Origin of the sequence: Nitratireductor sp. GZWM139 (genome assembly GCF_030068685.1) — a bacterium.
Taxonomy (GTDB): Bacteria; Pseudomonadota; Alphaproteobacteria; order Rhizobiales; family Rhizobiaceae; genus Nitratireductor; species Nitratireductor aquimarinus.
In genome coordinates this window covers 54,437-111,346 of record NZ_JAMQML010000013.1, presented here as the reverse complement: position 1 = coordinate 111,346, position 56,910 = coordinate 54,437, and the positions used below count along the sequence as shown (strand labels likewise).

54 protein-coding genes (2 of these 54 only partly in view) are annotated in these 56,910 nt (G+C 61.7%); 24 read left to right on the top strand and 30 right to left on the bottom strand.

Features of this window, described 5'->3' with window-relative positions:
- Positions 1-562: the 5' portion of a cyclic nucleotide-binding domain-containing protein gene (locus NDI72_RS16205; protein WP_206552564.1), read on the bottom strand. It extends 137 nt beyond the left edge of the window; only the first 562 of its 699 coding nucleotides appear in the window; its start codon is at positions 560-562; its stop codon lies off the left edge, out of view.
- A 244-nt stretch (positions 563-806) separates the two neighbouring features.
- Here NDI72_RS16205 and NDI72_RS16200 point away from each other — a divergent pair, with 244 nt between their 5' ends.
- From NDI72_RS16200 to ubiV, 13 genes are read left to right on the top strand one after another with little or no spacing between them, the layout of a single operon-like run.
- Positions 807-3,545: a nitrate/nitrite transporter gene (locus tag NDI72_RS16200; protein WP_283800972.1), complete on the top strand. Its 2,739-nt coding sequence runs from the start codon at positions 807-809 to the stop codon at positions 3,543-3,545.
- Positions 3,546-3,558: 13 nt separating this feature from the next.
- Positions 3,559-7,314: a nitrate reductase subunit alpha gene (locus NDI72_RS16195; RefSeq protein WP_283800971.1), complete on the top strand. Its 3,756-nt coding sequence runs from the start codon at positions 3,559-3,561 to the stop codon at positions 7,312-7,314.
- Positions 7,311-8,849, top strand: a complete 1,539-nt coding sequence (gene narH, locus NDI72_RS16190) for a nitrate reductase subunit beta (protein ID WP_113155198.1) — start codon at positions 7,311-7,313, stop codon at positions 8,847-8,849. Before NDI72_RS16195 ends, narH begins: the two co-directional genes overlap by 4 nt.
- Positions 8,849-9,562: a nitrate reductase molybdenum cofactor assembly chaperone gene (gene narJ / locus NDI72_RS16185; protein WP_283800970.1), complete on the top strand. Its 714-nt coding sequence runs from the start codon at positions 8,849-8,851 to the stop codon at positions 9,560-9,562. The genes narH and narJ overlap by 1 nt, the downstream gene beginning before the upstream one ends.
- Before the next feature lie 12 nt (positions 9,563-9,574).
- A complete protein-coding gene (narI, locus tag NDI72_RS16180) occupies positions 9,575-10,297 on the top strand; it encodes a respiratory nitrate reductase subunit gamma (RefSeq protein WP_113155200.1) in 723 nt (240 codons plus the stop codon).
- Positions 10,298-10,301: 4 nt separating this feature from the next.
- On the top strand, positions 10,302-11,219 hold the full coding sequence (locus NDI72_RS16175) for a peptidylprolyl isomerase (RefSeq protein ID WP_283800969.1): 918 nt from the start codon (positions 10,302-10,304) through the stop codon (positions 11,217-11,219).
- A gap of 10 nt (positions 11,220-11,229) precedes the next feature.
- Positions 11,230-11,799, top strand: coding sequence for a hemerythrin domain-containing protein (locus tag NDI72_RS16170; protein ID WP_283800968.1), 570 nt, complete (start codon positions 11,230-11,232; stop codon positions 11,797-11,799).
- A 30-nt stretch (positions 11,800-11,829) separates the two neighbouring features.
- Positions 11,830-13,107, top strand: coding sequence for a molybdopterin molybdotransferase MoeA (locus NDI72_RS16165; protein ID WP_283800966.1), 1,278 nt, complete (start codon positions 11,830-11,832; stop codon positions 13,105-13,107).
- Positions 13,104-13,646, top strand: a complete 543-nt coding sequence (locus tag NDI72_RS16160) for a DUF2478 domain-containing protein (RefSeq protein ID WP_206545300.1) — start codon at positions 13,104-13,106, stop codon at positions 13,644-13,646. The genes NDI72_RS16165 and NDI72_RS16160 overlap by 4 nt, the downstream gene beginning before the upstream one ends.
- Positions 13,636-14,199: a molybdopterin adenylyltransferase gene (gene mog / locus NDI72_RS16155; protein ID WP_283800964.1), complete on the top strand. Its 564-nt coding sequence runs from the start codon at positions 13,636-13,638 to the stop codon at positions 14,197-14,199. The genes NDI72_RS16160 and mog overlap by 11 nt, the downstream gene beginning before the upstream one ends.
- Positions 14,200-14,209: 10 nt before the next feature.
- Positions 14,210-14,740 carry a ubiquinone anaerobic biosynthesis accessory factor UbiT gene (ubiT, locus tag NDI72_RS16150; protein ID WP_283800963.1) on the top strand — a complete coding sequence of 177 codons (531 nt, stop codon included), beginning with the start codon at positions 14,210-14,212 and terminating at the stop codon, positions 14,738-14,740.
- Entirely contained in the window at positions 14,737-15,735 is a 999-nt protein-coding gene (gene ubiU, locus NDI72_RS16145) for a ubiquinone anaerobic biosynthesis protein UbiU (RefSeq protein WP_283800961.1), read from the top strand. Before ubiT ends, ubiU begins: the two co-directional genes overlap by 4 nt.
- Positions 15,736-15,739: 4 nt before the next feature.
- Positions 15,740-16,657 (top strand): ubiquinone anaerobic biosynthesis protein UbiV, encoded by a 918-nt coding sequence (ubiV, locus tag NDI72_RS16140; protein WP_283800960.1) that lies wholly within the window; start codon positions 15,740-15,742, stop codon positions 16,655-16,657.
- A 94-nt stretch (positions 16,658-16,751) separates the two neighbouring features.
- On the opposite strand, the gene NDI72_RS16135 is transcribed toward ubiV, so the two are convergent.
- From NDI72_RS16135 to NDI72_RS16110, 6 genes are read right to left on the bottom strand one after another with little or no spacing between them, the layout of a single operon-like run.
- Entirely contained in the window at positions 16,752-18,083 is a 1,332-nt protein-coding gene (locus NDI72_RS16135; RefSeq protein ID WP_113155209.1) for an aspartate aminotransferase family protein, read from the bottom strand.
- A gap of 13 nt (positions 18,084-18,096) precedes the next feature.
- The gene (locus NDI72_RS16130; protein ID WP_206545294.1) at positions 18,097-18,981 is read right to left on the bottom strand and encodes a MurR/RpiR family transcriptional regulator; all 885 of its coding nucleotides are present in this window, start codon (positions 18,979-18,981) and stop codon (positions 18,097-18,099) included.
- Positions 18,982-18,985: 4 nt separating this feature from the next.
- Positions 18,986-20,290 carry a TRAP transporter large permease gene (locus NDI72_RS16125; RefSeq protein WP_206545293.1) on the bottom strand — a complete coding sequence of 435 codons (1,305 nt, stop codon included), beginning with the start codon at positions 20,288-20,290 and terminating at the stop codon, positions 18,986-18,988.
- Between the two features lie 9 nt (positions 20,291-20,299).
- Entirely contained in the window at positions 20,300-20,815 is a 516-nt protein-coding gene (locus tag NDI72_RS16120; RefSeq protein WP_113155211.1) for a TRAP transporter small permease subunit, read from the bottom strand.
- Positions 20,816-20,874: 59 nt separating this feature from the next.
- A complete protein-coding gene (locus NDI72_RS16115; RefSeq protein ID WP_283800956.1) occupies positions 20,875-21,990 on the bottom strand; it encodes a C4-dicarboxylate TRAP transporter substrate-binding protein in 1,116 nt (371 codons plus the stop codon).
- A complete protein-coding gene (locus tag NDI72_RS16110) occupies positions 21,987-23,471 on the bottom strand; it encodes a M81 family metallopeptidase (RefSeq protein WP_283800954.1) in 1,485 nt (494 codons plus the stop codon). Before NDI72_RS16110 ends, NDI72_RS16115 begins: the two co-directional genes overlap by 4 nt.
- A gap of 255 nt (positions 23,472-23,726) precedes the next feature.
- Here NDI72_RS16110 and NDI72_RS16105 point away from each other — a divergent pair, with 255 nt between their 5' ends.
- Positions 23,727-24,500 (top strand): SDR family NAD(P)-dependent oxidoreductase, encoded by a 774-nt coding sequence (locus NDI72_RS16105; protein ID WP_283800953.1) that lies wholly within the window; start codon positions 23,727-23,729, stop codon positions 24,498-24,500.
- Positions 24,501-24,515: 15 nt separating this feature from the next.
- Here the strand turns inward: NDI72_RS16105 and NDI72_RS16100 are convergent, their stop codons facing one another.
- The 3 genes from NDI72_RS16100 to NDI72_RS16090 are packed head-to-tail and all read right to left on the bottom strand — an operon-like array spanning position 24,516 to position 27,875.
- Positions 24,516-25,733 carry an SAM-dependent methyltransferase gene (locus tag NDI72_RS16100; protein WP_283800951.1) on the bottom strand — a complete coding sequence of 406 codons (1,218 nt, stop codon included), beginning with the start codon at positions 25,731-25,733 and terminating at the stop codon, positions 24,516-24,518.
- Complete coding sequence (locus NDI72_RS16095) at positions 25,720-26,526, bottom strand: DUF1365 domain-containing protein (RefSeq protein ID WP_283800950.1); 807 nt, start codon at positions 26,524-26,526, stop codon at positions 25,720-25,722. Before NDI72_RS16095 ends, NDI72_RS16100 begins: the two co-directional genes overlap by 14 nt.
- On the bottom strand, positions 26,523-27,875 hold the full coding sequence (locus NDI72_RS16090) for an NAD(P)/FAD-dependent oxidoreductase (protein ID WP_206552548.1): 1,353 nt from the start codon (positions 27,873-27,875) through the stop codon (positions 26,523-26,525). Before NDI72_RS16090 ends, NDI72_RS16095 begins: the two co-directional genes overlap by 4 nt.
- A 226-nt stretch (positions 27,876-28,101) precedes the next feature.
- Between NDI72_RS16090 and NDI72_RS16085 the strand changes: the two genes are divergently transcribed.
- Genes NDI72_RS16085 through NDI72_RS16075 form a run of 3 tightly spaced genes read left to right on the top strand, consistent with a single transcriptional unit; the run spans position 28,102 to position 29,805 of the window.
- The gene (locus NDI72_RS16085) at positions 28,102-28,671 is read left to right on the top strand and encodes a sigma-70 family RNA polymerase sigma factor (protein ID WP_283800949.1); all 570 of its coding nucleotides are present in this window, start codon (positions 28,102-28,104) and stop codon (positions 28,669-28,671) included.
- The gene (locus NDI72_RS16080) at positions 28,668-29,363 is read left to right on the top strand and encodes a ChrR family anti-sigma-E factor (RefSeq protein WP_283800948.1); all 696 of its coding nucleotides are present in this window, start codon (positions 28,668-28,670) and stop codon (positions 29,361-29,363) included. Before NDI72_RS16085 ends, NDI72_RS16080 begins: the two co-directional genes overlap by 4 nt.
- A gap of 31 nt (positions 29,364-29,394) precedes the next feature.
- Positions 29,395-29,805, top strand: coding sequence for a DUF2177 family protein (locus NDI72_RS16075; protein ID WP_113155219.1), 411 nt, complete (start codon positions 29,395-29,397; stop codon positions 29,803-29,805).
- A gap of 347 nt (positions 29,806-30,152) precedes the next feature.
- On the opposite strand, the gene NDI72_RS16070 is transcribed toward NDI72_RS16075, so the two are convergent.
- Positions 30,153-30,452: a hypothetical protein gene (locus NDI72_RS16070; RefSeq protein ID WP_283800947.1), complete on the bottom strand. Its 300-nt coding sequence runs from the start codon at positions 30,450-30,452 to the stop codon at positions 30,153-30,155.
- Positions 30,453-30,648: 196 nt separating this feature from the next.
- Here NDI72_RS16070 and NDI72_RS16065 point away from each other — a divergent pair, with 196 nt between their 5' ends.
- The gene (locus NDI72_RS16065) at positions 30,649-30,996 is read left to right on the top strand and encodes an ankyrin repeat domain-containing protein (protein WP_206547546.1); all 348 of its coding nucleotides are present in this window, start codon (positions 30,649-30,651) and stop codon (positions 30,994-30,996) included.
- A gap of 57 nt (positions 30,997-31,053) precedes the next feature.
- Here the strand turns inward: NDI72_RS16065 and NDI72_RS16060 are convergent, their stop codons facing one another.
- The 8 genes from NDI72_RS16060 to NDI72_RS16025 form a co-directional block, all read right to left on the bottom strand.
- Positions 31,054-31,569: a DUF3291 domain-containing protein gene (locus NDI72_RS16060; RefSeq protein ID WP_283800946.1), complete on the bottom strand. Its 516-nt coding sequence runs from the start codon at positions 31,567-31,569 to the stop codon at positions 31,054-31,056.
- Positions 31,570-31,572: 3 nt separating this feature from the next.
- A complete protein-coding gene (locus tag NDI72_RS16055) occupies positions 31,573-32,217 on the bottom strand; it encodes a 2-dehydro-3-deoxy-6-phosphogalactonate aldolase (protein WP_283800944.1) in 645 nt (214 codons plus the stop codon).
- Positions 32,214-33,140: a 2-dehydro-3-deoxygalactonokinase gene (locus NDI72_RS16050; protein ID WP_283800942.1), complete on the bottom strand. Its 927-nt coding sequence runs from the start codon at positions 33,138-33,140 to the stop codon at positions 32,214-32,216. Before NDI72_RS16050 ends, NDI72_RS16055 begins: the two co-directional genes overlap by 4 nt.
- Positions 33,141-33,240: 100 nt before the next feature.
- The gene (locus NDI72_RS16045) at positions 33,241-34,563 is read right to left on the bottom strand and encodes an HlyD family type I secretion periplasmic adaptor subunit (RefSeq protein WP_283800941.1); all 1,323 of its coding nucleotides are present in this window, start codon (positions 34,561-34,563) and stop codon (positions 33,241-33,243) included.
- Entirely contained in the window at positions 34,563-36,233 is a 1,671-nt protein-coding gene (locus NDI72_RS16040) for a peptidase domain-containing ABC transporter (protein WP_283800940.1), read from the bottom strand. The genes NDI72_RS16045 and NDI72_RS16040 overlap by 1 nt, the downstream gene beginning before the upstream one ends.
- A gap of 125 nt (positions 36,234-36,358) precedes the next feature.
- Entirely contained in the window at positions 36,359-36,577 is a 219-nt protein-coding gene (locus tag NDI72_RS16035; protein WP_206552541.1) for a hypothetical protein, read from the bottom strand.
- 165 nt (positions 36,578-36,742) lie between these two features.
- Positions 36,743-37,165, bottom strand: coding sequence for a toxin-activating lysine-acyltransferase (locus NDI72_RS16030; protein WP_113155227.1), 423 nt, complete (start codon positions 37,163-37,165; stop codon positions 36,743-36,745).
- Positions 37,162-38,142, bottom strand: a complete 981-nt coding sequence (locus NDI72_RS16025; protein ID WP_283800939.1) for a hypothetical protein — start codon at positions 38,140-38,142, stop codon at positions 37,162-37,164. The genes NDI72_RS16030 and NDI72_RS16025 overlap by 4 nt, the downstream gene beginning before the upstream one ends.
- A gap of 470 nt (positions 38,143-38,612) precedes the next feature.
- Here NDI72_RS16025 and speD point away from each other — a divergent pair, with 470 nt between their 5' ends.
- Together speD and speE are read left to right on the top strand one after the other, a co-directional pair.
- Positions 38,613-39,092, top strand: coding sequence for an adenosylmethionine decarboxylase (speD, locus tag NDI72_RS16020; protein ID WP_206547540.1), 480 nt, complete (start codon positions 38,613-38,615; stop codon positions 39,090-39,092).
- Positions 39,089-39,949 (top strand): polyamine aminopropyltransferase, encoded by an 861-nt coding sequence (gene speE, locus NDI72_RS16015; protein ID WP_113155230.1) that lies wholly within the window; start codon positions 39,089-39,091, stop codon positions 39,947-39,949. The genes speD and speE overlap by 4 nt, the downstream gene beginning before the upstream one ends.
- A gap of 34 nt (positions 39,950-39,983) precedes the next feature.
- Here speE and NDI72_RS16010 read toward each other — a convergent pair whose 3' ends face one another.
- The 8 genes from NDI72_RS16010 to NDI72_RS15975 all read right to left on the bottom strand — a co-directional run bounded on the left by NDI72_RS16010 (position 39,984) and on the right by NDI72_RS15975 (position 47,948).
- Positions 39,984-40,631: a glutathione S-transferase family protein gene (locus NDI72_RS16010; protein ID WP_283800937.1), complete on the bottom strand. Its 648-nt coding sequence runs from the start codon at positions 40,629-40,631 to the stop codon at positions 39,984-39,986.
- A gap of 149 nt (positions 40,632-40,780) precedes the next feature.
- A complete protein-coding gene (locus NDI72_RS16005) occupies positions 40,781-41,857 on the bottom strand; it encodes a BMP family ABC transporter substrate-binding protein (protein WP_206547537.1) in 1,077 nt (358 codons plus the stop codon).
- A 34-nt stretch (positions 41,858-41,891) separates the two neighbouring features.
- Positions 41,892-42,806: an ABC transporter permease gene (locus NDI72_RS16000; protein WP_283800934.1), complete on the bottom strand. Its 915-nt coding sequence runs from the start codon at positions 42,804-42,806 to the stop codon at positions 41,892-41,894.
- Positions 42,799-43,896, bottom strand: coding sequence for an ABC transporter permease (locus tag NDI72_RS15995; protein ID WP_113156303.1), 1,098 nt, complete (start codon positions 43,894-43,896; stop codon positions 42,799-42,801). Before NDI72_RS15995 ends, NDI72_RS16000 begins: the two co-directional genes overlap by 8 nt.
- Positions 43,896-45,482, bottom strand: coding sequence for an ABC transporter ATP-binding protein (locus NDI72_RS15990; RefSeq protein WP_394855516.1), 1,587 nt, complete (start codon positions 45,480-45,482; stop codon positions 43,896-43,898). Before NDI72_RS15990 ends, NDI72_RS15995 begins: the two co-directional genes overlap by 1 nt.
- 101 nt (positions 45,483-45,583) lie before the next feature.
- Positions 45,584-46,309 (bottom strand): phosphatidylcholine synthase, encoded by a 726-nt coding sequence (gene pcsA / locus NDI72_RS15985; protein WP_206552535.1) that lies wholly within the window; start codon positions 46,307-46,309, stop codon positions 45,584-45,586.
- Positions 46,310-46,318: 9 nt separating this feature from the next.
- Positions 46,319-46,933: a DUF1326 domain-containing protein gene (locus NDI72_RS15980; RefSeq protein WP_113155236.1), complete on the bottom strand. Its 615-nt coding sequence runs from the start codon at positions 46,931-46,933 to the stop codon at positions 46,319-46,321.
- Positions 46,934-47,057: 124 nt separating this feature from the next.
- Positions 47,058-47,948: a DUF2182 domain-containing protein gene (locus tag NDI72_RS15975; protein ID WP_283800932.1), complete on the bottom strand. Its 891-nt coding sequence runs from the start codon at positions 47,946-47,948 to the stop codon at positions 47,058-47,060.
- A 126-nt stretch (positions 47,949-48,074) separates the two neighbouring features.
- On the opposite strand from NDI72_RS15975, the gene NDI72_RS15970 reads away from it, so the two are divergent.
- On the top strand, positions 48,075-49,331 hold the full coding sequence (locus NDI72_RS15970) for a UbiH/UbiF family hydroxylase (protein WP_283800931.1): 1,257 nt from the start codon (positions 48,075-48,077) through the stop codon (positions 49,329-49,331).
- Here the strand turns inward: NDI72_RS15970 and NDI72_RS15965 are convergent.
- Positions 49,294-50,256, bottom strand: coding sequence for an AEC family transporter (locus tag NDI72_RS15965; protein WP_283800930.1), 963 nt, complete (start codon positions 50,254-50,256; stop codon positions 49,294-49,296). The two genes, NDI72_RS15970 and NDI72_RS15965, sit on opposite strands and share 38 nt — an antisense overlap.
- Positions 50,257-50,419: 163 nt before the next feature.
- Here NDI72_RS15965 and hspQ point away from each other — a divergent pair, with 163 nt between their 5' ends.
- Positions 50,420-50,752 (top strand): heat shock protein HspQ, encoded by a 333-nt coding sequence (hspQ, locus tag NDI72_RS15960; RefSeq protein ID WP_204360814.1) that lies wholly within the window; start codon positions 50,420-50,422, stop codon positions 50,750-50,752.
- 74 nt (positions 50,753-50,826) lie between these two features.
- Here hspQ and NDI72_RS15955 read toward each other — a convergent pair whose 3' ends face one another.
- The gene (locus tag NDI72_RS15955) at positions 50,827-51,450 is read right to left on the bottom strand and encodes an invasion associated locus B family protein (RefSeq protein ID WP_113155240.1); all 624 of its coding nucleotides are present in this window, start codon (positions 51,448-51,450) and stop codon (positions 50,827-50,829) included.
- A gap of 285 nt (positions 51,451-51,735) precedes the next feature.
- Between NDI72_RS15955 and NDI72_RS15950 the strand changes: the two genes are divergently transcribed.
- Both NDI72_RS15950 and NDI72_RS15945 read left to right on the top strand, forming a co-directional pair.
- On the top strand, positions 51,736-53,568 hold the full coding sequence (locus tag NDI72_RS15950) for an extracellular solute-binding protein (RefSeq protein ID WP_206547531.1): 1,833 nt from the start codon (positions 51,736-51,738) through the stop codon (positions 53,566-53,568).
- A gap of 10 nt (positions 53,569-53,578) precedes the next feature.
- Positions 53,579-54,262 carry a DsbA family oxidoreductase gene (locus tag NDI72_RS15945; protein ID WP_390906465.1) on the top strand — a complete coding sequence of 228 codons (684 nt, stop codon included), beginning with the start codon at positions 53,579-53,581 and terminating at the stop codon, positions 54,260-54,262.
- A 35-nt stretch (positions 54,263-54,297) separates the two neighbouring features.
- Here the strand turns inward: NDI72_RS15945 and mfd are convergent, their stop codons facing one another.
- Positions 54,298-56,910: the 3' portion of a transcription-repair coupling factor gene (gene mfd, locus NDI72_RS15940; RefSeq protein ID WP_283800929.1), read on the bottom strand. It continues 891 nt past the right edge of the window; 2,613 of the gene's 3,504 nt are visible here — the last part of the coding sequence; the start codon falls outside the window, past its right edge; the stop codon is at positions 54,298-54,300.

Below are 56,910 nucleotides of genomic sequence, written 5' to 3'. Positions count from 1 at the left end.
CCGGCGTCATGCCCAGAAGCGAGGCGAGGGTGCGCTTGTCATAGGGCAGTTCAAGCGTGCCGTTTGCGCCCTGGTCGGCGTGGTAACGCAACAGCCGGTTTGCCAGACGCTCCACGGAACTGCGCAGCTTCAGATCCTTGTGTTCCTTGACGACCGAGCGGTAACAGCTCGCAAGCTCGACAACGATGGCGCGGGCAAAGGCGTCGTCCGCCTCGAACGCGGCCCGAACATTCTCCGCCGGGATCATGAGAACCTTGGACTTCTGGCAGGTGCGCGCCGACATCAGATAGACGGCATCCTTCAGCACGGCCGCCAGAATGAAGGTGCCGATGGGATGCACCATGCCCATCGTGGCCTCGCGTCCGTTGGCGCGGGCGAAAAGCTCAACGCGCCCCTCGGTGACCACATAGAGAAAGTCCGCCGGATCACCTTCGCGGATCAGTTCGAGCTGGGCGGGAAAGGTTTGCAGATAAGCGGCCTGAATCAGCGCCTCAAAAGCCGAATCCGACATGCTCTTGAAGAGGCGCAGCGCTCGGATCTCCGGAATATCTGAAGGCCGCATGTATCCCCCTTTTGATAATTATCAATCGCGCGATTGATAAAAGTCAGTCTGTCATTTTGCTGGCCCGGCCGTCAAACTTGATGGCTGCACCCCTGCTGCCGAAACATTTCCCGCAGCGTCTTATTTCCCATCCCGTGCTCCAGAAGTTTGATCTGCATCAAACTTCTTCGAAGGAATGCCCCGAAACTCGCCCCGTTATAGCCATCGGAGCGGCGCGTGCCGCTTGTGAGGAAAGGGCGGACACATGAGTTCCCTCCAAGGGGTCACTCCCCGACAGCAAAACACAATTCTTGGCATGAGCACATTGGCTTTCACCGTGTGCTTTGCCGTTTGGACCATTTTTTCCATCATCGGCGTTCAGATCAAAGAGGATCTGGGCCTGACCGACACGCAGTTCGGTCTGCTTGCCGGCACGCCGATCCTGACCGGTTCCTTGTCCCGTATCTTCCTGGGCATCTGGACGGATCAGTATGGCGGGCGCATCGTCTATGTCCTGACGATGCTTGCGGCAGCCGCCGCGACATTCGCGCTCTCCTACGCCACGACCTATGAGACAATGCTTCTGGCGGCGCTGGGCGTCGGTCTTGCCGGCGGCTCGTTCGCCGTGGGCGTGGCCTATGTGTCGAAATGGTATCCGAAGGAAAAGCAGGGCACGGCGCTCGGCATTTTCGGCGCCGGCAATGTCGGCGCGGCGGTCACCAAATTCGTCGCGCCCTTCGTCATGGTGGCCTTTGGCTGGACCATGGTTGCGCAGGTCTGGGCCGCCGTTCTGGTCGCCATGGCCATCGTGTTCTGGCTGACAACCGAAGATGATCCGGACCTGAAGTCCAGGCGGGCAGCCGGCGCAAAGGCGCGCGGCACCTTCATGCAGCTCGAGCCGCTCAAGAACCTGCAGGTCTGGCGCTTCTCGATCTACTATTTCTTCGTGTTCGGCGGCTTCGTCGCGCTCGCGCTCTGGCTGCCGCGCTATCTGGTCGGCGTCTATGAACTGGACATCAAGACGGCCGGCATGATCGCCGCCTTCTACTCGATCCCGGCCTCCATCTTCCGCGCCTATGGCGGACATCTTTCCGACCGGTATGGCGCGCGCCGCATCATGTACTGGACCTTCGGCGTGGCGCTGGTGACGACTTTCATGCTGTCCTATCCGGACACGGATTACATCATCCACGGCATTCGCGGGCCGATCACCTTCTCGACCAGCCTGAGCCTGGTGCCCTTCATCCTGCTGATCTTCGTTCTGGGCTTCTTCATGTCGCTGGGCAAGGCTGCGGTCTACAAGCACATTCCCGTCTACTATCCCGATCACGTGGGGTCTGTCGGCGGTCTCGTCGGCATGATCGGCGGTCTTGGCGGTTTCGTTCTGCCGATCACCTTCGGCGTTCTGCTCGACATGACGGGCGTGTGGACCACCTGCTTCATGCTCTTGTTCGGCATCGTCGCGGTGTCGCTCGTCTGGATGCACTTCTCGATCCGCCAGATGGAGAAGACGGCGCTGTCGCGCGAACTCGGCGCGCTGCCCGAACTGCCTGAAATGCAGCCGATCCATGAGAAAGACAAGCATGGCGGCATGGCCGGCGTGATCGAAGACTGGCGTCCGGACGATGAAACCTTCTGGAACGAGAAGGGCAGGGCGATTGCCCGGCGCAATCTCTGGATCTCCATTCCCGCGCTGCTTCTGGCCTTCTCGGTCTGGATGGTCTGGTCGGTGGTGGTGGCCAAGCTGCCGAGCATCGGCTTCGACTACACGACCGATCAGCTATTCTGGCTGGCGGCTCTGCCGGGGCTTTCGGGCGCAACGCTGCGCATCTTCTACTCCTTCATGGTGCCGATCTTCGGCGGGCGCTTATGGACGACATTGTCGACCGCTTCGCTCCTGATCCCGGCCTTCGGCATCGGCTATGCGGTGCAGAACCCCGAAACGCCTTACCTGATTTTCCTGGTCCTGGCGCTTCTGTGCGGTCTTGGCGGCGGCAACTTCGCTTCCTCCATGGCCAACATCTCCTACTTCTTCCCGAAGTCGGAGAAGGGCAATGCGCTTGCGCTCAATGCAGGGCTTGGAAATCTCGGCGTCAGCGTCATGCAGTTCCTGGTGCCGGTGGTGATCTCGACAGGCGCATTCGCCTTCGCGGTCGGCGATGGCCAGATGGCCAGCGATGGCACCATGCTGTGGCTCCAGAATGCGGGATTCATCTGGGTTCCGTTCCTGATCGTCTCGACCATCGCCGCATGGCTCGGCATGAACGACATCGCCTCCGCGCGCGCCTCGTTCGCCGAACAGTCGATCATCTTCTCGCGGTTCCACAACTGGGTGATGTGCATTCTCTACACGGGCACGTTCGGCTCCTTCATCGGATATTCGGCCGGCTTCCCGCTGTTGATGAAAACGCAGTTCCCTGAGGTGAATGCGCTCTCCTACGCCTTCCTCGGCCCATTGGTCGGCGCGCTCTCGCGGGCGGGCACCGGGTGGGTTTCCGACCGGTATGGCGGCGGACGCGTCACGCTGTGGACCTTTGCGGGCATGATCGTGGCGGTCTGGGGTGTGCTGCAGTTCCTGCCCCTGAACGGCACGGGCGGCAATTTCTGGGGCTTCTTCGCCTGCTTCATGGCCCTGTTCTTCCTGACGGGCGTGGGCAATGCGTCGACCTTCCAGATGATCCCCTCGATCATGCGGCTCGAGATCCCGCGGCTGATGCCCGAGCTCGACAAGGATGCTTCGGTCAAACAGGCCGAGCGCGAGTCGGCGGCCATCATCGCCTTCACCTCGGCCATCGCAGCCTATGGCGCATTCTTCATCCCGAAAGCCTACGGCTCCTCGATCGCCATGTCCGGCGGGCCCGAAATGGCCCTGTGGGGTTTCCTGATCTTCTACGTGGTCTGCATGGGCCTCACCTACCTCTTCTACACGCGAAAAGGCGGGCTCCTGCATGCCGTTGAGCGGGCCGGAAACACCCGGCCAGCCAGCACCGTGCCAGCAAGCTGAAAAGGACCAAGCGATGTCACATCTGTTAAACCGTCTCAACTTCCTGGCGCGGAAGAACACGGGAACCTTCTCCGACGGTCACGGCGTCACGACCAATGAAAGCCGTGACTGGGAGGACGCCTACCGCAAGCGCTGGCAGCACGACAAGATCGTGCGCTCCACCCATGGCGTGAACTGCACAGGCTCCTGCTCGTGGAAAATCTACGTGAAGGGCGGGATCGTCACCTGGGAAACGCAGCAGACCGACTATCCGCGCACGCGGCCCGATCTGCCCAACCATGAGCCGCGCGGCTGTTCGCGCGGCGCCAGCTACTCCTGGTACATGTACTCGGCCAACCGGGTGAAATATCCGCTGGTGCGCTCGCGGCTTCTGAAACTGTGGCGGCGCGAACGGGCGGTGAAGACGCCGGTCGGCGCATGGGCGGCGATCCAGCAGGATCCGGCCAAGCGCGCCGAATACACCAAGGTGCGCGGTCTTGGCGGCTTCGTTCGGGCAAGCTGGGACGAGGTCAACGAGATCATCGCCGCAGCCAACGCCTATACGGCGCGCACCCATGGTCCCGACCGGGTGATCGGCTTCTCGCCGATCCCGGCCATGTCGATGGTCTCCTATGCGGCGGGTTCGCGCTATCTGTCGCTTCTGGGCGGCACCTGCATGTCGTTCTACGACTGGTATTGCGACCTGCCGCCGGCATCTCCCATGACCTGGGGTGAACAGACGGACGTGCCGGAATCGGCCGACTGGTACAATTCCAGCTTCCTCATCCTCTGGGGCTCCAACGTGCCCCAGACCCGCACGCCGGACGCCCATTTCTACACGGAAGTGCGCTACCGGGGCGCAAAATCGGTGGTCGTGTCGCCGGACTATTCGGAAGCGGCCAAGTTCTCCGACATCTGGCTGCATCCCAAGCAGGGCACCGACGCCGCGCTCGCCATGGCCATGGGACATGTCATCCTGCGCGAGTTCCACCTTGACCGGCAGGCGGAGTATTTTGAGGATTACTGCCGTCGCTACACCGACATGCCCATGCTGGTGCGGCTTGTCGAGAAGGACGGGCGTTATGTGCCCGACCGGCTGCTCCGCGCCTCCGATTTCCGGGGCAAGCTCGGCGAGAAGAACAATCCCGAATGGAAGACCGTCGCAATTGACCGCAAGTCGGGCAAGATCGTCGCGCCGGCCGGCTCCGTCGGCTTCCGCTGGGGTGAGAAGGGCAAGTGGAACCTGGAGAGCAAGGACGGCAAGGGTGAGGATGTCGAGCTCGAAATGAGCCTGATCCTCGATGCCGACCGCGACACGGTCGCCAATGTGGCGTTCCCCTATTTCGGCAATCGCGAGCACGATCATTTCGCCGGCACGGACCATGACAGCGTTCTCGAACGCGCCGTGCCCGCCAAAAAGGTCACGCTCGCTTCCGGAGAGGCGCTGGTTGCAACCGTGTTCGACCTGTTCGTCGCCAATTACGGGCTCGACCGGGGGTTGGGCGACAATAGCTGCGCGAAATCCTATGACGATGAAGCGCCCTATACGCCGGCCTGGGCCGAGAAGATCACCGGCGTGCCGCGCGATCACATCGTCACGGTCGCCCGTGAGTTCGCGCTCAATGCCGAAAAGACCAATGGCCGCTCGATGGTCATTCTCGGCGCGGGCCTGAACCACTGGTACCACATGGACATGAACTACCGGGGGATCATCAATCTCCTGGTCATGTGCGGCTGCGTCGGCCAGTCCGGAGGCGGCTGGAGCCATTATGTGGGACAGGAGAAGCTGCGCCCGCAGACCGGCTGGCTGCCGCTCGCCTTCGGGCTCGACTGGGGCCGTCCGCCCCGGCAGATGAACTCGACCTCCTTCTTCTACGCGCACACGGACCAGTGGCGCTATGAAACGCTGAAGGTGGACGAGATCCTGTCGCCGACCGCGCCGGAAGGCCCGTGGGACGGGACACTGATCGACTACAACATCCGCGCCGAGCGCATGGGCTGGCTGCCATCGGCCCCGCAGCTGAAGACCAATCCGCTGGATGTCGCAAAGGCGGCGGGCGAGGCTGGTCAGGAGGCCAAGGATTACGTCGCGGCGCAGCTCAAGTCCGGCGATCTGCAGATGTCCTGCGAAGACCCGGACGATCCGGCCAACTGGCCGCGCAACCTGTTCGTCTGGCGCTCAAACCTGCTCGGCTCCTCGGGCAAGGGGCATGAGTACTTCCTGAAACATCTGCTCGGGACGGCGAATGGCGTCATGGGCAAGGATCTGGGCGAAGAAGGGCGGCAGAGGGCGCGCGAGGCCGTCTGGCACGAGACCGCGCCTGAAGGAAAGCTCGACCTTCTGGTCACGCTCGACTTCCGCATGTCGACCACCTGCGTCTATTCCGACATCGTTCTGCCGACGGCGACCTGGTACGAGAAGAACGATCTCAACACGTCCGACATGCACCCCTTCATCCACCCGCTTTCAAGCGCGGCGGACCCGGCCTGGGAGGCGCGCAGCGACTGGGACATCTTCAAGGGCATCGCCAGGAAATTCTCCGAAGTCGCGCCCGAGGTTCTGGGCGTGGAGAAGGACGTTGTTCTGGTGCCGATCCTGCACGACACGCCGGGCGAGCTTGCCCAGCCCTTCGAGGTGGAGGACTGGAAGACCGGAAAGGTGGAGCCTGTTCCGGGGAAGACCATGCCGGCAGTCGCCGTGGTCGAGCGCGATTACCCGAACCTCTACAAGCGTTTCACCGCGCTCGGGCCGCTCATGGACAAGCTCGGCAATGGCGGCAAGGGCATTTCGTGGAACACCGAGCACGAGGTGGAGGCCCTTGGCCGTCTCAACGGCGTCGTTACGGAGGAGGGCGCAACGAAGGGGCGTCCGCGCATCGACAGCGATATCGATGCGACCGAGGTGATCCTCATGCTCGCGCCGGAAACCAATGGCGAGGTGGCCGTGAAGGCCTGGGATGCGCTGTCCCAGAACACGGGCCGCGACCACACCCATCTGGCGCTGCCCAAGGAAGACGAAAAAATCCGCTTCCGCGATGTGGTGGCCCAGCCGCGCAAGATCATCTCCTCACCGACCTGGTCGGGACTTGAATCGGAGAAGGTCTGCTACAATGCCGGCTACACCAATGTGCATGAGCTGATCCCCTGGCGCACCATCACCGGCCGCCAGCAGCTCTATCAGGACCATCTGTGGATGCGCGCCTTCGGTGAGGCGTTCTGCGTCTACCGGCCGCCTATCGACACCAAGTCGATCAATCCGATGATCGCGGAGAAGTCGAAGGGCAAGCCTTCGGTGGTGTTGAACTTCATCACGCCGCACCAGAAATGGGGCATCCACTCCACCTATTCCGACAATCTCCTGATGCTGACGCTCAATCGCGGCGGTCCGGTCGTGTGGATTTCGGAGGAAGACGCGAAGACGGCGGGTCTGGTCGACAATGACTGGGTCGAGGTCTTCAACGTCAACGGCGCGATCGTGGCGCGTGTCGTGGTCTCCCAGCGCATGAAACAGGGAACCGTCTACATGTATCACGCGCAGGAAAAGATCGTGAACACGCCGGGGTCGCAGATCACCGGCCAGCGCGGCGGCATCCACAATTCGGTGACCCGCGCCATCACCAAGCCGACGCACATGATCGGCGGCTACGCGCACCAGGCATACGGCTTCAACTATTACGGCACCGTCGGCTCCAACCGCGATGAATTCGTCGTGGTGCACAAGATGGAGGAGGTGGACTGGATGGAAGGGCCTTACCGCGAAACCGGCGAAAAGAAGGAGGCGGCAGAATGAAAGTCCGCGCGCAAATCGGCATGGTGCTGAACCTCGACAAGTGCATCGGGTGTCACACCTGCTCCGTCACCTGCAAGAACGTCTGGACGAACCGCGAGGGCGTTGAATACGCCTGGTTTAACAATGTCGAGACCAAGCCCGGCATCGGCTATCCGAAGGACTGGGAAAACCAGAAACGCTGGAATGGCGGCTGGGTGCGCAGGGCCAATGGCCGCATCGAGCCCAAACAGGGCGCGAAATGGCGCATTCTGGCAAAGCTCTTCGCCAATCCGGACCTGCCGGAGATCGACGACTATTACGAGCCGTTCGATTTCGACTACAGCCACCTTCAGACGGCGAAGGAAAGCCAGACATCGCCCACCGCCCGCCCGCGGTCGCAGATCTCGGGCGAGCGGATGGAGAAGATCGAATGGGGCCCGAACTGGGAGGAAATCCTGGGCGGCGAGTTCGCCAAGCGGTCGAAGGACTACAATTTCGAAGGCGTCGAAAAGCAGATTTACGGCGAGTTCGAAAACACCTTCATGATGTATCTGCCGCGCCTGTGCGAACACTGCCTGAACCCAACCTGCGTGGCCTCGTGCCCGTCGGGCGCCATCTACAAGCGCGAGGATGACGGCATCGTCCTGATCGATCAGGACAAGTGCCGTGGCTGGCGCATGTGCGTCTCGGGCTGCCCTTACAAGAAGATCTATTACAACTGGTCTTCGGGCAAATCCGAGAAATGCGTGTTCTGTTATCCGCGCATCGAGGCTGGCCAGCCCACGGTCTGTTCGGAAACCTGCGTCGGGCGCATCCGCTATCTGGGCGTGGTGCTCTACGATGCCGACCGCATCGCCGAGGCCGCATCCGCTCCCAACGAGCAGGATCTCTATGAAGAGCAGCTCAAAGTGTTCCTCGATCCCAATGACCCGGAGGTCATCGCCCAGGCGAAGAAGGACGGCGTGCCCGATGCCTGGCTTGAGGCCGCCCGTAAATCGCCGGTCTGGAAGATGGCGATGGAGTGGAAAGTGGCGTTCCCGCTTCACCCGGAATACCGCACGCTTCCAATGGTCTGGTATGTGCCGCCGCTTTCGCCGCTCCAGTCTGCGGCCGAAGCCGGCAAGATCGGCCTTGATGGCGACATGCCGGACGTGCGCTCGTTGCGCATTCCCGTCCGCTACCTCGCCAATCTTCTGACGGGCGGCAAGGAAGCACCGGTCGTCTCCGCGCTCGAACGCATGCTGGCCATGCGGACATACATGCGCGCCAAGACGGTCGATGGCGTCATCGACGAGGCCGTTGCCGGCAAGGTCGGCATGAGCAACGAGATGATCGAGGAAATGTACCACGTGATGGCCATTGCCAATTACGAGGACCGTTTCGTCATTCCCACCAGCCATCGTGAAATCTCGGAAGACGCATATGACGTGCGCGGCTCCTGCGGTTTCACCTTCGGCAATGGCTGCTCGGGAGAAGACACGGGCACGGATCTGTTCGGCGGCAAGCGCACCCGCACGGTGCAGACGCCGGTTGGCAAACTTTCGGAGGGCGTGTGATGCAAACCGCACTGAAAATCATTTCCCTGCTTCTGTCCTATCCAAGCGCTGACCTGCAGGCGGCGACACAGGAGGTGAAAACCTCCATCGCCGGCGCAGACGGGATCACCGGGACCCAGAAGCGCCTTCTGGAACGGCTGGCCGACGATCTTGGCGGGCTCGACCTCTACGACGCACAGGAGCGCTATGTGTTCCTGTTCGACCGCACGCGTTCGCTGTCGCTTCATCTGTTCGAACATGTCCATGGAGAGAGCCGGGATCGCGGTCAGGCGATGGTTGATCTGCTTGCCATGTATGAGGCGGACGGCCTGTCCATCGACGCAAAGGAGATGCCGGACTATCTGCCGCTCTTCCTCGAATATCTGTCGATCAAGCCGGACGCGGAAGCAGCGGAACTCCTCGGCCAGACCGGCCATATCCTGAAGGTCCTGCGCGAGCGGCTAAAGAAGCGTCAGTCGGTCTACGCCAATGCGTTTGCGGTTCTGGAGGCGCTCGCCTCGGGGGAAGCCGATCCGAAACTGGTGCGTGAACTCCTTGAGACGCCGGAAGACGATCCGGCGGATCTCGAAGCGCTCGACCGCATCTGGGAGGAAGAGGCCGTGACGTTTGCCGGCAATGCCGGTGAAAACGCCTGCGGTCCCGACCGTCTGCAACGCCAGATGCGCGCCCATCAACGCCGCCCGGACGCTCCCGCGCCGGCAACCAATCTCTGAGTGGAGGCCGTCATGTCAGGCTATATCAACACACTCCTGTTCGGGATCTATCCCTATATCGCGCTGGTCGTGCTCATTCTGGGCACCGCCATTCGCTACGACCGCGAGCAGTATGGCTGGCGTTCGGGCTCCTCTCAGCTCCTCAGGCGACGGCAGCTCATCTGGGGATCGGTGCTTTTCCATGTGGGCGTTCTGGTGATCTTCTTCGGCCATCTGGTCGGTCTGCTCACCCCCATCGCCATATTCGATGCGCTCGGCATCAGCCATGGGGCAAAGCAGCTTCTGGCCATCGTCGCCGGCGGCGTGGCGGGCGTGATGGCAATCATCGGCGCAAGCCTGCTCGTCCATCGCCGCCTGTTCGATGCGCGGGTGCGTGCAAACTCCAGCACCACCGACACGCTGATCATCATCCTCTTATGGATCCAGCTGGCGCTCGGTCTCATGACCATCCCGATTTCGATGCAGCATCTCGACGGCGAGGAGATGGTGAAGTTCATGTCCTGGGCGCAGGGAATCTTCACCTTTAACTTTGAGGCATCGAGCTATGTCTCTGAAGTATCGTTCATTTTCAAGGCGCACCTATTCCTCGGACTGACGATCCTTCTCCTGTTCCCGTTCACCCGTCTGGTGCACATGCTGAGTGTGCCGCTCGGTTTCTTCTGGCGGCCCGGCTACCAGGTCGTTCGCGAACGCAATCAACGGGCGCAGCCGACGCGCCTGCCGGCAGCGGAGTAGCACCATGGCGACGATCTACAAGAACCCCAAACTCGATCATCCGGCGGCGGCTCCGTCGCCGGACGGGCAGGGCTACACCACCTATCAGGAGCCCGACACACGGGTTCCGCCCAAGCCCCTGCCGCTCATCCGCGCCATCACGGTCGATGGCGTGGCTGTGCCCGAAGACGAGATCCTGCGCGAGGCGCAGAACCATCCGGCAGACAATCCCGGAAAGGCGCTGCGCGCCGCTGCCGAAGCACTGGTGATCCGTCAGCTCCTTCTGAGCGAAGCGGCAAGACGCGGGCTTGCAGGCGAGGGCGAACGCGACGAGAAAGGCCGGACCACCTCGGCCGACGATGCGGCCATCCATGCGCTGCTGGAGGCCGAACTCGACGTGCCCCGCGCCGGTGCGGAGGAGTGCCGGCGTTATTATGAGAACAACCGGCAGCGCTTCATGAGCGAGCCGCTGTTTGAAGCCCGCCACATCCTGATCGCCGCGCCTGAAAGCGATGAGGAAAAGCGCATCGCGGCGCATCGCCTCGCGCAGGAACTGTGCAATGCGCTGGCCTCCGATCCGTCGGCCTTTGCCGCGCTCGCCGCGCTGCACTCGGCCTGTCCATCGGGCAGTCAGGGCGGCAATCTCGGCCAGCTTTCGCCCGGCAGCACCGTGCCCGAATTCGAGAAGGCGCTGGAAGGTATGGCGGCAGGCGAGATCGCGCCGGGGCCGGTCGCTTCGCGCTTTGGCTATCACGTCATCGCACTCGACCGCGTGGTTCCGGCACGTGAACTTCCATTCGAACTCGTCGAGGACAGAATTGCGGCCTGGCTGGAAGCCCAGTCATGGTCACGCGCTTCCGCGCAATACATCGCGATCCTCGCCGGAAAGGCGGACATTTCCGGCATTGAGATCGGCGCGGCGGACAGTCCTCTCGTACAGTAGCGGGGATGTCATGGAACATATGGAGGAGAAACGCAGGCTGATGGTGGAGGCGCTGGAGGAGCGCCCGCCGGAGGCGCTGCTGCGCGAGCCGCTTGATTACATCTTTGCCGATCATTTTCGGCAGCGGATGCTCTGCAATCTGCTCGACGCGATGGTCTCTGAGGGGGAGCGCGACATCGCGCTTTCCCGGCATATTCTGGCGTTTCTGCGCCGCGATTTCGGACTTCATGTTCTGGATGAAGAGCTGGATCTTTTTCCCGTGCTTCTTGAGCGCGCTCTGCCAGAGGACCGCATGGAGGATGTGGTCAGCGAACTGTGCGCGGAACACTCGTCCGATAAGCTCGACGCAGACGAACTGTGCCGCGCGCTGGACGCGCCGGAAAAACAGGGCAGGGGCTGGAAGGGCCTGTTCACCCGCTTTGCGGCGAACGAGCGCCGGCATCTGATCGTGGAGAACGCCATCGTCATCCCCATGGCGCGCATCCGGCTCGAGCCGGACGACCTCACGCGCATCGGCCGGCATATGGCGGAACGTCGTGGGATCACCTTCCCCGAAAAAGCGGAAGGAAGCGCCAGGTGATCCAGAGATCAGGCACTATGGAGAACCCCCATGGGTGAAGCGGCAATATCGATTTCTTGTCCCTGCGACGCCCCTGCCGTTGGAATGCTCAACGTGGACGAAGCGCGTCAACGCCTTTACGCCCTGTTGACGCCGGCCAGCGCGACGGAGAGCCTGCCTCTGGCTGAGGCCGCCGGGCGCATCGTTGCAAAACCACTTCATGCGTCATGCCCGATGCCATTCTTCGACAATTCGGCGATGGATGGTTTCGCCGTCAGTCTTGCGGATTTCGAAAACGGACCGCCGCATGCGCTGCCGATCAGCGGCGCGGTTTCAGCGGGCGATCATGGGGCGCCAGCCCTCGCGCCGGGCGCCTGTATGCGCATCTTCACCGGCGCGCCCATTCCAGCCAATGCGGATGCAGTCGTGCCGTTTGAACAGACGGCGGAAGAGCAGGGCTGCGCCGCGTTCTTCAAAGCGCCGCGACCGGGCGCGCATATCAGGCGCGCTGGCTGCGATATCGCGCGCGATGCTGTCCTTGTCGCGCCCGGAACCCGGATGAGCGGGCGCTATGCCGGGCTTCTGGCAGCCAATGGGTATCTCTCGGTGACCGTCTATCGCCAGCCCCGCATCGGCGTTTTCTCGACCGGCGACGAGCTGGTGGCTGGCAGCGGCGAAAGACGCGCCTTTGAACTGCACGATGCCAACCGCCCCATGCTCCTGATGATGCTGCAGGAGATGGGTTGCGCGCCGGTCGATCTCGGCATCCTCCCGGACGATCCCTTTGAAACGCGCCAGTTCCTGCATCGGCATGCCGGCGACTTCGATCTGCTCATCTCCTCCGGCGCGGTATCGGTCGGTGGCAGGGATTTTCTGAAAGGCGCGTTTTCGTCCGCCGGTGGCGTTATCGACAGCTGGAAAGTCGCCCTGAAACCCGGCAAGCCCGTCATGTTCGGTCGCATCGGCAAAACGGCGTTTCTCGGCCTTCCGGGAAACCCGATGGCGGCATGGATCGGCTTCCAGCTTTTCGGTCGCATGGCGGTCGAGCGGCTATCGGGACGCGCAACGCAGCCTGTCGAACCCGTGCGCGCCATCACCGAGGGCGTCATACGCCACAGGCTTGGACGGCGCGAATACGTGCCGGTGCGCGTCGTGTCGCACACCCATCGCGGACAGCCGCTTCTGGCGCGCATCGGCCATGGCGGGTCTGCGTCGCTTTATCCTCTGTGTTTTGCCGATGGAGTGGCCATTATCGAAGCCACAACCGGCGATGCCGAGGCGGGCGAGGAACTGGATTTCCTCCCCTTCGTGCAAGGAGTTTTGGAATGACGAACACCATCCCGGCCATAGCGGCGGTCCGCTTCAGCGGCGGCGATCCCATCGACGCGCTGCTCGCGGATGCCGCCGCGCGGTTGCAGTCGCAGAACATTGTCGTTGAAGGCTTTGTCCAGCTCGAACGCGACCTTTCCGAAAACTGCTGCGCGGCCATGCATCTGGAAGACATCCGCAATGGCGCGGTCTGGCTCATTTCACAGGAACTGGGGCAGGGGTCGTCCGGGTGCAGGCTCGATCCGCATGCGCTGGCCGATCTGTGCGGCCCGCTTCTTGAGCGTGTTCGTGAAAAGCCGGATCTTCTGATCCTCAACCGTTTCGGCAAGGGGGAGATGCTCGGCGGCGGTTTTCGCGCGGCAATCGAGGAAGCCTTCATGCTGGGCATTCCGGTGCTGGTGGCGGTTCGGGATGAATATGCGCAGGCCTGGCAGGACTTCACGGAAGGGTGCCACACGGAACTCCAGCCAGATCCGGCGCGCATCGACGCGTGGCTCGCAACCCATGTGGTGCGCAAGGATGCCCGCAATGCCGCATGAACCCGCACCGCCTCATGAGAATGAACGCGCCGGCCTCAGCATCGTGGCGCTGGTCATATCGGATCGCGCAAGCCGGGGTGATTATGAGGACCGTGGCGGCCCGGCCATCGCCGAATGGCTTCAAGAGAACATCGCTTCTGCCTTCCATCTCGAAATTCGCATCATCAGCGACGGGCGGGCCCGTGTCGGCGATGAACTGAAGAGGCTCTGTGATGAAGAGAATGCAGCGCTCATCCTGACCACCGGCGGCACCGGTCCCGCTCCGCGCGATGAAACGCCCGAAGCCATGCAGGATGTTCTTGAAAAGGAGCTGCCGGGTTTCGGCGAGCTGATGCGCCAGCGCAGTCTTGAGGAAGTGCCGACCGCCATCCTCTCACGCCAGACCGCCGGAACACGCGGAAAGACACTTATCGTCAATCTTCCGGGAAAGCCGGCAGCGATCCGCACATGCCTCGACGCCGTGTTTCCGGCCATTCCTTATTGCCTCGACCTGATCGGTTCGCCCGGTCTGGAAACTGCGGGCGAAACCGGCAAGGCATTCAGACCAAAGTGAAGCATGAACAATGGCTTATTCGCATAAACATGAAGTTCTGAATAAAGCAAATCCTCTCACCGACCTCACAGCTCCAGCCCTCACAGTCCTCCTTGCGCCGCTTCTCGGCCGGGTCGTCAAAAGCCTCTCGCGCAAGCACCCCGCAATCTTCGAGCGCCTCGGACCGCATACGAAGACAGGCTATATCATCGACCCGACGAACCTGCCTTTCGCTCTCTTCCTTCAGCCGGATCCCGAACACCCCGTGCTGCGCGCCGTCGCCCGCCGGGCGCTGCCGGCGCATGAGGCGCTGATCCGGGGCAGCTTCGACACATTGTTCGAACTGATCGATGCAGACGCCGATGGCGACGCCGTCTTTTTCTCCCGCGACCTGATCATCGAAGGCAATACGGAGGCCGTGGTGAGCCTGCGCAACGCGCTCGACGATGTCGACGGATCGATTGCCGCCGATACGGCCGACCTGTTCGGCCCGCCAGGCAGGCTTGCGCTTGGCTTCCTGCGAAGCCGGGCGGACGCGCGTTCACAAAGGAGCTCGACATGACACTTGCAGAACTGGTGTGCCCGGCCGGTACACCGGCAGCCTTGCGCACGGCCGTGGATGCCGGTGCAGACACCGTCTATTGCGGCTTTCGCAATGCGACGAATGCGCGGAACTTTCCCGGTCTGAATTTTAGCACCGACGAACTCGACACAGCCGTCGCCTATGCCCATGCGAAGGGCTCGAAAGTGCTTCTCGCGCTCAACACCTATCCGCCTGCGGGCCAGGTGGATCTGTGGCGCGAGGCGGCAGACACCGGCGCGCGCATCGGCGTCGACGCCTTCATCGTCGCGGATATGGGCGTTGCCCGGTACATCGCCACCAAATACCCTGAGATCCGTCTGCACCTTTCTGTGCAGGCCGCTGCTTCGAGCCCGGAGGCCATACGCTATTACTGCGAGAATTTCGGTGTGAAACGCGTGGTCCTTCCGCGTATCCTCACCATCCCCGAGATCCGGCGCATCGCCCAGGAAATCCCCTGCGAGATCGAGACCTTCATCTTCGGCAATCACGGGCTGATGGTGGAGGGGCGCTGCAGCCTGACCAATTACGTCACCGGGCTTTCCACCAATATGGATGGCGTGTGCTCGCCGGCGGCCGACGTGGAGTATCGCCGGGAGGGTGATGGCGCGGTCTCCAGCTGCCTCTCTGGCTACGTGATCGACCGTTTCGGGCCGGACGAGATGGCCGGCTATCCGACGATCTGCAAGGGGCGCTATCAGGCGCCGCATCGTCCCGAAGGCTATTACGCCTTTGAAGAACCCGTCAGCCTGAACCTCGCACGTCTCCTGCCCGAGCTGATCGACGCCGGCGTCCACGCCTTCAAGATCGAGGGGCGGCAGCGCTCCAAGAGCTATGTGCGCAACGTCGTTTCCGCCTTCCGCAATGCGGTGGACGATATTCGCGCGGGCAGGGAGGCGAACATTGCGGGTCTGCTGCAACTCACCGAAGGCGGCCGGGAAACGCAGGGCGCATTCGAAACGAAGAAGTGGAGATAAGCCGATGCCAGCCGCTCTGACGCTTGGGCCGATAGCCTATCACTGGCCCGCCGAACGCAAGCGCGATTTCTATGCGCGCATTGCCGACGAGGCCCCGCTCGAAACCGTTTATCTGGGGGAGGTGATCTGCTCGAAACGCGCGCCCTTCTTCGAGCGCGACATGCCGGACATCATCGAACGCCTAGAGAGAGCCGGGAAGACCGTGGTTCTGTCATCGCTTGCCGAAGTCATGCTGCCGCGCGAGCGGCAGGCCACGCGCGCACTCTGCGAAATGGAAGGCGCCGAGATCGAAATCAACAATGCAGCCGGCCTTCATGCACGGGCCGGCGCACCACACCGCATCGGTCCGTTCCTCAACGCCTATAACGAAGCGACCATCGCCTGGCTGGCGCAGAACGGCGCGACACATGTGTGCCTGCCGCACGAACTGCCGCGCCCTTCACTCGCCCATGCCGCCAAGGCAGCAGGCGAAATCGCCATCGAGACCGAGTTTCAGGTGTTCGGCCGCGCGCCGCTTGCCGTTTCCGCACGCTGCTACCATGCCCGCGCCCATGGCCGTCACAAGGACAATTGCCAGTTCGTCTGCGAGGACGATCCCGATGGCATGCCGCTCCTGACCGCCGACGGGACGCCGTTCCTCAGGGTGAACGGAATCCAGACCCAGTCTGAAAGCTATATCTGTCTTGTTCGGGAGATGGCCGAGCTTGTCGCAATGGGCATGCGCCATCTGCGGCTCATGCCGCAATCGGTCGACATGGTTGCGGTGGCGGAGACTTTCCGGGCCTGTCTCGACGGAAAAATCGACAGCGAGGAAGCGCTTGCGCAGCTCTCGGAAACCTGCGCTCAAACGCGCTTCAGCAACGGCTTCTTCCACCGTGTCGCCGGGCACCGGATGGTTGCTGGCTCGATGCCGGTTTCCTGATCTTGCGATTTCATCTTTTACAAACGAAACCTCCGGCAATTAATTGTTTTTACGTTGTTATGCGCCTCACATAAGAGGCGCATAACTGCGCATTTCAGCCTTGACGGGCGAGGGCCGCGTCCACCGCCAGCCCCAGCCTGTCGACAATCAGATCAATGGTTTCGGCGTCGACATTGTAAGGCGGTGCGAGCAGCACGTGGTCGCCCGATACGCCATCAATGGTGCCCGCTCCCGGATAAACCATCAGGCCAGCCGCCATCGCTTCTTTCTTGATCGCCGCGCCGATGCGCCGTTCAGGCGAAAACGGCGTTTTGGCGTCGCGATGCTCGACCAGCTCGATGGCCTGCAGAAGCCCGCGCCCGCGCACATCGCCCACATGGGGATGGTTGCCGAAACGCGCCTGAAGCCGCTCCTGAAGCTGCGCGCCACGCGCACGCACATTGGCGAGCAGGTCGTCGTCGCGGATGATCTTCTGAACTGCAAGTGCCGCCGCGCAGGCAAGCGGATGAGCCGAATAGGTGTGTCCGTGCACGAAACCGCCGCTGCCATTGACGATGGTGTCATAGACATTGGCCGTACACATCACCGCCGCGATGGGCTGATATCCGCCGCCCAGTCCCTTGGCGAGCGTCAGGATGTCGGGCGTTACATTTTCCTCTTCGCAGGCGAGGAACGTGCCCGTGCGCCCGGAGCCACACATCACTTCATCGAGGATGAGAAGCACGCCATAGCGGTCGCAGATCTCGCGGATGCGGCGGAAATAACCGGCCTCGGCGGCCACTGCGCCAGCCGTTGCGCCCACCACGGTCTCCGCCAGGAACGCCACGACGTTTTCCGGCCCGAGCTCGAGGATCTTGTCCTCCAGAAGGTTCGCTGCGCGCAGGGCATAGTCTTCCGCGCTTTCGCCTTCTTTCGCATAGCGATAGGCAAAGCAGGGCTCGATCTTCGGCTCTTCCAGAAGGAAGGGGCCATAGGGCTTGCGCCGTGGCGGGTTGCCGCCGACGGAAAGCGCGCCCAGCGTGTTGCCGTGATAGCTCTGATGGCGGGAGATCACGAGCTTGCGCGATGCTTCCCCGCGCTCCAGGTGATATTGGCGCGCCATCTTGATGGCCGCTTCAACGGCCTCGGAACCGGAGCCGACCAGATAGACCTTGTCGAGCGGGACCGGGCTTGCCGCGCACAGATGGTCGGCCAGCGCCTCGGCGGCAGCCGAGGTGAAGAAGCTCGTATGCGCATAGCTGATTTCGCTCATCTGGCGCTGAACGGCCTCGAGAACGCGCACATCGCCATGGCCGATGCAGGAAACGGCCGCGCCGCCGCAGGCGTCGATATAGCGCTTGCCGGTCTCGTCGGTGATGTAGGCGCCAGCCCCTTTCACTGCGAGCGGCAGCGGGTTTTTCGGGGAGCGATGAAACACGTGGGTCATTGGGACGTCTCTGTTATCGCGCACGACGGTGCGCGTGGTAGGAACCGGATGTGTAAAGCTGTTCTTCGATGTGGCCGATCCGCTCCATGGCCGTGTCCTGCAGCTCGGTCAGCATGGCCGCTGCAAGCCCCTCGACAACGCCGACGGCGGAAATAACGGAGGGGAAGAAGGACGGGCTCTCGGCGGAGAACAGTAGGCAGGTGGAGGCGTGCGGTTGAAGCGGCGTGGCGCGGCTGTCGGCCAGGCTGATCAGGCTTGCACCCGACTTTGCGACAGCCTCGGCCACCATGTCGATTTCGCGCGCATAGGGCTGGAAGTTGATCGAGAGAACCGCATCGCGCTCGGTGAGCATGGAAAGGTCGGCCACCAGCGATGAGCCTTCGCTGCCGAGAAACTCCACGTTCGGGCGCAGCATCTTGCAAAGATAGGTGAAGGTGAGGCCCGGTCCCCGGCAACTCATGAAGGCGGCCACATAGATGCGCTCGGCATGGGCGAGCGTGCGCGCCGCCGCCGTGATGTCCTCAAGCGCATTGCTTTCGAGCGCAAAGGCGAGGCTCGCCTCCTGCGCGCGAAACGTTTCGCTGAGAAGCCCCGCGCCCTTGTCCTGCTGCACGGCTGCCACCGCCTTGTCGGCATAGCGGGCCGGGCCGGTGCGGAAACTGTTGGCGTAGACCGCCCGCAGTTCCGACCAGTCGGCAAAGCCCAGCGTGCGCGCCAGCCGCACCAGCGTCGCCGGCGCAATGCCGGCGCGTGTGGCGATCTCGCGCATGGAGAGAAGCACCACATCGTCGGGATGATCGATCAGATAGCGTGCGCCATCGGCCAGTCGACGCGGCAATGCATCGATCTCGGCAATCATCCGCTGGCTCAGGGCTTCAAGGGTAGGGGCCTCGGTCATGGTGTCACCCGCTTATCAGGCTGGGCAACCACAGAACGGTCGCCGGGAAGGCTATGAGTATGGCCACCGTCACCACATCGGCAAGCAGGAACCAGCCCACGCCGCGGAAGACGTCGCTGATCGACACCCTGTCCGCCACGACATTCTTGATCACGAACACATTGAGCCCGACCGGTGGCGTGATGAGACCGATCTCCAGATATTTGGTGATCATCACACCCGCATAGATGAGGCTGATGTCCGCCGTCTCGAAGATCGGCAGCAGAACGGGCAGCGTCAAAAGCATCACGCCGATCGGGTCGAGGAACATGCCCAGAACCAGATAGATCAGCGAGACGGCGATGATGATGAGCAGCGGCGACATGTCCTCGCCGATGAGACCCTGCACATAATCAGGGAAGCCGGCGAAGGCGAAGAGGCGGGTCAGCAGCGCTGCGGCCACGGCGATCAGGAAGATGGCCGAGGTGGAGCGGATGGTCTCGAACGCGGCGTCCTTCAGGGCTCGCCAGGAGAGCGTGCGCTTGGCGAAACCGATGGCAATGGCCGCCAGCGCGCCGATGGCGCCCGCTTCCGTTGCCGAGAAGAGACCGGCAAAGATGCCGCCGAAAACCGTGATGACCAGCAGGAAGAGCGGCCAGGTTTCGCCGAGCGCCAGAAAGCGCTCACGCCAGTCGACGCTTTTCTCGCGCGGAGCCAGAGACGGGTTGTACTTCACCCGCATCAGGATCATCAGACCGTACATGAGTGCGGTCAGCAGGCCCGGAATGACCGCGCCGATGAACAGTTCACTGACCGGCACTTCGGCAAAGACGGCGTAAAGCAGCAGGATCGTGCTTGGCGGAATGAGCGAGCCCATGGTGCCGGCAGCCGCGATGGTGCCAACGGCGAGCTTTGCGTCATAGCCACGGTCGAGCATGGCCGGGACCGCAATCTTGCCCATGGCCGCCGCACAGGCAACGGAGGAGCCGGTAACGGAGGAGAAGAGCGCAGCCCCGCCAACAGACGAGATGGCAAGGCCGCCCGGCAGGAAGTTCAGCCAGGCCCGCGCCACGCGGAACAGACCGTCGGTCAGGCCCGCAGAGAAGCAGACATAGCCCATGAACAGGAACATGGGGATGGCGCTCAGGCTCCAGTGTGCGGCAAAGGCGTGCGGGACCGAGCGAAGAACGCCCCAGGTGGCCCGCTCGCCAACCAGAATATACATGCCGACAATGGCGACGAGGCCAAGGGCTGCTGCAACGGGGACGCGCAGCGCCAGAAGGATCATGAGCGCGCCAAGCGCCCAGTAGACGAGTGTGATGCTATCCACGATAGGCCCCTAGATGTCGCTGGTTTCGGCTTTGGTCGAAGCGGCGCGGCCAACGGCGCGTACGGCCCGGACAAAGCAAAGAAGGGCCGTCAGGAAGCCCGCCACCGGCAGGAAGAAACGGGGCGGCCAGGTGATGACGGGGATCATGCCGATGATGAACTCGCCTTGCCGATAGGCGCGCATGGCCTGCTCGAAACCGGCATAGGCGATGAGCGCGAGAAACACGCCGAAACACACAAGGGCGATCGCATCAAGCACTGCCTGCGCACGGGGTCCGAGCCCCTGGTAGAACAGGTCGACGGCAATGTTTTCGTTGCGCCATTCCACATTGAGCAGAGGCAGGAAGATCAGCGCCGGCATCCACCAGTCCGAGACGATCTCGAGCGTTGAGGGCATGGGCTTGCCAAAGAGGTAACGCCCGCCAACATCAAGGCAGATCTGGAACATCATGACGACGAGGCAAAGGCTTGCCGCAAGCGCGAGAAGACGCCCCAGCCTGCCCAGGAAGACATCGATTTGTTGCATGGAATATCCGGCGTGTCAGAGAGAAGGGGCGGCGCTCATGAAGCGCCGCCGCGACCGGCTCAAAGGCCGTATTCGTTTTCCGAAAGCTTGTCGAAGATCTCGGTCTTCATGCGCTCGGCAAACGCCTCGCCGGAAAGACCGGAAGCCGTGATCTCTTCCCATTTGGCAAGCGATGCCTGGTAGCTCTCGATCAGCGCTTGCGCATTCTCGACGCCGTAGACGTCCTGCGCCTTCTCGACGATGGAGTCGATGTCCTGGCTGTTGAAGGCGGCAATTTCCGTCTCCAGCGCTTCCGGCTTGTCGAGAACCTTCATGCCGTGGTCGGCGGCTTCCGCCTTGGCGTCTTCGTTCTGCGCCACATAGGCTTCGGTGGTCGCGACGATGGCGTCAGCCATCTCGTCGAGCAGAACGCGACGGTTTTCAGCGCTCAGCTCCATCCACGCGTCCTTGTTGAACGCAAGCAGCGGACCGGAATTGTAGACGCCGAAGCTGCCCAGCGTGATCGTGTCGGCCACATCCCAGAGCGAATGCGTCTTCAGCGAAGCGGCAGGCTGCATGGCGATGTCGATCACGCCCTTGTCCAGCGCCTCATACATTTCCGAGCTGGAGGTGTGCACGACGGTCGCGCCGGCCTCGCCGATCCAGCGATCCCATGCGCCACCGGGCGAACGGATGCGCTTGCCGGCCACGTCGCCGGTCTGGGTCACGTCTTCCTTGCTGATCAGCGCATAGGGCGCCGTCGCGTAGCTGCCGGTGTAAACGACGTTCTGCTTGGAAAATTCGTCAACGCAGGGCGCGCAGTTGAGTAGCGTGAACTCGGTCACGGCAGCGGCAACGGCCAGTGAATCGCCGCTCAGCATGGCGAGCTCCGCAACGAGCTGGCTGGTCGGCAGCTGGGCCGGGTTGTAGGTCAGCGCCAGAACGGATGCATCGGCAACACCATCGCCAAGACCGGTCAGCGTTTCCTTGCCGCCCAGCAGCGCGCCGCCGGAAACGAGGTTGAAGGTCACATCACCGCCGGAGGCCTTGGCCACGGCCGGGAAGTAGGTTTCATAGCCGGCGAAGATCGTCGGGTGCGACGGCGCGACCCAGGAGCTGACGGTGAGTTCGATGGCAGCGGCGCTGACGGAGCTTGCGGCAAGGCCGAGCAGGGCGGCAGTAATTGTCTTCTTCATGTTTCCCTCTGTTCTTTCAGGTTGAAGCGCTCCCGAGGCACATTTCGGAAGGGCAGTTGTGAAACGTCAGCCATGGCTGGCCCCAGCGTTTCGCAGGACTGGATGACGTCAAACCGGCTGCCGAAAGCAGCGCGGAAATGGTTTTTCGCCTTGGCGAGAAGCACGGGCACCGTGTCGATATCGATGCCGTGAAGGCGGAAATAGGCCGTGTCGTTGGGCGACTGGCAGCCCGTGGTGACGATGACCCGCAGACCGTTCACACCAATCAGTGCGGTGGGGCCGAGGTCCACCGGCATGCCGCGTTCCATCGCGTCTTCATTGCGAAAACGGCCATCGGTCACGCAGAGCACCTTGGCCATGCAACGCAGCGGTTCGCCGAAGCGGTCGTCAAGCCGTCCGCCCAGCGAGACTTCGAGCATCGCGCCGGCCCCCGCTTCGTGGGATTTCGTCACCAGATCGGGATCGCAGAAAAACGCGAAGACGCTGCCTTCCGGCAGATCGGCTTCCAGAGCCGCTGCAAACAGACCCGGTGTATCGCCAATGCCGCCGGAAAGCGGATTGTCAGAAGGTTCCAGAAACGCGACGCGCGCGCCGCTCGCCCACGGACAGGCCGCGAGCGCCTCATGCGCCGATGGCAGATCCGGCTGAAAGCGGGCCTGCTGCGACAGCATGAAAGCCGCAACCTCGTCCGCCAGTGCGGAGCCTTCGGCTTCGTCGAGACAGGTCACCAGAACGCCGCCATCTGCGACGGGCACATCCGCATAGGCAAAGCTTGCATAGGGGTAGGCTGCGGGGAAGGGCGCGGCGGCAGCGTCCGGCGCAAGGATCTGCGCCTTCGCCTCAATGTCACGCATCGGGCCCGGCCCGTCGGTGCGCATGTTGAAGCTTGGCAGAATGCGCCCGATCCGGCGCAGGATCACGCGGGGCTTCAGCCCGCCTTCCACCATGCAGGCAAGCATGTCGAGTGCTGCCTGCGCGGTCTCGGCCATGTCCACATGCGGGTAGGTGCGATAGATGGTTGCCGCGTTCAGCATATCGGCCAGTTCAGGCGCGATGCAGGCATGCATGTCGAAGGAGGCCGCAATCGGCAGATCCGGAAAGCGCTGGCGCAGGGCTTTGACAAGCGTCAGCTCCGGATCGAGATCCGTGGTTCCGATGCATGCGCCGTGAAGCGAGAGGTAGAGCCCGTCGATACCGTCCAGCGATGCGTCTTCGACGATTTCCTGCGTCAACCGGTCAAGCAGCGCCTGATCGACCGGGCCGGCCGGAGCCGCTGATGCGCAACGGGAGAAGACCAGCTCGACGTTTTCGCGCTGCTCGGCCCAGGCGAGCGCACCGCCCGGTTCCGTGGACGTGTCCCGGTAGAGTTCGCGAGCTTCTTCGCCGCGCACCCATTCGCGGGCCTGAAACTGCTCCAGACGGGTTTCGCAGACTGAGAATGAGTTTGCCTCGTGCCAGAGCCGGGCGACGCCTATGCGCATGTCGTTTCCAATGGAAATATGAAACAAATGTTCTTTTAATAAGAAAATAGCGCATTTGTTTTGTCAAGATTAGCCGGCGTGTTTCCGGTTCGCCTGTGGACCACAGCGCAAACGCCTGCAATTGCTGGGTTTTCTGCATAATCGCCACGCGAAGGTCGGGTGTGTCACCGACATTTTTTGAACCCGCGTGTGGTGATCCACTTTTCGCCGATTCTCGTAGTGTTTTGTGACAAAAGCGCAGGAGAACGAGTGAAAATGAGCGAAATTTCCGCAAACCGTCTCGTCTGGATCACCGGCGCCAGTTCCGGCATCGGACGCGCGCTTGCCCTGCGACTGGCCAAATCGGGCTGGCGCGTGGCGGCAAGCGCGCGCAGTGAAGAGGCGCTCCTCAATCTCGCAAAAGAAGTCCCGGAGAGCATTCACCCGTATCCGCTCGACGTGACAGAGATGGATGAAACACGCGCCGTGTTCGAGGCCATCGAAGAAGCGCTCGGGCCAATGGACATGGCCGTTCTGGGGGCGGGCACCTATACGCGGGATGGCGCGTTCGGTTTCAGCGCGGAAACCGCCGCCAGAATGATATCGGTCAATCTGCAAGGGGCGTGCAATGCGCTCGATCCCGTGCTGCAGGCGATGATGCGGCGGGGGCGGGGGCAGATCGCCATCATGGCCTCGGTCGCCGGCTATACCGGCCTCCCGGGCGGCGCAACCTATGGCGCGACCAAGGCGGCGCTGAACAATCTGTGTGAAGCGATGAAGCCCGAAGCCGAGCGCCGGAATGTTTTGCTCAGCATCATCAATCCCGGTTTCGTCGACACGCCGCTGACGGCGCGCAACGATTTTCCAATGCCGTTCATGATTTCGGCCGATGAGGCCGCAGAACACATTGAACGCGGGCTTGCCGACCGCCGCTACGAGATCATCTTTCCATGGAAGATGAAGCTCGCGGTGAAGCTCCTTCACGCGCTTCCGGCAGACCTCAGGTTTGCGATCACGAGAAAGCTGGTGCGCGCGCAGGAAACTGCGTAAGGCGCACCGCGCGCCTCACGGTTTCACAAGCTCGAACTGGACCACATCGATGCGGCCGGTGCGGAAGCCAGTCCGGCAATAAGCGAGATAATAGAGCCACATGCGATAGAAGCGCTCATCGAAGCCGAGCGCTTCTATCTTCTCCCAGGACGCGCGGAAGCGTGTCTCCCATTCGGCGAGCGTGGTCGCGTAATCGGGACCGAAGCGGAGTTCGTCAACCACCGCCATTCCGGCGGTTCCGGCCGCATTTATGAAGGCTGCAGGCGAGGGGAGCATGCCGCCAGGAAAGATGTATTTCTGGATGAAATCCGCATTGCGGCGGTAATGGTCGAAGCGGGTTTCATCAATCGTGATGACCTGCAGAAGCGCACGGCCGTCTTCGACCAGCAGATCACGCACGCGGGCGAAATAAAGCGGCCAGTTTTCCTCGCCCACCGCCTCGAACATCTCGATGGACACGATTTTTGTGAACCGGCCCTGACAGTCGCGGTAGTCCTGCAATCGAATGTCGGCCTTCTGCGACAACCCGGCATCAGACAGCCGGGCGCGTGCATAATCCGCCTGTTCGGTGGAAAGCGTCAGGCCGGTCACATGGCAGCCGGTCTTGCGGATCGCATGTTCGGCAAAGCCGCCCCAGCCGCAGCCGATTTCCAGAACACGGTCATCCGACCCGATCCCGAGCCGCTCCAGAATGCGGTCATATTTTGCGATCTGCGCCTGTTCCAGATCCGTCTGGCCGTCCTCGTAAAGGGCCGAGGAATAGGTCATCGTGTCATCGAGCCAGAGCCGATAGAACGCGTTGCCCAGATCATAGTGAAAGGCGATGTTGCGCCGGCTGCCGCTGCGTGAATTGCGCCGCAGGCGATGCCGGATGAAATCCAGCCTGGAGACGAGCTTCGACGTGTCGAGCACATTCTGCCAGCGGTTTTCATTGGCAAGCGCCAGCTCCATGATCGCATCAAGATCGGGCGTGTCTACGTGCCCGTCGAGATAGGCCTTTGCAAAACCCGTGCTGCCGCCGGAAAGGATCTGCATGAAACCGCGACCGGTGTTGAAACGCAGGGCGGCAGCCGGACCCGGTTTTTCTCCGGCAGCGGTGTAGGTCTGGCCATCGGGAAAGCGCAGGGTGATCCGGCCAATGGTGATCGCATCAGCCCAGCGGCACACGATGCGCTGCCAGAGCGCGCCGTCGATCTGGGTAGAGAGGCCGGAAACGTTCTCAATGTGGCTCATGCTGTTGCACCTTGGGATTGGGGGCGACCAGTGTTTTGGCGACGGGGGTGTCGGCGGGCCGATGGCGGTGAAATGGAACGCCCTTCAGCCAGAGGCGAAGCGCCTCGAAATGGATGGCTCCGGTGACCTTGAGGGTCATCAGCGGATGGCTGAAGAAGAGGCGGATGAGCGCCCCCTCGGTCAGCGTCTGGCGCTTGCCGGAAAAGGAAGCGAAAAGCACCTTCTCGCGCGCCTCGCTCTCGCTGATCGAGACCATGACTTCATCACCCGGCGGAACGATGCGGAAATCATAGCGGCAATCCATCGAGAGGAATGGCGAGACATAAAGCGCCTTGTCGCAGGAATGGCGAATGCTGGGCCTGCCCGTATCGGAGGCCGGGATCACATAGGTGTGGCGCTCGTTGAACGTGTTGCAGACCTCGTAGAGAACGAGCTGCACCGCGCCTCTTTCGTCGCGGCAGAAATAGACGGTGAGGGGATTGAACACATAGCCGAGAATGCGCGGATAACAAAGAACGCTGACGCGCATGGAAGCGGGATCGAACCCGGCCTCGGCGATGCGCGCATCCACCCAGCGGCGCAGGCCGCCCGCAAGACCATCTCCATGTTCGCTGTCGCGGAACGAAAAGAGAGCAGGGCGGTTGTAGCCGAAAAACCGGAGCGCCTTCGACAGGCGCGGCAGTTCGTCCAGATCGAGATCCAGTGCGAACACGCGGTAGCGCAGCCGATGCACGCGCGGCCGGTGGCGCACATGGACCACCTCACCCCGGTATATGGCGGAGTTCCAGTTCATTCGGCTGCCACAAGCGCCTCGTCCCGCCTTGCGGCGGCGGCGTCCGCCCTGCCACTTTTCCACGGCGCGGCGATGCCGGCCAGAAGCTCGGCAGCGCCAAGACCGGCGCGGATGCCGTCTTCGTGGAAGCCGCTGCCGAAATAGGCACCGCAGAACCATGTGTTGCGGTTTCCCTGCAACTGCCAGAGTTGCTTCTGCGCCGAAAGAGCCGCGTGGTTGAAGAGCGGGTGCGTGTAGTCGAACGCCTGTATCACGTCTTCGTCCGGAATATCCTGCGAAGGATTGAGCGTGACGAAAAGCGGATGAGCGGGGTCGATGTTCTGGAGCCGGTTCATCCAGTAAGTGACGCAAAGCTGACGGTTGCCGGCCTTCCTGTCGCGCTCGATATAGTTCCAGCTCGACCAGACGCTTTGCCGTTTCGGCATGAGATCCGTGTTCTTGTGCAGGACAGCCGTGTTCGGCGTGTAGGAGAAGGCGCTCAGGAGCCGGTGCTCCGTCTCGCTCGCATCCTCCAGAAACTTGAGTGCCTGATCGGCATGCGTTGCGATTACGACATCGTCAAACCGTTCTTTATGACCCGACGTGTCTGTGACCTCCACGCCATGCTTAAGCCGCCGAACGTTTGCAACCGGCGTGGAAAGCCGCAACTCGCCGTCAAAATCGTCAAGGAGCCGGCGCACATAGGTGCGGCTGCCGCCCGCCACTGTGCGCCAGCGCGGGCGATCCGACAGCGAGAGAAGCCCGTGCCGTTCGAAGAAGCTGATGAAGGCATGCAGTGGGTATTCACGCATCTCCTCAGAAGTTGTCGACCAGATGGCTGCGCCCATGGGCAGGAGATGATCGTTGATGAAGCCTTCGCTGTAGCCGGAAAGCCTGAGATAGGAGCCGAGGGTTTCATCGGCATGTTTGCGTTCGATCAGGAGGGAAGGGGCCTCGCGGTAGAACCGAAGAACATCGGCCAGCATCCGCCAGAAACGCGGACGCACCACATTTGCCTTCTGTCCCAGAAGACCGCGCAGACCAGAACCGGAATATTCAAAACGTCCACCATCCAGAGACGCGGCGAACGACATGTCCGACGGCAGTGTCGGAACGCTTAAGTGATCAAAGAGTGAGACGAGTTCGGGATAATTCCGGTCATTGTAGACGATGAACCCCGTATCGACCGCTATCGGACCGGTCTCGGAAGGAACATCCACCGTGTTGGCGTGCCCGCCCGGGCGGGCATCTGCCTCGTAAAGCGTGACCCGGCGCGACCGCGAAAGGAGCCAGGCGGCCGACAGGCCGGAAATACCACTTCCGATGACAGCAACATGGCCTCTGCTGGCTGGGCGAACTTGGTTGAGCACCGGATTTTTCCTTTTGACGTCTCTTTGAACTCAGATACGCAAGCAAAGCGCGACTGGATTTGCCGGCATGACATTTTTTTTGTTTGCTGTGATCCGGAGCGCGCTAGATCGCGTAGTGGCGGGCATGAACCTTGAAATCGGCCCGACAAAGCCTGTGCGACAGGCGCTTTTAATGTTCTCCGGCTCTGCGACGCGGAAGCGCCGCCGCGCCGTGAATCGGGGCGAGATGACCAAGACGACGGATACCGAGCCCAGGGCAGAGATGGCTGATCTCATCGCCAGGATCGGCAGCGATGGCGATATGGAGGCCTTTGAACAGGTTTTCCGCGCCTTCGGGCCGCGGGTGCGCGCATATATGATGCGTCTCGTGCGGGACCCGCAGGCAGCCGAGGAGCTGATGCAGGAAACCATGATGACGGTGTGGCGCAAAGCGGCGCAGTTCGACGCCGAAAAAGGCAACGCGGCCACCTGGATTTTCACCATCGCGCGCAATCTGCGCATCGATAGCTACCGTCGCTCCAAGAGGCCGGATTTCGATCCGAACGATCCGGCTTTCGTGCCCGACGCAGACCCGACGGCCGATCAGACAATGGAGGCCCGCGATGACGAGCGACGTCTCCATGCGGCACTTGAAGAGCTGCCGCCCGAGCAACGCAGGCTGCTCGATCTTGCATTTTTCGACGAGGCTTCCCACAGCGAGATCGCCAAGCGCCTCGGCCTGCCACTGGGAACCGTGAAATCACGCATTCGTCTGGCGTTCAATCGACTGCGAGCGACGCTGGGAGACAGATCATGAGCATCCAGCACCATATCAGCGAAGAGCTTCTTCTCGATTATGCAACCGGCCAGCTTTCGGAAGGCTGGCGCATTGCTGTCGCCACGCATCTGGCGCTTTGCCCGTCATGCCGCCGGCGTCTGGCCGTGATGGAAATGATGGGCGGCGCGCTCATTGCCGAGCCGGTGGATGAAGAGGCAACGCAGGAAGCGGCCAGCGACGAAAGCGCGTCCTGGGAAAGCCTCAGAAAGCGGCTTGCCGCCGACAGGGCGCATACGCCGGACGCTGAACGGCCCGTGAAGGCGAAGGCTTCTTCGCAAGCCGGGCAGACGGTTCTGCCAGAACCATTACGCTCTTATGTGGGCGGCGACGTGGATACGGTGAAATGGCGGCCGCTCGGTCGCGGTGCGTATCATCTGCCCATCGAGACCGATGACGGTACGGCGCGCGTGCGACTTCTGCGCATTCCGGCTGGCAAGCCGGTGCCAGAGCACGGCCACAGGGGCAGGGAGCTGACCCTCGTTCTTTCCGGCAGTTTTCACGACGGAGACGATCTCTTTGCTCGTGGCGACTTCGAGGAAGCCGATGAGACGCTGCAGCACCAGCCCATCGCCACCGAAGGCGAAGACTGCATCTGCCTGGCCGTCACGGACGCGCCATTGAAATTCCGCAGCTGGCTGGTGCGCGCCGTGCAGCCAATTATCGGAATCTGACAATCGACGGACAAACGGAGAAAGAGATCGAATGAGCTATCTCGTGGCCTATGTCGCAACAGCGCTTGTGTTCTTCGGGCTGGATTACATCTGGCTGTCACGCGTCGCCACGGGCTTCTACCGCGAGCGCATGGGACATCTCTTGCTGGACCAGCCCAATCTCGTCGCTGCCGGACTGTTCTATTGCGTCTATGTGGCGGGTATCGTCTATTTCGCCGTCGCGCCATCGCTGAACAATGGCAGCGCGGCCAGCGCGCTTTTCGCCGGCGCCATTCTGGGGCTCATCGCTTACGGCACCTATGACATGACGAACCTTGCGACCGTGAAGAACTGGTCGATTGCGGTGACCTTCGTCGACATTGCCTGGGGCACGGTTCTGACCGGCGTTTCGGCCTGGGCCGGCTATCTGGCGACCGCACGCATCATCGGTTCTGCTGGCTGATCGACACACGCTAGTTCCATAATCTATCTTATGCGATCTTTGTGTGTGGTTGGGTGGGCTCAGGTTTGAAGTGCCGCCTGCGGATGGTTCGAACACCACAAACCTGCCATTCCCACCATGCCGCTATGTCGCGTCAGTAGCGATGCTATTTGCGAGTGCCGTGCTTTCGAGCTCCGATAAGTCTGGATTCTACGAGCCCCGCAACCATGGCGTTTCGCTTACGGCAACCAAAAGGCCCTCAGGACTGAGAAAACGGGTCACTCTCTGACCCCAGGGTTCCTCCCTGTTGGCGATCAGAAGATGATACCCGCGCGCCAAGAGGCCTTCGGTGGCGACGGCAATGCTCTTCACATCGAACTCCAGCCATGCCTGCGGCGTTGGCAGATCGGCCGGCCACTCATATCCCGACCGAAACAGGACTGCGCGGCCTGTCTGAGTGGCCAAAGCGCGAAATGCCGGCACCCCTCCAATTCGCCATCTTCGGTCAGAAGATAATCCTCATTCTCGCCGTATGGCTTGAGCGGCAGGCCCAGCGTATCGGCATATAGCGCCCGACTGTCTTCAGCTTCTCTGGTGATCGGGCCAAAACCGGCCACGAAAAGGACACCGATTTCAGAAAATCCCTGCTCCACATTCGGCTCAATCATGTATCTGCTTCCCACTGCGCCTTTCGTCCAGATTTCGTCTAACACAGCGTTCGAAGTAACGGTCCGAAAAGTTGCTTGTGCAGCCAGTTGGACACATTCTGTTTCAGGAGCAGCGCACAATGTCGCAGTCAGAGGCAATTACATTTAACTGGCCGGCGGCCTAGGACGTGGCTTTCATCACGTTCTGGAGATTCTCATGAAATTCGTCTCAGCCTTCCTGATCGCGGTCAGCCTTTCCGGGCCGGCGCTTGCCGCCGACGCGGCGCTCAGTGACCTGATCTGGACTGGCAAGAATGCCGAAGCGATCAAGGCCATGCAGAGCGATCCGGCTCTCGTCACGGCGAAGCTGGACGGCTACACGCCGCTGCATCTAGCAAGCATGGTTGGCAATAAAGAGCTCGCCAAATTTCTCATCGACAATGGCGCGGACGTCAATGCGCGTGATTTCGAAGGCTATTCGCCCCTCGTGCGCGCAAACGCGAATGGCAATGACGAGATCGCGAAGATGCTGACTGACAAGGGCGCGAAGGAACTGCGGCCCTGATTTGATCTGACTGACATGCGCCGGATGGATTTTTCACCCGGCGCGGTCTCATCGTCCTTAAGGGCGAAGCGCCTGAATGCGCGCCTTGTCGAGCTTCACCGGCACGCCCTCTTCATCGAATGGCTGTTTGAAGGTGAAGGCCACGGGCGTCGGGCCATGCTCGTGCAGATACGCATGCCGCCGCACGGCTTCGGCCCAGACTGGATAGGCTTCTTCGTGATGCCACCACATCGCCAGCGGCGGCCACTGCGGCTTTTCAAACCAATCCCGGCCACGCCTGAGCGCCTCGGCGTGAAGCCCGAAATAGGTGAAGGAGAAGAGCGCTTCCATGTCTGTCCATAAGGACAGCGTGGCCGGAGACCATCCATCCCCCCTCTCCTCGTAGAAACGCGGATAGACCTCCTCGCCCCAGGACAAGGGGCCGGGATCCGATGCATAGCCGGAGCGCGCAATCAGCCCCTCGGCCTGATCGACCAGCTCGAATATGGGATCATTCCGCCGGTGAAAGCCATCATTGGCCGGATCATCCGCCGGTTTGGAAAACACACCGAACGTGTAGAGCGCGAGCGGCATTCCTTACGCGTCCGCGAGCGCCGCATCGTAGGCCGCGACGGTGGAACGCGCCTTCTGGCGGACGGTTTCGACGCTGTCGCCGGGCCTGTAGAGCCCTGTGGCGAGACCGAAGGCGCGCACTCCGATGCGGACATAATCCTTTATGGTGGCGTCCGAAACGCCCCCCACTGCACAGACGGTCGCATCGGCAGGCAGGATCGCCTTGACGGCGGCAATGCCCGATACGCCAAGCGCGGACGCCGGAAAGAATTTGAGCGCCGTGGCGCCACATTTGTGGGCCAGAAGCGCCTCGGAGGGCGTGAAGACGCCCGGCATCGAGACGAGCCCGCGCTCGACAGTGCGGCGGATCACATCCGGGTCCGTGTTCGGGCTGACGACAAGCTTTGCGCCCATATCGGCAAGCCGGTCGACATGTTCGACATCGAGCACCGTCCCGGCGCCAATCAGCGCCCTCTTCCCGGCTGCTGCGAGCGCCGCCTCGATGGATCTGAAGGGATCCGGCGAGTTCAGCGGAACCTCGATGGAGGTGATGCCCTCTTCGATCAGCATTTCGGTCATGGGCACGACTTCCGGGGGGCGAATGCCACGCAGGATCGCGACAAGCGCGCGGTTCGTTCCGGGCCAGTTCTTGTCTAAAACATCCATCATTTCACATCCCAGATCTGGCGCGCAGAACGGTAAAGCCCGTTGCGCGAAGCGGTTTCCGCATCGATCAGCGTCACGGTAAAGCCGGCGCGCGCAAGCGCTGTCTCATAAAGGGCCGACACGCCGCCGGAGGCAATGAGCGTGACAGCGGCATCCGCACCGTAGAGCGAGCGGGCTCCGGCCACTTCACCGCCGATCAGGAGGCCGGAAAGATGTGCGGCCCCCTCGTCACGGGTCTCATAGCCCAGAAGCTGTGCAGCGCGGACGCCGAAGAGGCCGGACAGGCTTGCATCGGGCTGGGCGATGGCGCGCTCGAGTGCGGCAAGAAACGCCGCGTCATCGCTCTTCACCACACTTTCGGCATCCACCGCATGTTGCAGAATGGCGCGCCGGGTGAGAACGGAAAACAGCTCCCCCGTCATGAAGGTGCTGAAACGGGTGACCGCGCCTGCCTCCACGCGCACCCATTTGCTGTGGGTGCCCGGCATGCAGACGAGAGCGCTGCCAAGCGCCTCGACGGTGCCCAGCAATTGCGTTTCCTCGCCGCGCATGACGTTCGGGAAAGATGCGTCATTGAGCGAAATGCCGGGCAGAATGCGAATGTCGGCAGTGGCGTCTGCGATCCGCGCGGCGTTGAACGGCAGTTCGGAGAGTGCGGCCGGCGCGGGCACGTAGGGCGCTTCCAGCCAGCCCTGACGCGCCCCGGCCATGCCGCAGATCACGACAGGCAGGTCTGCGGGTGCTCCGGCCTTTGCAAGATGGGCGTCAAGAACGGGCTGAAACCCCGCACCCGAAGCGCAGTGCATCATCCCCTCGCCGCTTCGGCTCTCGGCCAGAACGGCGCCTGCTTCATCCAGAAGCCACAGGCGAAAGCTGCTGGTGCCCCAGTCAACGGCAGCGCAAAAAGGCGCGAGAGTTTGTGTCATTACCCCTCCCCGGTACGACGCCGACGAACGGTCGACCGGTTTCTCAATACCGGGCCAGACGGTTTTGATGAAGAGGGCGCGGCCACAAAATCAGGAAAGGTCAGCGTTCTCCAAGGCTTCGGCTGAACTGGGCGGTGATCGGCGCAATGAAATAGCTGATCAGGCGGCGCTCTCCGGTGATGGCGTCCACACTGGCCGTCATGCCGGGCCGCAGCGCGAGCTGGCCGGACGGAGACTGGAGGAATGCGGCCTCCGGCTTCATGGACACGGCGAACCCCCAGCGCCCGGATGAGCCTGTTTCAATTGAGTCGGTCGCGATATCGGTGATCTCGGCAATTGCGGTTCCGAAACGCTCGGCCGGATAGGCATCGAGACGAACACGCACCTTCTGGCCAACTTCGAGAAAGCCGCTGTCTTCGTTCGAAAAGAGCGCCTCCAGCTCAAGCGCGCTGTCGCTTGGCACGATCCGCAACAACTCCTGCCCCGCCTGCACAACGCCGCCAATGGTGGCGATCTGGAGCTGCTCGACAGTGCCTGACACGGGGGCGGTCAGCGTGGCAGCCGCGATGCGCTCCTTCAGGGCGCGCTGCTTTTGCCGCAGCACGGCAAGACGCAGAGCGATCTCGTCACGTCGTTTTAAGGCGGCGCTGCTTCTGCTGCTGAAAAGGCCTCGCCACTCGGCCTGCAAGACACCGGCCTCTGCCTGTTTCTGCTCCGCCTGGCGTTCGGCGATCATCCTGTCGTTTTCCAGACTGTCGAACAGTTTGCGCACATCCAGATAGTTGCTGCGGGACACCGCGCCACGCTTCAAGAGTTTCTCAACCGCCTGCAAACGTTCGTTCTGGATTTCCAGAGCGGCCTCGGTCTGTGCAATTCTTCCCTGAATGACGTCGCTTTCCCGGCTGTTTGCCTCGATGCGGGCATCGGCGCGCCTTAGAGTGTCGGCAAAGTCCTTCAGATCGGCGGAGAGAAGGCGTTTCTGTTCCGTCATCCCCGCCTCATCGACAGCATCGATCCTGAAACCTTCCGTCACCTCGGGAGGGAGCGGCAGGCCCCCTTCCCGCATCGCAGCAATCCCCGCCAGAAAAGCCGCTAGACGTGCATCTTCGCGTCCAAGTCGTGTCTCCTCTTCGATCAGCGTCATGCACTCGGCGCGTGCCGGCGTTGCATCGAGGCTTATAAGGAGGTCGCCTTTGGCGACTTTTGCTCCATTGCGGACGCGTATTTGTGTGATCGCGCCAGGATATTCGGGCTGCACCACCTGAACCCGGTCGACCGGGACGATGCGTGCCGTTCCGCGTGCGGTTATCTCGACACGAAGGACGCAGGACGCGACCAGAATGATGAGAAAGACCGTGCTGGTGAAAAGCGCGGTGATGCGCAGCGTCGGCGATGTGCGGTCGAGTTCGTCAGTTGCAGACATCAATGTTTCCCCAAACCGAAATCAATGACGTGATCCGCTCCGGCAAAGACATCCGGACGATGTGTGATCACGATAACGGTCACTTGCTTTCTGAGCTGCATGAGCTCGGAGACCAGCCGGTGCTGCGCTGCCTCATCAAGTGCGCTTGTGGGTTCATCCAGTATCAGGATGGCGGGCTTTTGAAGAATTGCGCGCGCGATGGCCACGCGCTGCTTCTGCCCGCCTGACAGGGCCGAGCCACGCTCCCCGACCTCGGTATCAAGCCCCTGCGCAAGGCGGAACACCAGTTCCCCGGCGGTAGAGATGCGAAGCGCGTCTAGGATTTCGGCATCGCTGGCGTCCGGTGTGCGCAGCAGCAGGTTTTCGCGCAATGTTCCAGAGAAGAGATAGGGCTCCTGAGGCACATAAACGACGCGGGAGCGCAGGCTTTCCGGTTCGAACGCCGCCAGATCCTGACCACCGACGGTTATGATCCCGCTCTGCGGTTCTTCGAGACCGGCGGCGAGACGTCCGAATGTGGACTTGCCTATGCCCGACGGCCCGACCACCAGCGTGCAGGTCCGCGGTTCAAGGGCAAGATCAAGCCCGCTGATGACCGGCGGCTCGTCTGGCCCATAACCGAACGAGACCCCCTGAAAGGCAAGCCGTGGTTCGATGTCATCCGGTAAAACACTCCCGCTGCCGAATTTTTCCTGCTCGCTGTTGAGAATGTCGCCCAGGCGCTGGCGGGAAATTCGAAGGTTCTGCCAGTCCTGCCAGAGCTTCGAAAACCCGGCAATCGGCGCGGCGATCTTCTCTGCGATCAACTGAAACGCGATCAGCTGGCCAAGGGTAAGCTCTCCAGCGAAGACCTGCTGTGCGCCGATATAGATGACACCGATGAAGATGCCCTTTTCGCAAAGGCCGATCAGCTGTCCGCTGACCGCGTTCATCGTGTAGACGCGGCGGGAGGCGTTCAGGGTCTGCGCGAGCGTTTCGCTTAAGCGCGACAGCATGGCCCCTTCGGCCGTCAGGGCTTTTACGGCGGTCATGCCTGAAAGGTTTTCCACCATGCGCGCCTGATGATGTGATCCGGCATCGAACTGAGCGCGCAGGCGCTTTCGCAGAACAGGCCCGAAACACATATAGAGCAGCGCCTGAAGCGGGACCGCAAAGGCCACGACCATGGTGAGCTTGCCCGAGATGGACAGGAGAACCATGAAATAGACGCCTATGAACAGAAGATCGAGCGACGCACCCGTCGTGACCCCGATCAGAAACCCGCGAATTGTGTCGGTCTCGCCGATCCGTGACAGGGTTTCCCCCACCGGCCATCGTCGGAAATGCCGCAGCGGGAGCCGAAAGAGGTGATCGAAGAGCCGGCGTCCAAGTTCCGATGTGAGGCGATTTGCGACCGAGACGCCGAGAAACGCCGCCAGAAGATTGAAGCCGAGCGAAAAGAGGTTGGCGCCGATCAGGACGACGATAACGACAATCAAAGACGCTTCACGCTGAAACGGCAGAATGCGGTCGATCACCACCTGAAAGACAAAGGGCTCCAGCAGACCAATCAGCCGAACGCATATGGCCAGAAAGGTGAGCTCCGCATAGAGCAAGCTGTGCTTGCGCAGCGTGGTGCTGAACCAGGAGAGCGGAACGCCCTGCCCCGGAAGCGAGGTGTTTGGTGTCATATCTGGAAACCATCAGTGGCGTGGTTTGTCTGGCAGACACAGGGCCGCGGAACCCCACGGCCCCATATCGCTACAGCCCTCGCTCCAAGCTGCGGGCTGCAACAACGATTGGCGCAAAGAGCCGGTCAGGCCACTGCGCTGTCGATCACGCCACCGATGAGACCGCCGACAGTGTTGCCGACAACGCCCCCGATCTCAGCGCCCGGAACGGCGCCAATGCAACCGCCAACCAAACCGCCGACAAATGCGCCAATGATGCCACCGGCCAGTTTGCCTTCACCACCGCCTCCGAAGCTGAAAGCGCTGTCCAGGCAATCATCAGCGAAATCAATATCTGTAAACATTGGTAACCTCGTCAAAATGACTTTTACTATTAAGCCGGATATCCGGCAGTTAAACCGGTGGAAAAATCACCGGTATGCTTTCGACGCAAAACGGCGAAAGCATCTCTTGCCGAAGAAGCACAATAACCGCCCCCGGTTTCGGCCAGTTGCTTCGGCGAAACGAATTTATCTGGACGCTTTCCAGCGTTTCACAGACCTGATGGAACCATCCGGGTGGCGGCGAATGCTGGTCGCCTGCCGCCCCGGGAACATATTCGTTTTCAGGTCTTTGACGATTTCCGGAAGCGTCCCGTATGGCGCGATGAAGTCGTTGAAGAACAGGTTTTCACCACACGCCCACTCACCTGCCCTGAGTGCCCGGCCGGTGGAGAGTATCTCGTCCAGCGTGGCGTCATCCAGCAAGGCCCAGCTGATAAAACCGGTCGGGATGCCGCCCGGCGTTAGATAGAAGCGCGCCTGGCTGCACTGAAGCGGCGGCAGGATCTCGACTTCGAAATAGCGCCGGAACGGGAACGGCCGGTGATAGGGTGACCGCGCCAAGAGCTCCAGAACATAGCCAGCGCCCGCATAGACATCGATTGCCGTCATGAGGCCGGCCTCTCGCGATTGGCCAACTGACAGGAACGCTCGACAACGCGACCTACATCAGGGCAGGCTCGGGAAAGCGATTTGAGGAAAAACGGCAGCCGTTCAGTCTGCGGTACGCAGGAATGCGCCGTGATGGTTTTCTCTTCGTCCCGCTGCCATGTGGCGTACCCAATGGGCACATTTTCGCGGTCGAGAGCGATGAAGAGACTGCGGCTCTGCATGCACCCCAAAAGGGTGTCATAGCGCCTGGACAACTCTGCGCCAGCCTGTTCGCGCCCAGAGCCTTCCTGTAGATCAAGCAGCGTCGCAACGCCGATCTGACGATAGAGTTTGACGGTCTCGCCACCATCAAGGGGTAAGGGCGGCAGATCAAAATGTGGCCGCAGCGTCCGCGTGCCCCCGATCAGCAGGGAGGGCGCAGCAGCTCCGCTGCGAAAGAGCGCGTTGATCTCCGCGCGCTCCCAGTGACGCCAGATCGCACAGGCAAGAACACGGGCGACCGGGTAGTTGCAGCGATAATCGTAAGCTCCGCTTTTGCGGGCAAGCGCTTTGCGTAATCGCTCGGCATCCGCGCCCATATAGCATTGATTGTCCGTCGCCCAGGCTGCCTCAAGACGGGGCAGCAATGGAGAAGCATTCTGCCGGGCCCAGTCCAGCAGCGCATGCTCGCCAATGAACGCGCAGACCTCACGCGCCAGAGGCGGCATGGCAGAACCTGCCGAAGCGACAATCTGAAGCGCATGAGAGAATTCATGTGCGACCGTCAGAATGTCGGACGCCTGGCCGCGATAGCTGCAACTGACGAACGGCAACTGCCGGCGGCCATGATCATAGGTGAACGCCCTTTCCGGCTTCCCGGCCTTTGGCTCAAGGCATTTGGGCGCACGGTTTCGGACAAATCGAATCAACCGCGCGAGTCGCGGCAGCGCTGCCGCAAGAGACTGCGACGCAAGCGCCCAGGCCTCTTCTGCAGACATCTCTGGAACTTCACCGACGGCGGCTGATTCAGGGGCGAACGCCTGTCGAGAGAATGGTTTGCCGGTTAAATTTCTCAGAAGGAAGTTTTCATCAACCTGGTTGGTCGCGAGCCAATCCGAGAACTCTCCATTCAGGTTCATTATCGTATATCTTTGTTACAAACATTAAATAAGTTATTTCAATAAGATCTATTCTTATTTCGGTACACGAAATTGTAAAATACTTATTCCTCCTGGAAATGTGAAATGATGCCATGATTTATAAATGTATACGTCAGGAAATATACAGGTCGCACATGCCCTGCATCGCCGAAATGTGACGCAGGGGTAATGCGTATTCGCACCCGGGTGCTACAAAAATGTCATAAAATTCGATGAATGATTATGCTTGCGTCGCCACTTTCGTTGCATATATACGGGCCACGCCTGAATGGTCAGGCCTCAGACATCTGCTGGTTGGAGAGGACGCCATGTCGCAAGACGCCCTTTTCCAATTGGGGATGGATTCAGTTGTACTGAACACCGCCCAAAAGGAAGAAAACACCACAGCGCAGCCCGCTCCGGCGGTTTGCGACGACAAAGATCACTTCATCGAGAAGAACGGCGTGCTGTGCGCCGGATCGCACTTTATCGTTGATCTGTTCGAGGCCGAGCGTCTCGACGATCTGCCGTATATCCAGCAAACGCTCGTCGACTGCGTGAATGCAGCCGGCGCGACTTTGCTGCATATCCATCTGCATCCATTCGAACCGAATGGCGGGGTGAGCGGCGTTGCCGTTCTGGCGGAAAGCCACATCTCCATCCATTCGTGGCCGGAGCGGAGCTACGCGGCTCTGGATATCTTCATGTGCGGCGACGCGGAGCCGGAACGTTGCATCGATGTGCTGCAGCGCGCCTTCTCGCCGGGTCGCATTGACGTGCAGGAACTGTTGCGGGGGCGAAGCGCGTGAGCGAACGCAAAACGATCGCCGAGACCCTGCACAACGGCGTCAGCATCGTTTTTGATGTCGATGATGTCCTGTACCAGGATGGTACGGGACATCATCAGCTGGCGCTGATCCGCAACGGCATCTTCGGCAAGGTCCTGATGCTCGACGGGGCGGTGCAGGTCACCAGCCGCGACGAGTTCATGTATCACGAGATGCTCGCGCATGTGCCGATTGCGGCGCATGACAACCCTGCCGATGTGCTGATCATCGGTGGCGGCGATTGCGGCCTTGCCGAGGAAGTGCTGAAGCACAAGCGTGTCGGCGCCCTCACCCAGGTCGAGATCGACGCTTCGGTTCTGGAATTCTCGAAAGAGCATTTCGCGGACTTCAATGCGTCCGTCTTCGACGATCCCCGCTTCAGGGTGGAGATTGCCGACGGCGCCGCATTTGCGGCCGAAACCGATCAGCGCTTCGACGTCATTCTCGTGGATTCCACGGATCCGTCCGGTCCGGGCGCGGTTCTTTTCACGACCGAGTTCTACCGGAATCTGAAGCGCATTCTGCGCCCTGGCGGCATCGTCGTCAGCCAGAACGGCGTGCCGTTCCTGCAGCCCGAAGAGTTCCAGACCGCCATGCGCGGCCTGCGTTCCGTGTTCGAGATCGCAAGCTGCTATCTCGTCGCGGTGCCGACCTATTTCGGCGGACACATGACGCTCGGCTGGTCGACCGACAATGCCGAGACGCTGACGGTGAGCGAAGAAACGCTCGCGCAGCGCATGGCCGGTATCGACACACGGTACTACACGCCCCTACATCACAGGGCTTCTTTCGCCCTGCCGCGTTTCATCGAAACGCTGCTTGAGGAAGCAACGAAATAAGCGCCGGGCAGGCCCCGCCTGCCCGCGCCTTCCTTCAGACATTTCCCGGCGCATTTTCTCCTGAAAAGAACGGAATTCTCGAAGCGAGTTCCATGTCGATCTGCTGCGCCTTGCGGTAGGCCGGCCGCTGCTCGATCCTTGCGACATATTCCTTGAAGACGGGGCGTTCCGGGAGGGCGTTCATGATGTTCATCGTGTAGCCGATGCCGGTTCCAAGCTGAACGTCGGCGGCGGTGAAACGGTCTCCGGCAGCGTATGGCTTCTCGCCAAGCTGGCGCTCCAGAAACGCCACCATGTCGTCAAAGGTCCCGAAGGGATAGTCACGGCTCTCATAGGCCAGCCCGTGAACGCGGGCGCAGACGACCGGATCGAACACCGCGTCGTGATAGACGAGCGACCGCAGATAGGCGGCGCGCGCCGGGTCATCGATGGCGGGCGCGAGCCCTGCATCGGGGAACATGTCGGCGAGATAAAGCGTGATCGCGGCGCGCTCGGTCACGATATCACCGTCGTGAACGATGGCCGGCACTTTCTTGCTCGGCTGGATCGCACGATAGCTCTCAGGCACGCCGCCCTGCGCATGCATGTCGACCAGTTCGAGGTCATAGGGTGCCTGCAACTCTTCCAGAAGCCACAACACGCTTGAGGAACGGGACCACGGCGCGTGGTAGAATTTAAGCATGGTTTTGCCTTCCCTTTTTGCTCGCAGCCGTTCTGGCACAGTGCTCCTGACAGGGCTGTGGCAGGAGCATTCGCGGGCAAGCGGTTAGACGCAAAAAAGGCGGCCCGAGAGCCGCCTTTTCCGGATGCAGAAGACTGCGAGGATGCCGATCAGTTCGGCAGCTGGTCGTCCACGCCCTTCACATAGAAGTTGATGCTGAGAACGTCACCATCGGGTGCGACCTCACCCTCTTCGAGCCACAGCGTGCCATCCTGCTTGTAGACGGGACCGGTGAAGGGATTGAAGCCCTCATCCCTGATCTTCGCTTCAACGGCTTCGGCGGCCGCCTTCACATCGTCGGGCATGTTCGTGTAGGGCGCCATCACGACGTGGCCGTCCTTCATGCCGCCCCAGACGTCCTGCTGCTCCCAGGAACCGTCCATGACCGCCTGAACGCGCTCGATGTAGTACGGGCCCCAGTCGTCGACGATGGAGGTGAGCTGCGTGTCGGGCGCGAACTTGATCATGTCGGATGCCTGACCGAAGCCCTTGATGCCGCGTTCACCGGCGACCTGAAGCGGCGCGGTGGAATCGGTGTGCTGCGTGATGACATCGACGCCTTGATCGAGCAGCGCCTTGGCGGCGTCGGCTTCCTTGCCGGCGTCGAACCAGGTGTTGGCCCACACGATTTTGACCTTGAAGTCGGGATTGACGGACTGCGCGCCGAGCATGAAGGCGTTGATGCCCATCACGACTTCCGGGATCGGGAAGGAAGCGATGTAACCGGCTTCACCCTTCTCCGAGATCTGGGCGGCAATCACGCCCTGCACATAGCGCCCTTCATGGAAGCGCGAATTGTAGGTGGCGACATTCGGATGGTCACGCTTGAAGCCCGTCGCATGCTCGAACTTGATGTCCGGGAACTTGGCCGCGACCTTCTGGACCGGGTCCATGAAACCGAAGGAGGTTGCGAAGATGATGTCGCAGCCCGAACGTGCGAAACGCTCAATCGCGCGCTCGGCGTCAGCGCCTTCCGGAACGCTCTCCAGATAGGCGGTCTCGACCTTGTCGCCGAAATGCTCTTCAACATCCAGCAGACCCTGATGGTGCTGGTAGGAATAGCCGAAATCGCCGATCGGGCCGACATAGATCCAGCAGGCCTTGGTCTTGTCCTGCGCTGCGGCAGGGGCCGCCGTGAAGGCAAGCGCTGCGGTGCTGGCGGCGAGTGCCATAACGAGTTTCTTCATTGTTGACGTCCTCTCTGTTGACTGAGTTCGGATATTACCGGGCCGGAACAAAGGGCCGACCGAGGCAGGCGGGTGTGTTCACCATGGTCAGCCGTCTGTTGCGGGAGATTAGAACAAGAACCGCGATGGTCGCCACATAGGGCAGCGCCGACAGCAGCTGCGACGGCACGGACACGCCGATCACCTGCGCGTGAAGCTGGCCGATGGAGACCGCGCCGAAGAGATATGCGCCGGCGAGCACGCGCCAGGGCCGCCACGAGGCGAACACGACGAGCGCCAACGCGATCCAGCCGCGACCGGCGGTCATGTTCTCGATCCATTGCGGCGTGTAGACGAGGGACAGATAAGCGCCCGCCAGCCCCGCACACGCACCGCCGAACATGACGGCGGCATAGCGCACCGCAATCACGCGAATGCCCAGCGCATGGGCGGAATCATGATTGTCGCCCACCGAGCGCAGCGTCAGCCCGGCGCGCGTGCTGAACAGGAAATAACTGACGCCGATGACCAGCAGGATCGAGATGTAGAACAGCGGCGCCTGCGCAAACAGGAAGCGGCCGACAAGGGGAATGTCCGACAGGACGGGAATGACCCAGGGCGACATTTTTACGCCCGGCAGACCGATGAACGCCTCGCCGATCATGCCGGAAACGCCGAGACCCAGAAGCGTGAGCGCAAGTCCCGTCGCAACCTGATTGGTGACCAGCGTCAGCGTCAGGAAGCCGAACAGAAGAGCAAAGGCAGCGCCGACGAGGATGGCCGCAAACACGCCGAGCCATGGCGAACCGGTGGTGATCGCCACGCCAAACCCGGTGACGGCGCCCATCACCATCATGCCTTCAACGCCGAGATTGAGAACGCCGGAGCGCTCCACGACCAGCTCGCCGATTGCAGCGATCAGAAGAGGCGTGGCGGCCGTTGCGATCGTGATCAGAACGGATTCAAACATGTTCGGCGGCCTCCCGGGCCTGCGGCGCGCGCCCGACCAGGCGGATGCGGTAGTGAATCAGCGTGTCGCAGCCGAGAACGAAGAACAGAAGCATGCCCTGAAAGGCGCGGGCGGCCTTGTCCGAAAGACCGAGCGAAATCTGCGCTGCCTCGCCACCGAGATAGGAAAGCGCCAGAACGAAACCGGCGGCCACGATGCCCAGCGGGTTCAACCGGCCAAGAAACGCCACGATGATCGCGGTAAAGCCGTAGCCGGGAGAAATGGACGGCTGCAACTGCCCGATTGCGCCGGCAACCTCGGAAATGCCTGCAAGCCCTGCCAGAGCGCCGGAGATCAGGAAGGCGACCATGACCATGCGCGATGCGCTGAAGCCTGCAAACCGCCCTGCCCGCGGGCTCTGGCCGAGAACGCGAATTTCAAAACCCTTGCGGGTCTTGCCGAGAACGAACCACAGGACGAGGGCTGCAATGATGGCGAACACGATGCCCCAGTTTGCGCGGCCGGCAGCCGGCATCAGCTCCGGAAGGATGGCGAAGGAATGGAAATCGCGCGTTTCGGGGAAATTCATGCCGCCCGGATCACGCCACGGACCGCGCACGATCCAGTCGAGGAAAAGCTCGGCCACATAGACCAGCATGAGGCTGGTGAGGATCTCATTGGTGTTGAAACGCGCTTTCAGGAATGCCGGAACGGCGGCATAGGCCGCGCCACCCGCCATGCCCATGATCAGCATCAGGGGCAGGACGAGCCAGTTCTGGAAATCGGGAAAGACCACCGGAAGGATGCTGCCGGCGATTGCGCCAGCGATGAACTGGCCTTCTGCGCCGATGTTCCAGTTGTTGGACAGGAAACAGACGGACAGACCGACCGCGATCAGGATCAGCGGCGCTGCCTTGATCGCCAGTTCGTGCAGCGACCAGGTCTCGCGCAGCGGATCGATGAAATAATAGTAGAGCGCGTCGAGCGGGTTCTTGCCCAGAACCGAGAACATGATCGCACCGGCAATCATGGTCAGAACCAGAGCAATCAGCGGCGAAATCGCGCTGAACAGAACCGAATGCTGCGGCCGTTTGATGAGTTCAAGCCGCATCATGCCGTCTCCGCTTCTTCAGGCAGTTCGGAGCGTTCCGGCGTCGCGCCGCCCATCAGGAGACCGATCTTCTCGAATGTCGCTTCCGCGATGGGCATGGGAGCCGAGAGGCGACCGTCATGCATCACGGCGACGGAATCACACATTTCAAACAACTCATCCAGATCCTGGCTGATGACGAGAACGGCAGAGCCCGAACGCGCCAGATCGATCAGCGCCTGGCGGATGCGCGCGGCAGCGCCGGCGTCCACACCCCAGGTCGGCTGGTTCACGACCATCACCGCCGGCTGCCGGTCCAGCTCGCGGCCGATGATGAATTTTTGTAGATTGCCGCCCGAGAGTGCGGAGGCTTCCGGGTCTTCGCCGCTCTTGCGCACATCCATCACCTTGACGATGCGGGCGGCAGCCTTGGCCAGCGCGCCCATACGCACGGTGCCGAAAGCGCCCATGAGCGCCTTTGCATCCGTCACGTGACGCGACAGGAACAGGTTTTCGGAAAGCCGCATCTGGGGGGCTGCGCCATGACCAAGGCGCTCTTCGGGAACAAAGGCTGCGCCAAGAAGGCGGCGACCGGAGATGCCGAGCCGGCCGGCATCTTTGTCGCGGATGCGGATCGTGGCGGCGTTCTGCTGCAGGGCTTCACCGGAAAGAGCTTCGAAAAGCTCGCCCTGCCCGTTACCGGCAACGCCCGCAATGCCCATGACTTCGCCGGAGCGCACCAAAAGATCGATCTTGCGTAGCGGGACGGCAAACGGGTTGGCGGACGGGCGGCTGAGCTCCCGGACCTCCAGCAGCGCCTGACCGCCAGCGTCGACGCTGCCAGTGCGCTTTACCGTGTCCACTTCATCGCCCACCATCATGCGGGCCAGCGACGCCGCCGTCTCCTGACGGGGATCGCAATGCGCGACCACCTTGCCGTGCCGCAGAACCGTTGCGCGGTCGCACAGGCGCTTCACTTCCTCAAGGCGGTGCGAAATGTAGAGGATCGACTTGCCCTCATCGCGCAGCGTCTCAAGCGTTTCGAACAGCTTGTCGGCTTCCTGCGGGGTCAGAACGGAGGTCGGTTCGTCGAGAATGATCAGGTCCGGCTTCTGCAGGAGGCAGCGAATGATCTCGATGCGCTGGCGCTCGCCGACCGAAAGATCGCCCACATGTGCGAAAGGATCGAGCGGCAGGCCATAGGCCTTTGAGAGTTCCCGCGCCCGCTCGGCCACCTGAAGGATCGGCGTCTTCTCATCCAGCGAGAGCATGATGTTCTCGGCGGCGGTCAGCGCCTCAAACAGCGAGAAGTGCTGGAACACCATGCCGATGCCGAGATGGCGCGCAGCGCCGGGCGAATGGATCGCGACCGGCTGACCTTTCCAGTGGATTTCACCGGCAGCCGGCTCCAATGCGCCGAACAGCATCTTCACCAGCGTCGATTTGCCAGCGCCGTTTTCGCCAAGAAGCGCGTGAATTTCGCCCTTGCCGATCGACAGATCGATCGCGTCACAGGCTTTCAGAGCGCCAAATATCTTTGTCAGGCCGCGAACATCGAGGAGTCCGCCACCTTCGCCTTCGTGTAGTTGATCCACGCCGGCTCCCATTTCGGTCATTTTGTTTTTGTTCCCAGCTCGATCATAGGCAGACGGATTTGCCCCGTATTAGTGCCGCTTTACTTGAAAGAGATTCAAATGGGAACGCACAATTACTCTTTATGCCCTTTGCCAAGATTCGGCCAAGCCTGCATGACCCCTCCAATGACAAAGAGGTAAATGCCGGTCACCGCAATGCCGATGCGAATGAGCTGATCAGCCTCCAGAGACTGGATGAGCGCGATTATGCCGAAGGCGCACCAGGCGAAGAAAATCGCCAGATTGAGCGTTCTCAGGCGCTGCACGCGCACCGGATGCAGGAAGAAGACGGGCAGGAATGTCGTGAAGGCCGAAATGAGCACGACACCAAAAGCGATCATCTCGCCCGGCTGTACGACAAAGAGCGTGAACACCACCATGTTCCAGACGACGGGGAACCCCTTGAAGAAATTTTCCCGCGTCTTCATGCCCGTGTCGGCGTAGTAGATCGCGCTGGTGATCACGATGATGGCGGCCGACAGGAAGGAAAGCCCCTCGCCCATGAACCCGCTCTGATACAGGGCGAAAGCGGGGATGAGCACATAGGTGACGTAGTCGATGATGTTGTCGAGCATGTCGCCCGACCAGGTGGGCAGCACCTGCTTCACATCGAGCTTGCGCGCGATGGGGCCGTCGATGCCATCCACAAAAAGCGCAAAGCCCAGCCACCAGAACATCGCCGCCCAGCGCTCCTCGCTTGCAGCCACAAGCGATAGGAATGCGAGAAACGATCCCGATGCCGTCAAGAGATGCACGGAAAACGCCTTGGCCTGTGGGGCCGTAACTTTCTTTTTGGTCATGATAGTCGCCTAAGGGCCACGCCAGTCGAGCGGACAGATCTCCGCCGAGCGGCCGGCAAAATTCCAGTTGCGCCCGAAAGCGCGCATACGGCTCTTGTCGGATTTCGCGACGATAATCTCCGGCGCGATCCAGTACTGCGAATTGGTGATGACAGTGTCGCCATCCCTGTCTCCGCCGGGAATGGGCGTCACGGCCCCGTCGATGATCTTCGGTATCTGGAAGATACGCGTCTTGCCTTCAACCTCATAGGTCACCGGCACGCGCTGAATACCCAGAAAATCGCCAACGAGAATGGAAAGCAGACCGGTTGTGCCGCCGGCCTTGCCGGAAAAGATCTTGCCGATGGCCTTTTCCGCATAGATCGAGGCGCGTTCGTCCAGAAACAGGCCGACGGTCCAGTTGCCGCGGCTCATATAGCCGGGAATTTCCATCACCAGACCGAGATTGAGGCCCGAGAGGTCGGTCTCGCCATAGTGGCCCTCATCGATGCGGAAGCCCGCCCAGGTCTGGCAATAGCCTTCAGTGGGCGGATGATTGCCGAGTGAAAGCACGCAGGGACAGAACACGGTGCAATTGCATGACAGCACCAGCTCGCCTTTCAGCGCCCAGTCTTTCTTTCCCATGACTTGCGACCCCTCTTCCAGACCGCCGCACCCCCGGCCGGACGCGCAAAGGACGATCTAAACCATTGGCAGAGCATCGGAATATCCGAAAAACCAACCCCTTCTGTTCGGATATTGCGATGCTCTAGATCGAGATTACTAGAAGCGCGAGCGCCCACACAAGCAGCGTCACGCCCGAAATACGTGTGAAAAGCCGACTATGACCAGATTTCTCCACGATGGTGAAAACGCCGAGAAGCGCCATCCAGAACACATTCATCATGCCAACGGCAAACATGACCAGCATGAGCGCCCAGCAGCATCCGAAACACCACAGGCCCTGCTGCAATCCCAGCCGGTAGATGGCGCGTGGTCGCGTGCTCCAGCGCCCGAAAAGGGTGGTGAAGGGATTGCGGCATTTGACGAGACAGGCCTCCTTCAGGGCGGAGAACTGATAAAGGCCGGCGATGGCAAGAACGGCAGCGCCAGCCAGTCCCGTCCATGGGGACATGACACCACCTTGGCTCATGAACCGTTCTGCAACGAGCGCCAGCCCGGCAAAGCCAAGAGACGCGATCAGCCAGACGGTCAGATAGCCCGCGACGAGAACCAGCGGATGGACAACCCGCTCGCCCTTCTGAGCGGCGGTGTCGGCGATTTCGCAATAGGTGCGAATCAACGGGGATGCCGATGGCAGCATCATCGCCAGAGCCATCAGAAACCACATGAAGGCGAGAAGGGCGAAAACGGCAGGTCCGCTCCCCGCCCCGACAGGCGCTAGACACAGGGAAAGCAGGGTTCGCAGCGGTGCAGGCAGGGGCATGACGGGCAGAGCCTCAAGCAGCACGCCGCCCGGACCGAGCGCACGCGGCTCCACCGCCGCAATGCCAGCGCCCATCAGCGCCAGAACGCCCCATGAAAGGAGAACGGCCAGAAAGAGCGACAGGACCGAAAGCGGAAAAGCCGCCAGCGACAGGCGATGAACGGCGCGCGCGCCGCCTTCAAGCCTCGTCAGATCATCATTCGACTGGTCCACGCCCTGCCCCCGTCACATTGCCTGGGTGCTTTCGCCGCGTTGAACCTTGCGTCGAACAACCCCATCATGACAAAGACATGCCGATGTCCTGTCGATGATTGTCGAAGCATAGATGGATGAGCTGCCGTGGGCGATAGTGACCGTAAAATTCTCGTTGCAGGAACCGGACCGGCCGGCCTGATTGCAGCGCTCGCGCTGGCGCATCATGGCCATGCGGTGACGCTGGTGGGACCGGTGCCGAAGGGCAGCGACCGCCGCACCGTGGCGCTGATGCGCCCGTCGCTCGACATCATCGAACCGCTGGGCTTTCTGGAAAAGCTCCTGCCCGAGACCGCGCCGCTCAAGGCCATGCGCCTCGTGGACGCAACCGGCCGGCTGGTGCGCAGTCCGACCGTGACATTCCACGCCGGCGAGATCGGCGAAGAGTATTTTGGGCTCAACATTCCCAATGCGCGCCTGACCGAAGAGCTTGCCAAGGCCGCACAGGCCTCGCCGCTTATCGACTGGCATGAGAACCTCGTCACGGACTGGGAGTGCGCGCCCGATCATGTGACCGCGACGCTCGACAATGGTGAACGCGTTTCGGCGCAGCTGGCCGTTGCTGCCGATGGCCGCAGATCGCCGGCCCGTGAAGCGGCTGGCATTTCGGCCAAGACCAGCCCGCTGCCGCAGGCGGCTCTCGTTTTGAATTTTTCGCACACGCGCGAACACGGTTTCGTTTCCACCGAATTTCACACGCAGAACGGCCCGTGCACGCAGGTGCCGCTGCCGGGCATGCGTTCAAGCCTCGTCTGGGTGCAGCGCCCGGAAGACGCCGAGCGCCGCCATGTGCTGAGCGATGAAGACCTCTCGCGTGAGGTGGAGGAGCAGCTTTCCTCGCTGGTCGGCGGCGTGACGGTGGAGCCCGGCCGACAGGTCTATCCGCTGAGCACGCTGATGCCGTCGCGCTTCGGACAGAACCGCGTGGCGCTGATCGGCGAAGCGGCGCATGTCTTCCCGCCAATCTCGGCGCAGGGGCTCAATCTGGGCATTCGCGACGTGGAAGACCTTGTCGCAACGGCGGACGCCTTCCGCGACGATCCGGGCGCTCCCGCCGCCATGACGCGCTACGACGCTTCGCGCCGGCCGGATGTTCTGGCGCGCAGCAACTCGGTGAACCTGCTCAACATGTCGCTTCTGTCCGGTCTTCTGCCGGCACAGATCGCGCGCAGCGCGGGCCTCAGCGTCATCAGCAGCATTCCGCCACTGCGCGCGCTTTTCATGCGCGAGGGCATGCGCCCGGGCAGCGGTTTCTCCGCGCTTCTTCCTTTTGGGGGAAAAGGTCCTGTCAGGGGAAAAGGTCTGGTCAGGGAAAAAGATCCGGCGGCAGAAGCCCGTTCGTGATGGCGTAAAGCAGCGCCGTCACCGTTCCGACCGAGAGCAGCGTCGTGATCAGAATGCTGGCCGACGCACGCTCCATCCAGACTCCGTACTGCTGGCTGATCACGAACACATTGGTGGCCGTGGGCAGCGAGGCCAGCAGAACGGCGGAGAACACCCAGCTCTCCTCGTAATTTCCGATCCAGCTCAGCATCACGTAACAGATGACGGGGTGCAGAATGAGCTTGAGGAAGGCGATCACGCCAACCTCATGCGGAACGCGCCGCAGCGGCCGCATGGCGAGGCTGACACCCATCGCAAAGAGCGCGCAGGGTGCGGCAGCCGAGGCAAGATAGGCCAGAAGGCGTTCGATCGGAAGCGGCGGGGTGAACTGCACCGCAGCCGCCGCAACGCCCACTGCGGTTGCGATGATGAAGGGGTGCAGCGCGATCTTGCGCAGAACCTCCAGCGCAAGACGGCCAGGCGATTGCCTGTCGCCGCCCGAAATCGCCATCATCATGGGCGCGACGGCGAAATGGATCATGTTCTCGAAGCAGAAGATGAGCGCCACGGGGACCGCCGCCTTCTCGCCAAAGGCAAGGAGCGCCAAGCCCGGCCCCATATAGCCGATATTGCCATAGGCGGCGGCGAGCCCCTTGATCGTGCTTTCGGCAACCGAACTGCGGCTGATGAGCATCGAGCCGACGAACATGATGGCGAAGACGATATAGGTCGAGGCGACGGCGCCGAAGATATAGCCCCACTCGGTCAGCTTCTCGATCGGGGTCTTGGCCAGCAGCTGAAAGAAGAGAGCGGGAAGCGCCACATAGATGACAAACGTGTTCATCCAGCCGAGCGCATCGGCAGGGTGCGGCTTCAGCCGAGCGACCGCATAGCCGATGAAGATCAGCCCGAAAAACGGCAGCACAAGTCCCACGACACCCGACATAGCCCATCCCCGTGGAGCCCGCCATTCGATCCGCCGGACCCGCGGAAGCAGCTCGACTGCGTTACGCCCGACATCGCGGCTAGCGCGCAGGCCCCCTGCCCGTCAAGGTCGCGGGATTGAATTGTGGCGGCGGCTGCGCCAAATAGGGGGCAGAGGTATAATTATGCAAAACATTGGAACTGCAAAATTTCGCATAGGCCAGGTTGTCCGCCATCGGGTGTTCGACTTCCGTGGCGTGATTTTCGATGTCGATCCCGAATTCAACAACACGGAAGCCTGGTATCAGGCGATCCCCGAAGACGTGCGCCCGCGCAAGGACCAGCCCTTTTACCATCTGCTCGCCGAGAACGAGGAGACGGAATATGTCGCCTATGTTTCGGAACAGAACCTGATGCCGGACGAGACCGGCGTGCCCGTGCGGCACCCGCAACTGGCGGAGTTCTTTGTCGAGACCGGCGACGGCCACTACGAACCGCGCGAGCGCCTGCACCACTGACGCCAGCGCAGAACCACACGCATACAAAAACAGGGCCTCGCGGGCCCTGTTTTCATTTGAACTCTGTGTGAGCGCTATTCGGCCTTCTTGGCCTTTTCCTGCGCTTCGCGGAGCTTCTCGGTGAACTCTTCGTTGTTCTTGTTCACGAAGTCCTGCAGCTTCTTCTGCCGGTCCTCAATGTCGGACTGCGGCATCGGATCACCGTCATAGGCAGCGGTGAAGCCCGAAAGCGACATCTTGATCGGGTTCGGCTGGTTCTGGAAGTTCACCGAGGTGAGCGTCAGTTCCGAACCGCGCTTGAAGGAGCCAACCAGCTGATCGGTCAGCGGAGCTTCGGCGATGCAGCGGTCCGGCAGGCAGATCGCGTAATCGATCTTCTGCGTCTGGCCGCCATCGATCTGCAGACCGATGCCGGGAGGCACCATGCGGCCGGTCGGCACGGTGATCTGGAAGACCTTGCGGTTCACCTTGCCCTTGACCTCGATGAGGCTGACGCCGGTGATCATCTGGCCGGTCTCGGCAACGAGAACGTTCTGCACATTGCAGATGTCGACGTCTTCCTGCTTCGTGCAGGCCTTGAACCAGCCCTGCGGCGCTTGCTGCTGCGCGGCGGCGACACCAACTCCGCTGGCAGCCACGCAAGCGGCGCCGGCAAGGGCGAACAGGGTGCGGGTAGCTTTCGCGTTCAGGCTTTTCATATGGCTCAGTTCCTCTAAATGCACAGCGCCAGAAATTTGTTCATGTGTCACCTGTTTGTGAAATGCGGCGACAGCATGACTCTTGTGCGCGTGTTACACTGCCGTGAAACGCGAATCCAGCCCAACGGACCATTTCGCTGGACTTTGTCGACCTGTGCGGCAAACATCACACGATCACGCGTCTTTGTCCGGCAACGCCCCCGGTGGCCGCATTCGCCACATTGTGTGTGATACGCTCGCCGACGAATCATGGAACCGCCAGATAAATCCGGCCAAGGTGCGTAGATGTTCCCAAGCTCCAAATCTCTCCTTCTCGCCATTTCCGCAACGATGCTCGCCTCGGGCACGGCACTCGCCGAAGATGCGCCGGTTCACGGCATCGCGATGCACGGCAAGCCTGCACTGCCTGCCGATTACACGCATTTTCCCTACGCCAATCCCGATGCGCCCAAGGGGGGCGACGTCACCTATTGCGTGGTCGGTTCCTTCGACAATCTCAACCCGTTCATCCTCAAAAGCATGCGCACAACCGCGCGCGGCGTGATCGACACGATTTTCGGCAATCTGGTTTTCGAGCCGCTGATGATGCGCAGCGCCGACGAGCCCTTCGCGCTCTATGGCCTGCTTGCCGAAAGCGTGGTGATGGACGAGGCGCGCAGCTATGCCGAGTTCAATCTCGACCCGGATGCGACATGGTCGGATGGCAAGCCGGTGACCCCGGAAGACGTGATCTTCACCTATGAAGCGTTCACGGAGAAAGGCCGTCCGCCCTATTCCAGCCGCACGGCAAAGATCGAGAAGATCGAAAAGACGGGCGATCACAGCGTACGCTTCACCTTCAACGAGAAGGCCGACCGCGAATTCCCGCTGATCATCGCCATGACGCCGATCATCCCGCAGCACGCCTTCGACATCGAGACATTTGACCAGACGACGCTGAAGCCGGTAACGGGCAGCGGCGCTTACCGCATCTCGGAAGTGGACCCGGGCCGGCGCATCGTGTTTTCGCGCAACCAGGAGTACTGGGGCGAGGACATTCCCTCCAAGCGCGGCTTCGACAATTACGACAAGATCACCATCGAGTACTTCCTCAACGTGAACTCCATGGTGGAAGCGTTCAAGAAGGGCATCTGCTCGGTCTATGCCGAATCCGACCCGGTGCGTCGTCAGCACGGCATCGATTTTCCGGCGGCCCGCGAGGGCAAGGTGGTCAGCGAAACCTTCACCAATGGCGTTCCGCCTGCGGTCAGCGGTTTCTTCTTCAACACGCGGCGCGAGAAATTCGCCGATCCGCGCGTGCGCCGCGCGCTGTCAAAGCTCTATGATTTCGGCTGGGTGAACACCAATGTGCTGCGCGGCGAGTATGAGCGCACGCTGAGCTACTGGCAGGGATCGCATCTTTCCGCTCTCGGCAAGCCGGCCGATGAACGCGAACGCGCCCTGCTTGAGCCCTATGCCGACCGGGTGACACCGGAGGTGATGGACGGCAGCTACGGCAAGATGGAAATGGCGGGCGAGCCAATCGGCCGCGACCAGATGCGCGAAGCGCTGAAGATGCTTCAGGAGGCCGGCTACAGCCTGGAAGGCAATGCGCTGGTCAATGAAAACGGCGAAGCGCTCACCTTCGAAATTCTGGTTACGTCCGAGGAAGGCGAAAAGCTGGCCGCCGTGTTCCAGCGCGCGCTGCGGAAAATCGGCATCGATGTTTCGATCCGGCTTCTGGATGATTCACAGGCCCAGCAGCGCAAACAGCGCTATGACTTTGACATGCTGATTGCTTCCGTGGGCTTCTCCGGCTCGCTTTCGCCGGGCACCGAGCAGATTAACCGCTGGGGTTCGGCTGCAGCAAACGCAGAAGGCTCGTTCAACCTTTCGGGCGCGGCCGATCCGGCCATTGACGCCATGATCGACGCGATGCTGAACGCGCGTGACATGGACGATTATTCGGCTGCCGTGCGTGCGATGGACCGTCTTTTGATGTCGGGCGCCTATGTGGTGCCGATGCAGCATGACAATGACGAATGGGTCGCTTACTGGAGTGACCTCGACCACCCGGAAAAAACACCGCTTTACGGCTACAAGCTGCAGACGTGGTGGCACAAGCCGGATGCAGAATAAGGCAGATACAATGATGAGCCCCCTCCCCGTAACCATCGACGTTGTTTCCGACGTCGTGTGCCCCTGGTGCTATGTGGGGCGGGCCCGTCTCATGAAAGCGCTGGCGGCGGTTCCCGAGATTGCCGTGGAACTGCGCTGGCGTCCGTTCCAGCTCGACCCGACCATTCCGCCCGAGGGCAAGGACCGTCAGACCTATCTGATGGACAAATTCGGCGACGAGGAACGCATTCGCCAGATGCATGCACAGATCGATGAGCTCGGGCGTGCGGAAGGGATCGATTTCGCTTTTGATGCGATCCGGACCTCGCCCAACACGCTGAACGCCCATCGCGTGATCCGCTGGGCGGCGACGGCTGAGCCCGGCGTTCAGGACCAACTCGTCGGCCGGCTCTTTGCGCTCTATTTCGAAGAAGGCGCGAATATCGGCGATGCTGCGGTTCTCATTCAGGCTGCGCGGGACGCAGGCATGGATGCGGCCGTTGTCGAGACCCTGCTTGCAACCGATGCCGACCGGGCCGAGGTCGAGCAGGAAATTGCCACCGCGCAGCAGATGGGCGTCACCGGGGTGCCCTGCTTCCTTCTCGAAGGACGCTATGCGGTGATGGGCGCACAGGAGGCCGACACGCTGGCGGACGCCATCCGCCAGGTGGCGCAGGCCAAGGCGGAAGGCGCGCTCGACAGCAGCCAGGCCTGAGAAATCAGGCCGCCTTCAACCCCAAGCCTGAGAAATCAGGCCGCCTTCGCCTCGATCAGCCGCACGAGCTGGGTCATGATAACGGCAGCGCCTGCCAGGCGCTTCTGCGGCGTTGGCCAGTCGCGAATGAACACGATGCTGTGGTCCGGGCGGATCTTCGCAAGCGAGCCCTGCTCGCCGATAAAGCGCACCAGAGAAGCCGGCTCGGCAAACTGCTGATTGCGCAGATGCACAACCGCGCCCTTGGGGCCGGCATCGAGTTTCTCGACATTGGCCCGGCGGCAAAGCGCCTTGATGAAGACGATCTTCAACAGGTGCTCCACCTCCTGCGGCAGCGGGCCGAAACGGTCGATAAGCTCCGCGCCAAAGGCGTCGATTTCCTGCGGAGTCTCCAGATCGGCAATGCGGCGGTAGAGACCAAGCCGCAATTGCAGATCCGGCACATAGTTTTCCGGGATCATGACGGCCGTGCCGACCGTGATCTGCGGCGACCAGCCGGTATCGGCGGCGTCTTCGGCCCCCTTCAGCTCGGCAACCGCCTCTTCCAGCATCTGCTGATAAAGCTCGTAACCAACTTCCTTGATATGGCCGGACTGTTCCTCACCCAGAATGTTGCCCGCGCCGCGAATGTCGAGATCGTGGCTTGCAAGCTGGAAGCCCGCGCCCAGCGTATCGAGCGACTGAAGCACCTTTAGGCGGCGCTCGGCGGTTTTTGTCAGCGTGCGGTTGGGCGGCAGGGTGAAGAGCGCATAGGCGCGCACCTTGGAGCGCCCGACGCGGCCACGGATCTGGTAAAGCTGGGCAAGACCGAACATGTCGGCACGGTGCACGATCAGCGTGTTTGCCGTCGGAATGTCGAGACCGGATTCGACGATGGTGGTCGCAAGAAGCACATCATACTGACCGTCATAGAAGGCGTTCATGATGTCATCGAGTTCGCCAGGCGGAAGCTGGCCGTGAGCCGTGGCGACCTTCAATTCCGGCACATGCTCGTTGAGGAATTCACGCACTTCGGCGAGATCGGAAACGCGCGGCACGACATAGAAGCTCTGTCCGCCGCGATAGCGTTCGCGCAACAGGGTTTCGCGGATCACCAGCGGATCGACCGGCGAGATGAAGCTGCGCACGGCCATGCGATCCACCGGCGCGGTGGTGATGAGCGAAAGCTCGCGCACGCCCGTCAGCGCCAGCTGCAACGTGCGCGGAATGGGCGTTGCCGAAAGCGTCAGCACATGGACGTCCGACTTCAGTTCCTTGAGCCGTTCCTTGTGCTTCACGCCAAAATGCTGCTCTTCGTCGATGATCAGCAGGCCGAGATTCTTGAATTTTATGGAATTGCCGAGAAGCGCATGGGTGCCGACCACGATGTCGACCGTGCCGTCGGTCAGGCCCTTCTTGGTCTCGGCCAGCTCCTTGGAGCCAACGAGGCGCGAGGCCTGGCGAACCCGTAATGGCAGTCCGGCAAAGCGCTCGCGGAATGTCTTGAAGTGCTGGCGCGCAAGCAGCGTGGTGGGCACCACCACCGCCACCTGAAGACCTTCCATCGCTGCGATGAAGGCGGCGCGCAGCGCCACCTCGGTCTTGCCGAACCCCACATCGCCACAGATCAGCCGGTCCATGGGGCGACCGGACCCGAGATCGTCCAGCACGGCGTCGATGGCGTTCTGCTGGTCGTCGGTTTCCTCATAGGGGAAACGCGCGGCGAACTCGCCATAGAGACCGTCCGGCGGGGAGAGCCTGATGCCCTTCTGCATTTCGCGCTCGGCGGCAATGCGGATCAGGTGGCCGGCCATCTCCAGAAGCTTCTTCTTGAGCTTCGCCTTGCGCGACTGCCAGGCCACACCGCCCAGCTTGTCGAGCATCGTGTCCGGGCCGTCGGAGCCGTAGCGGGACAGAAGCTCGATGTTCTCGACCGGCAGGAAGAGCCGGTCATCGCCGGAATAGCGCAGTTCGAGACAGTCGTGCGGCGCGCCCATCGCCTCGATGGTCTTGAGCCCGATGAAGCGGCCAATGCCGTGATCGGCATGAACGACGATATCACCAGCGGAGAGTGCCGCGACTTCTGAAATGAAATCAGAGGCTTTCTTGCGCTTCTTTGCGCGACGGACGAGGCGGTCGCCCAGAATGTCCTGCTCGCCGATGACGGCCAGCGACGCCGTCTCGAAGCCGGATTCCAGCGGCAGAATGCCGATGCCGGCCTGCCGCTCTTCCAGCTTCTCAAGTTCGGCCAGCGTGTCGACGCGCGCCACATTGCCCAGATTGTGCTCGGCAAGGATCTGCGAAAGCCGCTCGGCGGAGCCCTCGCTCCAGCCGGCAATCAGCACCCGCTTGCCCCTGGAGCGCAGGTCGCCAATGTGCTTCACGGCATGGTCGAAAACGTTGGCGTTGGGGTCGGCGCGTTCTTCGGCAAAGTTGCGGCCCGCTTCGGAACCGGCGTGATAGAGGCGCGACTTGCTGGTTTCGGGCGTGGCGAAGGGCGTGAAGTGGACCACGCGGCGCTCGGCGCCTGCCGCAGTCACTTCCTTCGGATCGAGATAGATCGTGTCGGGCTTGACCGGCTTGTAGGGAACCGCGCCGCCAAGCTCGTTGCCCGCCATCTGCTCGCGCCGCGCCTCATAGTGATCGACGATCAGCGCATGACGTTCGCC

Coding starts and splice junctions, on each gene's coding strand:
- NDI72_RS16200 (WP_283800972.1), top strand. CDS start 807: ATGAGTTCCCTCCAAGGGGTCACTCCCCGACAGCAAAACACAATTCTT.
- NDI72_RS16195 (WP_283800971.1), top strand. CDS start 3,559: ATGTCACATCTGTTAAACCGTCTCAACTTCCTGGCGCGGAAGAACACG.
- narH (WP_113155198.1), top strand. CDS start 7,311: ATGAAAGTCCGCGCGCAAATCGGCATGGTGCTGAACCTCGACAAGTGC.
- narJ (WP_283800970.1), top strand. CDS start 8,849: ATGCAAACCGCACTGAAAATCATTTCCCTGCTTCTGTCCTATCCAAGC.
- narI (WP_113155200.1), top strand. CDS start 9,575: ATGTCAGGCTATATCAACACACTCCTGTTCGGGATCTATCCCTATATC.
- NDI72_RS16175 (WP_283800969.1), top strand. CDS start 10,302: ATGGCGACGATCTACAAGAACCCCAAACTCGATCATCCGGCGGCGGCT.
- NDI72_RS16170 (WP_283800968.1), top strand. CDS start 11,230: ATGGAACATATGGAGGAGAAACGCAGGCTGATGGTGGAGGCGCTGGAG.
- NDI72_RS16165 (WP_283800966.1), top strand. CDS start 11,830: ATGGGTGAAGCGGCAATATCGATTTCTTGTCCCTGCGACGCCCCTGCC.
- NDI72_RS16160 (WP_206545300.1), top strand. CDS start 13,104: ATGACGAACACCATCCCGGCCATAGCGGCGGTCCGCTTCAGCGGCGGC.
- mog (WP_283800964.1), top strand. CDS start 13,636: ATGCCGCATGAACCCGCACCGCCTCATGAGAATGAACGCGCCGGCCTC.
- ubiT (WP_283800963.1), top strand. CDS start 14,210: ATGGCTTATTCGCATAAACATGAAGTTCTGAATAAAGCAAATCCTCTC.
- ubiU (WP_283800961.1), top strand. CDS start 14,737: ATGACACTTGCAGAACTGGTGTGCCCGGCCGGTACACCGGCAGCCTTG.
- ubiV (WP_283800960.1), top strand. CDS start 15,740: ATGCCAGCCGCTCTGACGCTTGGGCCGATAGCCTATCACTGGCCCGCC.
- NDI72_RS16135 (WP_113155209.1), bottom strand. CDS start 18,083: ATGACCCACGTGTTTCATCGCTCCCCGAAAAACCCGCTGCCGCTCGCA.
- NDI72_RS16130 (WP_206545294.1), bottom strand. CDS start 18,981: ATGACCGAGGCCCCTACCCTTGAAGCCCTGAGCCAGCGGATGATTGCC.
- NDI72_RS16120 (WP_113155211.1), bottom strand. CDS start 20,815: ATGCAACAAATCGATGTCTTCCTGGGCAGGCTGGGGCGTCTTCTCGCG.
- NDI72_RS16115 (WP_283800956.1), bottom strand. CDS start 21,990: ATGAAGAAGACAATTACTGCCGCCCTGCTCGGCCTTGCCGCAAGCTCC.
- NDI72_RS16110 (WP_283800954.1), bottom strand. CDS start 23,471: ATGCGCATAGGCGTCGCCCGGCTCTGGCACGAGGCAAACTCATTCTCA.
- NDI72_RS16105 (WP_283800953.1), top strand. CDS start 23,727: ATGAGCGAAATTTCCGCAAACCGTCTCGTCTGGATCACCGGCGCCAGT.
- NDI72_RS16100 (WP_283800951.1), bottom strand. CDS start 25,733: ATGAGCCACATTGAGAACGTTTCCGGCCTCTCTACCCAGATCGACGGC.
- NDI72_RS16095 (WP_283800950.1), bottom strand. CDS start 26,526: ATGAACTGGAACTCCGCCATATACCGGGGTGAGGTGGTCCATGTGCGC.
- NDI72_RS16085 (WP_283800949.1), top strand. CDS start 28,102: ATGACCAAGACGACGGATACCGAGCCCAGGGCAGAGATGGCTGATCTC.
- NDI72_RS16080 (WP_283800948.1), top strand. CDS start 28,668: ATGAGCATCCAGCACCATATCAGCGAAGAGCTTCTTCTCGATTATGCA.
- NDI72_RS16075 (WP_113155219.1), top strand. CDS start 29,395: ATGAGCTATCTCGTGGCCTATGTCGCAACAGCGCTTGTGTTCTTCGGG.
- NDI72_RS16070 (WP_283800947.1), bottom strand. CDS start 30,452: ATGATTGAGCCGAATGTGGAGCAGGGATTTTCTGAAATCGGTGTCCTT.
- NDI72_RS16065 (WP_206547546.1), top strand. CDS start 30,649: ATGAAATTCGTCTCAGCCTTCCTGATCGCGGTCAGCCTTTCCGGGCCG.
- NDI72_RS16060 (WP_283800946.1), bottom strand. CDS start 31,569: ATGCCGCTCGCGCTCTACACGTTCGGTGTGTTTTCCAAACCGGCGGAT.
- NDI72_RS16055 (WP_283800944.1), bottom strand. CDS start 32,217: ATGATGGATGTTTTAGACAAGAACTGGCCCGGAACGAACCGCGCGCTT.
- NDI72_RS16050 (WP_283800942.1), bottom strand. CDS start 33,140: ATGACACAAACTCTCGCGCCTTTTTGCGCTGCCGTTGACTGGGGCACC.
- NDI72_RS16045 (WP_283800941.1), bottom strand. CDS start 34,563: ATGTCTGCAACTGACGAACTCGACCGCACATCGCCGACGCTGCGCATC.
- NDI72_RS16040 (WP_283800940.1), bottom strand. CDS start 36,233: ATGACACCAAACACCTCGCTTCCGGGGCAGGGCGTTCCGCTCTCCTGG.
- NDI72_RS16035 (WP_206552541.1), bottom strand. CDS start 36,577: ATGTTTACAGATATTGATTTCGCTGATGATTGCCTGGACAGCGCTTTC.
- NDI72_RS16030 (WP_113155227.1), bottom strand. CDS start 37,165: ATGACGGCAATCGATGTCTATGCGGGCGCTGGCTATGTTCTGGAGCTC.
- NDI72_RS16025 (WP_283800939.1), bottom strand. CDS start 38,142: ATGTCTGCAGAAGAGGCCTGGGCGCTTGCGTCGCAGTCTCTTGCGGCA.
- speD (WP_206547540.1), top strand. CDS start 38,613: ATGTCGCAAGACGCCCTTTTCCAATTGGGGATGGATTCAGTTGTACTG.
- NDI72_RS16010 (WP_283800937.1), bottom strand. CDS start 40,631: ATGCTTAAATTCTACCACGCGCCGTGGTCCCGTTCCTCAAGCGTGTTG.
- NDI72_RS16005 (WP_206547537.1), bottom strand. CDS start 41,857: ATGAAGAAACTCGTTATGGCACTCGCCGCCAGCACCGCAGCGCTTGCC.
- NDI72_RS16000 (WP_283800934.1), bottom strand. CDS start 42,806: ATGTTTGAATCCGTTCTGATCACGATCGCAACGGCCGCCACGCCTCTT.
- NDI72_RS15995 (WP_113156303.1), bottom strand. CDS start 43,896: ATGCGGCTTGAACTCATCAAACGGCCGCAGCATTCGGTTCTGTTCAGC.
- NDI72_RS15990 (WP_394855516.1), bottom strand. CDS start 45,482: ATGGGAGCCGGCGTGGATCAACTACACGAAGGCGAAGGTGGCGGACTC.
- pcsA (WP_206552535.1), bottom strand. CDS start 46,309: ATGACCAAAAAGAAAGTTACGGCCCCACAGGCCAAGGCGTTTTCCGTG.
- NDI72_RS15980 (WP_113155236.1), bottom strand. CDS start 46,933: ATGGGAAAGAAAGACTGGGCGCTGAAAGGCGAGCTGGTGCTGTCATGC.
- NDI72_RS15965 (WP_283800930.1), bottom strand. CDS start 50,256: ATGTCGGGTGTCGTGGGACTTGTGCTGCCGTTTTTCGGGCTGATCTTC.
- hspQ (WP_204360814.1), top strand. CDS start 50,420: ATGCAAAACATTGGAACTGCAAAATTTCGCATAGGCCAGGTTGTCCGC.
- NDI72_RS15955 (WP_113155240.1), bottom strand. CDS start 51,450: ATGAAAAGCCTGAACGCGAAAGCTACCCGCACCCTGTTCGCCCTTGCC.
- NDI72_RS15950 (WP_206547531.1), top strand. CDS start 51,736: ATGTTCCCAAGCTCCAAATCTCTCCTTCTCGCCATTTCCGCAACGATG.
- NDI72_RS15945 (WP_390906465.1), top strand. CDS start 53,579: ATGATGAGCCCCCTCCCCGTAACCATCGACGTTGTTTCCGACGTCGTG.